Source organism: Streptomyces sp. NPDC005496, from assembly GCF_042872045.1.
In the GTDB taxonomy this organism is placed as follows: domain Bacteria; phylum Actinomycetota; class Actinomycetes; order Streptomycetales; family Streptomycetaceae; genus Streptomyces.
In genome coordinates this window covers 182,396-240,066 of sequence record NZ_JBIAJQ010000009.1, presented here as the reverse complement: position 1 = coordinate 240,066, position 57,671 = coordinate 182,396, and the positions used below count along the sequence as shown (strand labels likewise).

Annotated in this window: 48 protein-coding genes (1 of these 48 cut by a window edge); 27 read left to right on the top strand and 21 right to left on the bottom strand. The window is 70.9% G+C overall.

Going from position 1 to position 57,671, the window contains the following annotated elements:
* Nucleotides 1–120: the beginning of a magnesium and cobalt transport protein CorA gene (locus ACFYQQ_RS27435; protein WP_355779693.1), read on the bottom strand. The gene continues 1,008 nt to the left of window position 1, outside the view; only the first 120 of its 1,128 coding nucleotides appear in the window; its start codon is at nt 118–120; its stop codon lies off the left edge, out of view.
* 275 nt (nt 121–395) lie between these two features.
* Here ACFYQQ_RS27435 and ACFYQQ_RS27430 point away from each other — a divergent pair, with 275 nt between their 5' ends.
* Nucleotides 396–1,190 (top strand): methyltransferase, encoded by a 795-nt coding sequence (locus ACFYQQ_RS27430; RefSeq protein WP_355779691.1) that lies wholly within the window; start codon nt 396–398, stop codon nt 1,188–1,190.
* Nucleotides 1,191–1,675: 485 nt separating this feature from the next.
* On the opposite strand, the gene ACFYQQ_RS27425 is transcribed toward ACFYQQ_RS27430, so the two are convergent.
* Both ACFYQQ_RS27425 and ACFYQQ_RS27420 read right to left on the bottom strand, forming a co-directional pair.
* On the bottom strand, nt 1,676–2,566 hold the full coding sequence (locus ACFYQQ_RS27425) for a sugar kinase (RefSeq protein ID WP_355779713.1): 891 nt from the start codon (nt 2,564–2,566) through the stop codon (nt 1,676–1,678).
* 80 nt (nt 2,567–2,646) lie between these two features.
* Nucleotides 2,647–3,552, bottom strand: a complete 906-nt coding sequence (locus ACFYQQ_RS27420; protein ID WP_355779688.1) for a pseudouridine-5'-phosphate glycosidase — start codon at nt 3,550–3,552, stop codon at nt 2,647–2,649.
* Between the two features lie 98 nt (nt 3,553–3,650).
* On the opposite strand from ACFYQQ_RS27420, the gene ACFYQQ_RS27415 reads away from it, so the two are divergent.
* The gene (locus ACFYQQ_RS27415; RefSeq protein ID WP_355779685.1) at nt 3,651–4,079 is read left to right on the top strand and encodes a VOC family protein; all 429 of its coding nucleotides are present in this window, start codon (nt 3,651–3,653) and stop codon (nt 4,077–4,079) included.
* A gap of 154 nt (nt 4,080–4,233) precedes the next feature.
* Nucleotides 4,234–4,596, top strand: a complete 363-nt coding sequence (locus ACFYQQ_RS27410; RefSeq protein WP_355779682.1) for a cupin domain-containing protein — start codon at nt 4,234–4,236, stop codon at nt 4,594–4,596.
* A 65-nt stretch (nt 4,597–4,661) separates the two neighbouring features.
* On the opposite strand, the gene ACFYQQ_RS27405 is transcribed toward ACFYQQ_RS27410, so the two are convergent.
* From ACFYQQ_RS27405 to ACFYQQ_RS27395, 3 genes are all read right to left on the bottom strand, one after another.
* The gene (locus ACFYQQ_RS27405; RefSeq protein ID WP_355779679.1) at nt 4,662–5,951 is read right to left on the bottom strand and encodes an MFS transporter; all 1,290 of its coding nucleotides are present in this window, start codon (nt 5,949–5,951) and stop codon (nt 4,662–4,664) included.
* Nucleotides 5,952–6,189: 238 nt separating this feature from the next.
* Nucleotides 6,190–6,744: a methylated-DNA--[protein]-cysteine S-methyltransferase gene (locus tag ACFYQQ_RS27400; RefSeq protein ID WP_355779676.1), complete on the bottom strand. Its 555-nt coding sequence runs from the start codon at nt 6,742–6,744 to the stop codon at nt 6,190–6,192.
* A 90-nt stretch (nt 6,745–6,834) separates the two neighbouring features.
* Entirely contained in the window at nt 6,835–7,707 is an 873-nt protein-coding gene (locus ACFYQQ_RS27395) for a glycerophosphodiester phosphodiesterase family protein (protein ID WP_355779674.1), read from the bottom strand.
* A 280-nt stretch (nt 7,708–7,987) separates the two neighbouring features.
* Here ACFYQQ_RS27395 and ACFYQQ_RS27390 point away from each other — a divergent pair, with 280 nt between their 5' ends.
* From ACFYQQ_RS27390 to ACFYQQ_RS27365, 6 genes are all read left to right on the top strand, one after another.
* The gene (locus ACFYQQ_RS27390; RefSeq protein ID WP_355779672.1) at nt 7,988–8,854 is read left to right on the top strand and encodes an MHYT domain-containing protein; all 867 of its coding nucleotides are present in this window, start codon (nt 7,988–7,990) and stop codon (nt 8,852–8,854) included.
* Nucleotides 8,855–8,894: 40 nt separating this feature from the next.
* Nucleotides 8,895–11,018, top strand: a complete 2,124-nt coding sequence (gene uvrB / locus ACFYQQ_RS27385; RefSeq protein WP_355779668.1) for an excinuclease ABC subunit UvrB — start codon at nt 8,895–8,897, stop codon at nt 11,016–11,018.
* Between the two features lie 181 nt (nt 11,019–11,199).
* Nucleotides 11,200–11,778 (top strand): TerD family protein, encoded by a 579-nt coding sequence (locus ACFYQQ_RS27380; RefSeq protein ID WP_355779666.1) that lies wholly within the window; start codon nt 11,200–11,202, stop codon nt 11,776–11,778.
* Nucleotides 11,779–11,829: 51 nt separating this feature from the next.
* Nucleotides 11,830–13,863, top strand: coding sequence for a TerD family protein (locus tag ACFYQQ_RS27375; RefSeq protein ID WP_388905403.1), 2,034 nt, complete (start codon nt 11,830–11,832; stop codon nt 13,861–13,863).
* A 287-nt stretch (nt 13,864–14,150) separates the two neighbouring features.
* Nucleotides 14,151–15,146, top strand: a complete 996-nt coding sequence (locus tag ACFYQQ_RS27370) for a TerC family protein (protein WP_355780749.1) — start codon at nt 14,151–14,153, stop codon at nt 15,144–15,146.
* A 302-nt stretch (nt 15,147–15,448) separates the two neighbouring features.
* Nucleotides 15,449–16,549: an ionic transporter y4hA gene (locus tag ACFYQQ_RS27365; RefSeq protein ID WP_355780747.1), complete on the top strand. Its 1,101-nt coding sequence runs from the start codon at nt 15,449–15,451 to the stop codon at nt 16,547–16,549.
* A gap of 40 nt (nt 16,550–16,589) precedes the next feature.
* Here the strand turns inward: ACFYQQ_RS27365 and ACFYQQ_RS27360 are convergent, their stop codons facing one another.
* Together ACFYQQ_RS27360 and ACFYQQ_RS27355 are read right to left on the bottom strand one after the other, a co-directional pair.
* Nucleotides 16,590–17,891 (bottom strand): MFS transporter, encoded by a 1,302-nt coding sequence (locus ACFYQQ_RS27360; protein WP_355780744.1) that lies wholly within the window; start codon nt 17,889–17,891, stop codon nt 16,590–16,592.
* A gap of 60 nt (nt 17,892–17,951) precedes the next feature.
* On the bottom strand, nt 17,952–18,998 hold the full coding sequence (locus tag ACFYQQ_RS27355) for a S66 peptidase family protein (RefSeq protein ID WP_355780741.1): 1,047 nt from the start codon (nt 18,996–18,998) through the stop codon (nt 17,952–17,954).
* A gap of 102 nt (nt 18,999–19,100) precedes the next feature.
* On the opposite strand from ACFYQQ_RS27355, the gene aroQ reads away from it, so the two are divergent.
* Nucleotides 19,101–19,574 (top strand): type II 3-dehydroquinate dehydratase, encoded by a 474-nt coding sequence (gene aroQ / locus ACFYQQ_RS27350; RefSeq protein ID WP_355780737.1) that lies wholly within the window; start codon nt 19,101–19,103, stop codon nt 19,572–19,574.
* Nucleotides 19,575–19,632: 58 nt separating this feature from the next.
* Here aroQ and ACFYQQ_RS27345 read toward each other — a convergent pair whose 3' ends face one another.
* The 5 genes from ACFYQQ_RS27345 to ACFYQQ_RS27325 form a co-directional block, all read right to left on the bottom strand.
* Complete coding sequence (locus tag ACFYQQ_RS27345) at nt 19,633–20,361, bottom strand: amino acid ABC transporter ATP-binding protein (protein ID WP_355780752.1); 729 nt, start codon at nt 20,359–20,361, stop codon at nt 19,633–19,635.
* A 20-nt stretch (nt 20,362–20,381) separates the two neighbouring features.
* Entirely contained in the window at nt 20,382–21,296 is a 915-nt protein-coding gene (locus ACFYQQ_RS27340) for an amino acid ABC transporter permease (protein WP_355780735.1), read from the bottom strand.
* Nucleotides 21,293–22,177, bottom strand: coding sequence for an ABC transporter substrate-binding protein (locus ACFYQQ_RS27335; RefSeq protein WP_355780732.1), 885 nt, complete (start codon nt 22,175–22,177; stop codon nt 21,293–21,295). The genes ACFYQQ_RS27340 and ACFYQQ_RS27335 overlap by 4 nt, the downstream gene beginning before the upstream one ends.
* Before the next feature lie 502 nt (nt 22,178–22,679).
* Nucleotides 22,680–23,336: an MBL fold metallo-hydrolase gene (locus ACFYQQ_RS27330; RefSeq protein WP_355780730.1), complete on the bottom strand. Its 657-nt coding sequence runs from the start codon at nt 23,334–23,336 to the stop codon at nt 22,680–22,682.
* A gap of 9 nt (nt 23,337–23,345) precedes the next feature.
* The gene (locus ACFYQQ_RS27325; protein WP_355780727.1) at nt 23,346–24,035 is read right to left on the bottom strand and encodes a maleylpyruvate isomerase family mycothiol-dependent enzyme; all 690 of its coding nucleotides are present in this window, start codon (nt 24,033–24,035) and stop codon (nt 23,346–23,348) included.
* A 222-nt stretch (nt 24,036–24,257) separates the two neighbouring features.
* Here ACFYQQ_RS27325 and uvrA point away from each other — a divergent pair, with 222 nt between their 5' ends.
* Nucleotides 24,258–27,320, top strand: coding sequence for an excinuclease ABC subunit UvrA (uvrA, locus tag ACFYQQ_RS27320; protein WP_355780724.1), 3,063 nt, complete (start codon nt 24,258–24,260; stop codon nt 27,318–27,320).
* 149 nt (nt 27,321–27,469) lie between these two features.
* Here uvrA and ACFYQQ_RS27315 read toward each other — a convergent pair whose 3' ends face one another.
* Together ACFYQQ_RS27315 and ACFYQQ_RS27310 are read right to left on the bottom strand one after the other, a co-directional pair.
* On the bottom strand, nt 27,470–28,384 hold the full coding sequence (locus tag ACFYQQ_RS27315) for a carbohydrate kinase (protein WP_355784759.1): 915 nt from the start codon (nt 28,382–28,384) through the stop codon (nt 27,470–27,472).
* Nucleotides 28,381–29,703 (bottom strand): LacI family DNA-binding transcriptional regulator, encoded by a 1,323-nt coding sequence (locus ACFYQQ_RS27310; RefSeq protein WP_355784756.1) that lies wholly within the window; start codon nt 29,701–29,703, stop codon nt 28,381–28,383. The genes ACFYQQ_RS27315 and ACFYQQ_RS27310 overlap by 4 nt, the downstream gene beginning before the upstream one ends.
* 548 nt (nt 29,704–30,251) lie before the next feature.
* On the opposite strand from ACFYQQ_RS27310, the gene ACFYQQ_RS27305 reads away from it, so the two are divergent.
* The gene (locus tag ACFYQQ_RS27305; protein ID WP_355784753.1) at nt 30,252–30,680 is read left to right on the top strand and encodes a Rieske 2Fe-2S domain-containing protein; all 429 of its coding nucleotides are present in this window, start codon (nt 30,252–30,254) and stop codon (nt 30,678–30,680) included.
* 55 nt (nt 30,681–30,735) lie between these two features.
* On the opposite strand, the gene ACFYQQ_RS27300 is transcribed toward ACFYQQ_RS27305, so the two are convergent.
* Nucleotides 30,736–31,683, bottom strand: coding sequence for a hypothetical protein (locus ACFYQQ_RS27300; protein ID WP_355784750.1), 948 nt, complete (start codon nt 31,681–31,683; stop codon nt 30,736–30,738).
* Nucleotides 31,684–31,914: 231 nt separating this feature from the next.
* Between ACFYQQ_RS27300 and ACFYQQ_RS27295 the strand changes: the two genes are divergently transcribed.
* The 14 genes from ACFYQQ_RS27295 (at nt 31,915) to ACFYQQ_RS27230 (ending at nt 49,489) form a co-directional block, all read left to right on the top strand.
* On the top strand, nt 31,915–32,442 hold the full coding sequence (locus ACFYQQ_RS27295; RefSeq protein WP_355784747.1) for a hypothetical protein: 528 nt from the start codon (nt 31,915–31,917) through the stop codon (nt 32,440–32,442).
* A 197-nt stretch (nt 32,443–32,639) separates the two neighbouring features.
* On the top strand, nt 32,640–34,676 hold the full coding sequence (uvrC, locus tag ACFYQQ_RS27290) for an excinuclease ABC subunit UvrC (RefSeq protein WP_355784744.1): 2,037 nt from the start codon (nt 32,640–32,642) through the stop codon (nt 34,674–34,676).
* Nucleotides 34,673–35,713, top strand: coding sequence for an RNase adapter RapZ (gene rapZ / locus ACFYQQ_RS27285; protein ID WP_355784741.1), 1,041 nt, complete (start codon nt 34,673–34,675; stop codon nt 35,711–35,713). Before uvrC ends, rapZ begins: the two co-directional genes overlap by 4 nt.
* A complete protein-coding gene (yvcK, locus tag ACFYQQ_RS27280; protein ID WP_356239057.1) occupies nt 35,710–36,753 on the top strand; it encodes a uridine diphosphate-N-acetylglucosamine-binding protein YvcK in 1,044 nt (347 codons plus the stop codon). The genes rapZ and yvcK overlap by 4 nt, the downstream gene beginning before the upstream one ends.
* Nucleotides 36,744–37,733: a DNA-binding protein WhiA gene (gene whiA, locus ACFYQQ_RS27275; RefSeq protein WP_121403682.1), complete on the top strand. Its 990-nt coding sequence runs from the start codon at nt 36,744–36,746 to the stop codon at nt 37,731–37,733. The genes yvcK and whiA overlap by 10 nt, the downstream gene beginning before the upstream one ends.
* Before the next feature lie 171 nt (nt 37,734–37,904).
* Complete coding sequence (locus ACFYQQ_RS27270) at nt 37,905–40,859, top strand: M14 family zinc carboxypeptidase (RefSeq protein ID WP_355791696.1); 2,955 nt, start codon at nt 37,905–37,907, stop codon at nt 40,857–40,859.
* A gap of 226 nt (nt 40,860–41,085) precedes the next feature.
* On the top strand, nt 41,086–42,096 hold the full coding sequence (gene gap, locus ACFYQQ_RS27265) for a type I glyceraldehyde-3-phosphate dehydrogenase (protein ID WP_356169294.1): 1,011 nt from the start codon (nt 41,086–41,088) through the stop codon (nt 42,094–42,096).
* Nucleotides 42,097–42,223: 127 nt separating this feature from the next.
* Entirely contained in the window at nt 42,224–43,435 is a 1,212-nt protein-coding gene (locus ACFYQQ_RS27260) for a phosphoglycerate kinase (RefSeq protein ID WP_355789077.1), read from the top strand.
* 5 nt (nt 43,436–43,440) lie between these two features.
* Nucleotides 43,441–44,217 carry a triose-phosphate isomerase gene (gene tpiA, locus ACFYQQ_RS27255; protein ID WP_355789074.1) on the top strand — a complete coding sequence of 259 codons (777 nt, stop codon included), beginning with the start codon at nt 43,441–43,443 and terminating at the stop codon, nt 44,215–44,217.
* 103 nt (nt 44,218–44,320) lie between these two features.
* Complete coding sequence (gene secG / locus ACFYQQ_RS27250) at nt 44,321–44,551, top strand: preprotein translocase subunit SecG (protein ID WP_355789072.1); 231 nt, start codon at nt 44,321–44,323, stop codon at nt 44,549–44,551.
* Between the two features lie 236 nt (nt 44,552–44,787).
* Complete coding sequence (locus ACFYQQ_RS27245) at nt 44,788–45,123, top strand: RNA polymerase-binding protein RbpA (RefSeq protein WP_079083975.1); 336 nt, start codon at nt 44,788–44,790, stop codon at nt 45,121–45,123.
* Between the two features lie 133 nt (nt 45,124–45,256).
* Entirely contained in the window at nt 45,257–46,525 is a 1,269-nt protein-coding gene (locus ACFYQQ_RS27240) for an MFS transporter (protein ID WP_355789070.1), read from the top strand.
* A 71-nt stretch (nt 46,526–46,596) separates the two neighbouring features.
* Entirely contained in the window at nt 46,597–48,249 is a 1,653-nt protein-coding gene (gene pgi, locus ACFYQQ_RS27235) for a glucose-6-phosphate isomerase (RefSeq protein ID WP_388905394.1), read from the top strand.
* A 307-nt stretch (nt 48,250–48,556) separates the two neighbouring features.
* Nucleotides 48,557–49,489, top strand: coding sequence for a hypothetical protein (locus tag ACFYQQ_RS27230; RefSeq protein ID WP_356239068.1), 933 nt, complete (start codon nt 48,557–48,559; stop codon nt 49,487–49,489).
* Between the two features lie 116 nt (nt 49,490–49,605).
* Here ACFYQQ_RS27230 and pgl read toward each other — a convergent pair whose 3' ends face one another.
* The 5 genes from pgl to tkt are packed head-to-tail and all read right to left on the bottom strand — an operon-like array spanning nt 49,606 to nt 56,211.
* Nucleotides 49,606–50,388, bottom strand: coding sequence for a 6-phosphogluconolactonase (gene pgl, locus ACFYQQ_RS27225; protein WP_356169307.1), 783 nt, complete (start codon nt 50,386–50,388; stop codon nt 49,606–49,608).
* On the bottom strand, nt 50,385–51,446 hold the full coding sequence (opcA, locus tag ACFYQQ_RS27220) for a glucose-6-phosphate dehydrogenase assembly protein OpcA (protein WP_355786238.1): 1,062 nt from the start codon (nt 51,444–51,446) through the stop codon (nt 50,385–50,387). Before opcA ends, pgl begins: the two co-directional genes overlap by 4 nt.
* Nucleotides 51,443–52,969, bottom strand: coding sequence for a glucose-6-phosphate dehydrogenase (gene zwf, locus ACFYQQ_RS27215; RefSeq protein ID WP_355786246.1), 1,527 nt, complete (start codon nt 52,967–52,969; stop codon nt 51,443–51,445). Before zwf ends, opcA begins: the two co-directional genes overlap by 4 nt.
* Before the next feature lies 1 nt (nt 52,970).
* Complete coding sequence (tal, locus tag ACFYQQ_RS27210; RefSeq protein ID WP_355786241.1) at nt 52,971–54,089, bottom strand: transaldolase; 1,119 nt, start codon at nt 54,087–54,089, stop codon at nt 52,971–52,973.
* Between the two features lie 34 nt (nt 54,090–54,123).
* Nucleotides 54,124–56,211: a transketolase gene (tkt, locus tag ACFYQQ_RS27205; protein ID WP_356169312.1), complete on the bottom strand. Its 2,088-nt coding sequence runs from the start codon at nt 56,209–56,211 to the stop codon at nt 54,124–54,126.
* 355 nt (nt 56,212–56,566) lie between these two features.
* Here tkt and ACFYQQ_RS27200 point away from each other — a divergent pair, with 355 nt between their 5' ends.
* Nucleotides 56,567–57,553 (top strand): heme o synthase, encoded by a 987-nt coding sequence (locus ACFYQQ_RS27200; protein ID WP_388905468.1) that lies wholly within the window; start codon nt 56,567–56,569, stop codon nt 57,551–57,553.
* The last annotated feature ends 118 nt before the right edge of the window (nt 57,554–57,671 follow it).

Genomic DNA, 57,671 nt, shown 5'->3' with positions numbered 1-57,671 from the left:
CGACCGGGCCGGGTGGCTCAGGTCGACACGCGGTCGCCGCCGCGTCAGCCGCGCCACCCTGCGGAGGCCGCTCACTTTGCCGAGGCTCGTGACCTTCCGCAGATTCCCTGCCATGGACATCTGGATCTCCTCGCGTGGATCTCCTCGCGCCGCGATTGCGCCTTTCTGCGGCCAGTCTGCCAGGACGGCGCGCGGGCCGGTCAGGCCTGTGGGAACGGAGCATTCCGCTTCGTTTCGGTGGGCGAGGGGTGCGCAGGGTGCGCACTGGTCCGGCGAACTCGCTGCCAGCCGATGAGGGTGCCGCGGGAAGCGGGCGCCGCGTGATGCGAGCCGGGTGGCCCGGCCCGGGTGCGTCAACCACGCCGGACGAGTCGGGCAAATGGGATGATCTACCCGTGATTCGAACCGACAGGTATCTCCTGGACAACCGGCAGGCCGAGGCGGGGCAGCGTTTCGACGCCGTCGCCACTCTTTTCGACCCCACGACGTTCCGGCACCTCGAGCGCTTCGGCGTCGGCTCCGGCTGGCGCTGCTGGGAGGTCGGCGCGGGTGGCACCTCGGTGGTCTCGTGGCTGGCCAAGAAGGTCGGCCCGACCGGGCGGGTCCTCGCCACCGACATCGACACCTCGTGGGTCTCCCTCGCCGCCCGCCCGCCGGTCGAGGTCCGCGTCCACGACGTGGGCGTCGAGGAGCCGCCCGGGGAGGGCTTCGACCTGGTGCACGCACGGCTCGTCCTCGTCCATGTGGCGGACCGGGAGCGAGCCTTGAGGTCGATGATCAAGGCCCTGCGGCCCGGCGGCCGGCTCCTCGTGGAGGAGGCCGACCCCGCCCTGCAGCCCCTCCTCTGCCCCGACGAGCACGGGCCCGAGCAACAGTTGGCGAACCGTCTGAGGGGCGGCTTCCGCGACCTCCTCGCCGAACGCGGCGGGGACCTGTCCTACGGCCGCAAGCTCCCGCGTCTGCTGCGCGAGGCGGGGCTGAGTCCCGTGGAGGCCGACGCGTACTTCCCCGTCACCTCGCCCGCCTGCGCCGCCGTCGAGCTCGCGACGATCCGTCAGATCCGCGACCAGCTCGTCGGCGCGGGTCTCGCCACGGACCAGGACATCGACCGCCATCTGGCCAACGTCGCCTCGGGCACCTTGGACCTCACCACGGCCCCGATGATCTCGGCGTGGGGGCGCAAGGTGTGACGGAGAGGTCGACGCCCGCGGGTGAACCGGCCGTTCACCCGTCCCTGCCGGCCGCTCGTCCGCTCATCCGTCGGTCGTCCCTTCGTCTGCCGTCAGCCGCCCCATCTGTCCGCCTGGCGGTCAGCCGACCCCATCCGCCATCCCGTCCGTCCGCCGCCCGTCCCGTCCGCCCGTCCTCCTGTCGGTCCGTCGACCCGTCCGTCCATCCATCCGGCGGGGCGGACCGAGTCCTTGGCCACCCGGCGGCGGGTGGCCTGGATGTGATGCCCGGGGCGGAGCCGTGTCACGTGCGGTCATGCCATGCCAGGTCGGCCTAGCCGTGACATGCCGTGCCGTGCCCGTGCGCCAACCGTCCTCGCGCGCCGGGCCGCCGAGACCCCTGGCTCGTCAGGAGACCGGCGCAGGCGCCTTGCGCCCCGTCAGGCGCCTTCCGCTGTCACCCACATGCCGGTCCGGCGCCTCTAGGGCCCCGCCAAGGGCCCCGCTCAAGGCCCCGCCGGTGGTCTCCCGCCGACGCGTGCCACCGCGGTCGCCCCCGCCGCGCACCCCGCTGCCGCCGCCTCCTCGGGTTCGGCGCCCATGAGCAGTGCGGCCAGGAACGCGCCGGTGAAGGCGTCGCCGGCGCCGGTCGTGTCCACGGGGCGGGCCGGCACCGCGGGGACGCGGGCACGCACCGTGCCGTCACGGGCGACCAGGGCACCGTCGCCTCCCTGTTTCGCGACCACCAGAGGGACGTGCCGGCTCAGCTTGGCCGCCGCGTCCGCCGGATCGGGAAGCCCCGTCAGCAGACACGCCTCGTCCCGGTTCGGCAGCAGCACGTCGACGCCCTCGACGAGACCGAGGAACCGGTTCACCCCCAGCTCCACCAGGAACCCCGTCGACGCGGGATCCACACTCACCGGCACACCACGCGCGCGTGCCGCGTCCAGCGCCGTCGCCACCAGGGCGCGGCACGGCTCGGAGAAGAACAGGTACCCCGACATGTGCAGCCGGGCTACTCCGTCGAGCAGTGACGGCGACCAGTCGTCCGGTTCGAGCCGCAGCGCCGCCCCGCTGTCCGTGAGGAACGTTCGCTCGGCCGCGGCGCCCGTGTCCACCAGGCAGATCACCGTCCCGGTGGGCGCCTCGGAATCGACGACCAGGTGGGTGCGTACGCCCGAGGCCGCCAGTTCCCGGTCGTGCCAGGCGGCCGCGTCCCGGCCCACCCGCCCGAGGAGGCGTACGTCCGGGCAGCCCCGGTGGGACGCCCAGCACGCCACGTTGGCGCCCGCACCGCCCGGCACCGTCCGGATCGCCGCGACCGTGTCCGTGCCCGGTGCGAGCGGGCCGCGGTGCCGGGCGACGACGTCGGTGACGATGTCGCCCACGACGAGCAGGGCACCGCCCGGAGCACCGGGACCGGCGCCCTCCCCGGCCCCGGCTCCCTCGGCCCCGGGACCGCCTCGGTCCGCTGCCGTCACGCCCCGGCCCAGGCCGACGCGATCCTGGCGGCGAGCCGCACGTTGCCGCGTACCGCCGCCAGGTTGGCGCTCAGTGACGCGCCGTCGGTGTGGCGCACCAGGTAGTCGAGCAGGAACGGCGTCACGGCCTGCCCGGTCACCCCTCGCACCTCGCACGCGTGCAGCGCGTCGGCCAGCACACGCGCGTGGAGCTTGGGATCGAGCTGCTCCTCCTCGGGCACGGGGTTGGCGACGATGAGCGCCGACTCCGGTCCGCCGACGGCGTCCTGGGCGCTCATCACGTCGGCCACCTGCTCCGGAGACCGCAGTGTCCAGTCCACCGGGTGTCCCGAGTCGGCCAGATAGAAGCCGGGGAAGCGCTCGGTGCCGTATCCCGCCACGGCGACCCCGAGGGTCTCCAGGCGCTGGAGGGTCGCGGGCACGTCCAGGATGGACTTCACGCCCGCGCAGACGACCGTGATCCGGGTACGGGCCAGTAGGCCCAGGTCGGCGGACTCGTCCTGCGTCACCGTCCACTGCCGGTGCACCCCGCCGAGCCCGCCCGTGGCGAACACCCGCACACCCGCGCGTGCGGCGGACAGCGCCGTGGCCGAGACGGTGGTCGCCCCGCTCACGCCGGCCGCGACGGCGAGCGGCAGATCACGGTGGCCCAGTTTCCGGATCCCGTCCTCGTTCGCGATCCGTTCCAGCTGGCCCTTGTCGAGGCCGACGCACGGGCGCCCGTCGAGGACGGCGATTGTCGCGGGGACGGCGCCCTCCTGTCGTACGACGTCCTCCAGTTCCAGCGCCACCTGCAGATTGCGCGGGCGCGGCAGCCCGTGCGCGATGATCGTCGACTCCAGGGCCACCACCGGCCGGCGCGCGTCGAGCGCCTCCCGCACCTCTTCGGACACCACGAACACGCGCCTGCCTCCTGTCGGTCGGTCTTCCCTCATCCCTGGCGGGCGGCGCGCCCGGCCAAACCCTTGCGGCCCCCGGGATACGGCACCAGCCTGGGCGCATGACGGACAACACGACACGTCTCGACCACATCGTCCTCTGGGTCAGGGACCCGGTCGCCGCCGCCCGCTTCTACGAGGAGACGGTCGGGCTCGAACCCCTGCGAGTCGCCGAGTTCACCGAGGGCAAGGCGTCCTTCCCCTCGGTACGCCTCAGCGAGGAGACCATCTTCGATCTCGCGCCCCTGTCGCTGGCCGAGCGCATGACCATGGTCCCCGGTGCCGCGGACAGCGCGGGCCACCCCGTGAACCACGTCTGCCTCTCCCTGGAGGAGGGTGATTTCGACGCGCTGCGGACCCGCCTGGAGGAGCGGTCCGTGCCGGTCTCGGAGTACTCGTACGGCTCGTTCGGCGCCCGGGGAGAGGCCGTACGCAGCTTCTACTTCCGCGACCCCGACGGGAACGTCTTCGAGGCCCGGCACTACGCCTAGCGACTCCCGGTCCGGGAAAAGGGTGCTCCACGCGCGCGTGGAGCACCCTTTCGGGGTGTCGGCCGGGCCGAGACCGGCGGCGCACTCTCCGAGGCGCTCGTACGGGGGCACCGCCTACGGTTGCCGGTCCGGCGTCCGGCTAGGGTGACCGCTCATGACCACGAAGAACCAGGCCGTTCCGTCCTTCGCCGTGCACATCCCCGACGCCGAACTGGAGCCGGAGCCGCTCGACCCGGCCCAGATCGTCTCCGGCACCCCGGTAGTGACGGGCAAGGTGCTGTGGGAGTCTGCCGACGGCAAGCACGTGCGCGGCATCTGGCAGATGACTCCCGGCGTCGCGACCGACACCGAGGCCGACGAGATGTTCGTCGTGGTCAGCGGCAGTGCCACGGTTGAGTTCGAGAACGGCGACGTGCTGAAGGTGGGCCCCGGCGACGCGGCGATCCTGCGCGAGGGCGACCGCACGACCTGGACGGTCCACGAGACGCTCCGCAAGGCGTACCACATCAGCCTCTGACCACCCCGAGCGTCGGCCTGACTACGTCGTGAGGGCGCCGCCCTCGGGCGGGCGCCGGGCCGGCGTCAGCTTCCGGCCGCGACCGTACGGCGTCCGCGACCGGTGAGGACCATCAGTGCCGCGAGCGGCAGCAGGAGGCAGGCGGCGAGCAGGTTGAGCCATCCGTAGCTCGCCCGCGCGATCACGAGACCCGCGGCCGCGCCGCCGATGCCCGCCGCCGCGTTCATCAACAGGTCCGAGAGACCCTGCGCGGCGGCGCGGACGGGCTGGGGCACGGAGTCCGTGAGCAGCGCCGAGCCGGCCACCATCCCGGCCGACCAGCCCAGCCCCAGCAGGAACAGTCCGACGGTGGTCTGCACGTGATGGCCGTCGGCCGTCCCGGCGAGCAGAGCCGCGCAGACCAGCAGTCCCACCGCGAGACCGATCCCGGAGAGCCTGCCGAGCCGGTCGGACAGCCGTCCCATGAGCGGCGAGAACGCGTACATGCCGGCGATGTGACAGCTGATCACGAAGCCGATCAGGTCGATGCCGGCGCCGTGGTGATCGAGCTCGATCGGCGTCATCGACATGATCGACACCATCGCGGTGTGGCACACGGCCACCGTCCCCAGCGCCAGCCGCGCCCGCGGTGAGGCGGCGACGGCGCCGACACCGGCCCGCAGCGAACGTGCCTGCGGCGACCGCTCCTCGGCGGGAGACAGGGCGCGGGCCGTCAGGAGTGGGTCAGGCCGCAGCAGTACGGCCACCAGCACCGCCGAGACGACGAAGACCCCGGCTGCCCAGAGGAAGGGTCCCGCGGCCGCGGGTATCCCCAGGCCGGTGACGCTGCGTCCCGCGGGTGCGGCGATGTTGGGACCCAGGACCGCACCGATGGTGGTGGCCCAGACGACGTTCGAGATGGCCCTGGCCCGCCGGTCCGTTTCGGCCAGGTCGGCGGCCGCGAACCGCGCCTGCAGGTTGGCCGACGAGGCGGCGCCGAACATCGCCATCCCGGCCAGCAGCAGCGGGAAGCTGCCGACGGTCGCGGCGACGACCACCACGCCGGCTCCCAGCGCCCCGATCAGGTACGCCAGCACCAGCCCCGGTCGCCGGCCGCGTGCCGTCATCAGAGCGGCCAGCGGCATGGACAGGACCGCCGTCCCGACGACGGTGGCCGTGGGGGCGAGCCCCAACAGGGACTCGGCGCCGCTGACCTCCTCTGCCAACACCACCGCGAGGGCGATACCGGTGGCGACACCGAGACCGCCGAGGATCTGACTCGCGATCAGCACCGCGGAGGTACGGCGCCGGAGCGCGGGTATCGCGGCGACGTCCACCGGCGTGGCGGACCGCTCCACGGCGGTCACCGCGGGCATCCGGGAACGACGGTGGATATCGCGGGTATGTCGGTACGGCGCAGGAAGAAATTCACCGGCGCAGCCTCCCAGCTCACGGCTTTCCGCGCACCGCGATTGTCACCGCGCTTGTGGGCGCACGCTCAGGAACACCTCAGAACGACGGCTTCCGGCGCGCGTGCACCGGCGGGCGCTGTCCGCGTCGCGGACGCTCTCCGAGGCAACGGCGCCCGGTGCACGCACTGCTCCGACCCGCGGCTCAGAACAGCGGCTCCGGAAGCACTCCCTCCAGGGCCAGCAGCTTCCGCTTGGTCTCCAGTCCGCCGCCGAATCCTCCGATGCCGCCGTCGCTCTCGACGACCCGGTGGCACGGGACGACGACCGGCAGCGGGTTGGACCCCATGGCGACCCCCACCGCCTGGGCCGCGCCCGGCTGACCGACCCGGCCGGCCAGGTCGCCGTAGCCGACGACCGCTCCGAACGGGACGCCTGAGGCCAGCTCCCGCAGCACCTGCCGGTTGAACCCGGATATCAGCGACCAGTCGAGCGGCAGCTCGAAGTCACGGCGCTCACCCGCGAAGTAGGCCCGCACCTGCTCCGCCGCCTCCGCCAGCAGGGGGGATCCGGGCGCCTCGACGGGCTCGGTGCCGAGACGGGACGCGAGCCGCTCCAGTGCCTTCTCGCGCACCGCGTCCGTGGCGTGGAACACGACGTTCACCAGGCCGTCGGGGGTGGCGGCCAGCAGCAGTGGGCCGATGTCCGTGCCCACGACGGTCCACACGACCTGCTGCTCGTACTGCCCGTGGCTGTCCATGCGACCACCGTACGGCGCGGCACTGACAACGCCCGGGGCGCGAACGCCCTCGGGCGTCCCCACCCCGGGCGCCGCGCTCGGCGGCTCCGGTCAGTACCCGCTGAGGGCCCGGCGCACCACGTCGGGCCGGTTGGTGATGACGCCGTCCACGTCGTAGCCGGCCACCCGGCGGGCGGTACGCGCGTCGTCGACGGTCCAGGTGAGGATCTCCAGCGGTTTGCCGTGCGGCCCGTCGAAGGCGTGGACCGCGGCGACGTAGCCGGTGGAGATGGTGGAGTGCGAGGAGTTGATCTGGTCGGCGAAGCGCGAGTACGCGGGCAGGTTCGCGACCGACGGCGTCCCCAGGAGGGCGGTCTTGACGCCGGGACGCAGGTCGTGGACGGTGCGGACGCTGTCCGGGCTGAAGCTCTGGACGATGAGCCTGCTCCTGAGATGGCCGGGGTCGAGCCAGCCCTCGTTGCTCAGGACCTTGAGCGTCTGACGTTCGATGCCCGGGTACAGCTCGGGGTTCTTGATCTCCAGGACGAGCTTCTGGTGGTTGCGCGAGATGCGGTTCATGTACTGCTTGAGCGTCGGCACGCGTGTGCCCGCGTAGCGCCGGCCGAACCAGCTGCCCGCGTCCAGCCGCGAGATCTCCTTCGCCGTGAAGTCCGCCACCCTCCACGGTGCCCGGTCGGGATAGACCTTCTCGACGTCGGTCGTGCGCGTCAGAGTGGCGTCGTGGACGACGACGAGGACGCCGTCCTTGGTGCGCTGTACGTCGTTCTCCACCCAGCTGAAGCCCAGGTCGTCCGCCTTGTCGACGGCTGCCAGGGTGTTCTCGGGTGCGTACGCGGAGGCCCCGCGGTGCGCTACGACGACCGGTCCCTCGTCGTCGGCGGCGTGGGCGGAGGTGGTGGGGAGTATCAGAACGGTGCCACCGAGAAGCGCGGCGGTCGTGGCGGCGGCAACGCGCGCGTGCATACGTACTCCTCGCGTCGAGCGATCACTGTCAGCACCAGAGTGGCAGCAGAGTGTCAACACGAGGGGGGCGTGGAATGGCCGCAGATTGAATGGAGTTGCCCAAATCCGTGCACAGGGGCCTCACAACTGGGGCAGGCCCGTGATTCTTTGCCGGAAAATCGTTCGACCATTCCGGTGGGGGTCATACTCTTCGCCTCGACCCTGGCCGCTCCGGCGACGCCAGGGGCGGGGGCTTTTCATGGCAAACCGGGATAGATCAGGGCGGGAAGGGCAACCGCGCATGCAGGGCACGGTCGACGGCTTCAGTTACGGACTCGTCACCCCACTGGTGGCGTACCTCATGGCCTGCCTCGGAGGCGCCCTGGGGCTGCGCTGCACCACGAGGTCGATGCTCGTCGCCCGTTCCTGGCGGCCGGGCTGGCTCGCGCTCGGCTCGGCGGCGATCGGCTCCGGGATCTGGACCATGCACTTCATCGCGATGATGGGCTTCTCCGTGGAGGAGAGCCCGGTGCGCTACGACAAGGCGCTCACCTTCGCGAGCCTCGGTGTGGCGATCGTCATGGTCGGCATCGGGATCTTCATCGTCGGCTACCGGGGCGCGACCGGGACGGCCCTCTTCACCGGGGGCACCATCACCGGCCTCGGCGTCGCCACCATGCACTACCTCGGGATGGCGGGCATGCGCCTGAACGGGAAGCTCGAGTACAACACCCTCACCGTCTCCGCCTCGGTGGTCATCGCGGTCGTCGCCGCCACCGCCGCCCTGTGGGCCGCCGGGCAGGTCCGCGGCTTCCTGTGGAGCGTGGGCGCGAGCCTCGTCATGGGTCTCGCCGTGACCGGAATGCACTACACGGGCATGGCCGCCCTGAGCGTCCACCTGCACGGGACATCCAGCACCCCGGCGGGCGACTCGCCGGCCGCGCTGCTCGCGCCGATGATGATCGGCCCCCTGGTCTTCCTCGGGCTCGCGGGCGTCGTCGTGATGTTCGACCCGCTGATGGTGATGGGCAGGCCCGACTGGACTCCCACCGAGAACAGGCCCGGTGTCCCGGCCCGCGCCACCGTGCCGCACCCCGGTCACCGGCCGCCGTCCCACCTCGACCGGCGGCCCGGACACCGCGGCTCACGCACCCCGCAGAACTGGTGATCCGACCCCGTTGTCAGTGCGGGGTCGTACGGTTGATTGCATGCGGCCCGTTTCCAAGATCGAACGTTCGGTGGCGCCCTTCGAGGTCGTCAGCCCCTACCAGCCGAGCGGTGACCAGCCGGCGGCCATCGCTGAGCTCGAAAAGCGCATCCGCGCAGGTGAGAAGGATGTCGTCCTGCTCGGTGCCACCGGTACCGGCAAGTCCGCCACCACCGCGTGGATGATCGAGCGGCTCCAGCGCCCCACGCTCGTCATGGCCCCGAACAAGACCCTCGCCGCCCAGCTGGCCAACGAGTTCCGCGAGCTGCTGCCGAACAACGCCGTCGAGTACTTCGTCTCGTACTACGACTACTACCAGCCCGAGGCCTACGTCCCGCAGTCGGACACCTACATCGAGAAGGACTCCTCGATCAACGAGGAGGTCGAGCGCCTGCGGCACTCCGCGACCAACTCGCTGCTCACCCGCCGCGACGTCGTCGTGGTCGCCTCGGTCTCCTGCATCTACGGCCTGGGCACGCCGCAGGAGTACGTGGACCGGATGGTCACGCTCAAGGTCGGCGACGAGATCGACCGCGACGACCTGCTGCGCCGGTTCGTCGACATCCAGTACACGCGCAACGACATGGCCTTCGCCCGCGGCACCTTCCGGGTCCGCGGCGACACCATCGAGATCTTCCCGGTCTACGAGGAGCTCGCCGTCCGCATCGAGATGTTCGGCGACGAGATCGAGGCCCTGTCCACGCTGCACCCGCTCACCGGCGAGGTCATCAGCGACGACGACCAGCTCTACGTGTTCCCCGCCTCCCACTACGTGGCCGGTCCCGAGCGCCTGGAGCGGGCCGTCAACGACATCGAGAAGGAGCTCGGCGAGCGCCTGGCCACCCTGGAGACGCAGGGCAAGCTCCTGGAGGCGCAGCGTCTGCGCATGCGCACGACGTACGACATCGAGATGCTCCGCCAGATCGGCTCCTGCTCCGGCGTGGAGAACTACTCGATGCACTTCGACGGCCGCGAGCCCGGCTCCCCGCCGAACACACTGCTCGACTACTTCCCGGACGACTTCCTGCTGGTCATCGACGAGTCGCACGTGACGGTGCCCCAGATCGGCGCCATGTACGAGGGCGACGCCTCCCGCAAGCGCACCCTCGTGGACCACGGCTTCCGCCTGCCCTCCGCGCTGGACAACCGCCCGCTGAAGTGGGAGGAGTTCCAGGAGCGCATCGGCCAGGCCGTCTACCTGTCGGCGACGCCCGGCAAGTACGAGCTCTCGCGCGGGGACGGCTTCGTCGAGCAGATCATCCGCCCGACCGGCCTCGTCGACCCCGAGGTCGTGATCAAGCCCACCGAGGGCCAGATCGACGACTTGGTGCACGAGATCCGCAAGCGCACCGAGAAGGACGAGCGCGTCCTGGTCACCACGCTCACCAAGAAGATGGCCGAGGACCTCACCGACTACTTCCTGGAGATGGGCATCCAGGTCCGCTACCTGCACAGCGACGTCGACACCCTGCGCCGGGTCGAGCTGCTGCGCGAGCTGCGCGCCGGCGAGTACGACGTGCTGGTCGGCATCAACCTCCTCAGGGAGGGCCTCGACCTGCCCGAGGTCTCCCTGGTGGCGATCCTCGACGCCGACAAGGAGGGCTTCCTGCGCTCCGGCACCTCACTCATCCAGACCATCGGCCGCGCCGCGCGAAACGTCTCCGGCCAGGTCCACATGTACGCCGACAAGATCACCCCGGCGATGGAGAAGGCCATCGAGGAGACCAACCGCCGCAGGGAGAAGCAGGTCGCGTACAACAAGGAGCGGGGCATCGACCCGCAGCCCCTGCGCAAGAAGATCAACGACATCGTGGCGCAGATCGCCCGCGAGGACGTCGACACCGAGCAACTGCTCGGCTCGGGCTACCGCAAGACCAAGGACGGCAAGCCGGCCAAGGCCCCGGTGCCCGCGCTCGGCAAGGCCGCCAAGGCCAAGGGGAAGAGCAAGGAGACGGTGCCCACCGACCGTCCCGCGGCGCAACTCGCCGAACAGATCGAGGAGATGACGGAGCGGATGCGCGCCGCCGCCGCCGACCTCCAGTTCGAGATCGCGGCGCGACTGCGCGACGAGGTCTCCGAGATGAAGAAGGAGCTGCGCCAGATGAAGGAGGGAGGCCTGGCCTGACGGCCCGGGGTTGCGGCCGGCCGCCGGTGCACCGCGCGCCGGACCTGCGGACGTACGCGCTGTGTTGCAAGACCGACACAAAGTCCGCCCCAGGGTTCGGCACTGTCAGTGCCGCTGCGTAGGGTTCTGGTCATCCGCGGACTCCGCGGAAACAGGGGACGGTTCGAGAGGGGAACAGCGCGTGACGGTCAACATGACCAAGGGTCAGGCCATCAGTCTGCAGAAGAACGACGGGGGCACCCTGACCGCGGTCCGTATGGGGCTGGGCTGGCAGGCGGCACCCCGGCGCGGCCTCTTCGGCTCGCGCACCCGGGAGATCGACCTCGACGCCTCGGCCGTGCTGTTCGCGGACAAGCAGCCCGTCGACGTCGTCTTCTTCCGGCACCTCGTCAGCGACGACGGCTCCGTGCGCCACACGGGTGACAATCTCGTGGGCGGCGTGGGCCAGGGCGGCGACGACGAGGCCATCCTCGTCGACCTGCAGCGGGTCCCGGTCCACATCGACCAGATCGTCTTCACCGTGAACTCGTTCACGGGCCAGACGTTCCAGGAGGTCCAGGACGCGTTCTGCCGCCTGGTCGACGAGACCAACGGCCAGGAGCTCGCCCGCTACACGCTCGCCGGCGGCGGCCAGTACACGGCCCAGATCATGGCGAAGGTGCACCGGGCCGGCTCGGGCTGGCAGATGACGGCCCTCGGCACGCCCGCCAACGGCCGGACGTTCCAGGACCTGATGCCCGCGATCCTGCCGCACCTGTAGGCAGCGGCGGCGCGCAGCACCCGTAGCGAAGTGACATAGGGGGACAAGGCGATGACGGCCGAGCTGGTCCGGGGGCAGAACCATCCGCTCTCCGAGGTCCGTCTTGAGGTCCGCGTTTCGGCAGGCAAGCCGATCGTGGCGGGGGCCACGCTCAGCGACGAGAAGGGCAGGGTCCACGGCGTCGAGTGGGTGGCCCACCCGGGTGCGCCCACCCTGCCCGGACTCGAGGTCTCCAAGCAGGCGGCGGCCGACCATCGCCTCGCCTTCGACCTGGACGCCCTGCCGGACGCCGTGCACCGGGTCAGCGTGCTGCTCGCGCTGCCGACCGGTGTCGGCGGCCCGGTCCGGTTCGGCGTCGTGGCCGCCCCCTTCGTCGCGGTCACCGGCCTCGACGGTTCCGAGGTCGCCAGCTACACCATCACCGGCCTCGACGCCGAGTCGGCGGTCGTCGCGCTGGAGCTCTACCGCCGACAGGGCGCCTGGAAGGTAAGAGCGGTCGGCCAGGGGTACGCGGGCGGCCTCGCCGAGCTGCTCGCCGACCAGGGACTGTCCGAGGCGCGGCAGCTCGCGGCCAGGATCAACGAGGCCGTGGCCCAGGGCCTGGCGCGCTCGGTGGCGGCGCCCCCGCCGCGGCCGTCCGACGCCGACCGCTCGCGTCAGGCGGCCACCTCGGCCACCGGACCGGACCAGCCCTACCCCGGCACTCCGGGCGGCACCGGTGACATACCGCCCACGGTCCAGCCCTCGTCGCCATACGACGCGCCCGGTCTGCACGGGGCGTCGGCCGGGCAGGGCAGCCACCCCGGCGGGCTCGCCCAGCCGGACCCCGCGCCGGTCACCCAGCCGACGGTTCCGGCCGCCGGCGGGCCGGTCGACTACAGCCACCCGCGCCGCCAGCCCGCGGCGCCCCCTCCGCCCCCGCCGACCGCACCCCCGGCCCCGCCCGGCCAGCCGGCCCAGCCCGTGGCGGGCGACGCGACCGGCTGGTCCATGGAGGAGCGGCTCTACAACCAGGTCTGGGGCATGTTCGAGGACCTGGCACGCACCACGGCCGCGTACAGAAGCGCCGTGGATTTCGCCGACTCGCGCATGGAGCAGGAACTCGACAAGGTCCTCTCCGACCCGCGCAGCCGCATCGGAGGCCAGGGCGACGCGGCCCGTGAGGCGGCGCAGGCCAAGCACGCCCACCTGGTCGACCAGGCGAGGGCGGTGCTCGACCGGGACCTCGCGCAGCTCACCGCCGAGGCCGAGGTCGTCGAGCCGGCGCTGCCCCCGGCTTTCGCGCGCTGGGACAACCCCGTCTGGCACGGCTACCGGGTGCCGATGGAGGTCCCGATGGCCCTGCGCCTCGGTGACCTGCATCTGCCCGAGAGCGAGGGACTGAGCATCCCGATGCTGGTCCGGCTGCCGCTGGAGCGCGGCCTGTGGATCGACAGCGGCCGGTCCGGGCTCGACGAGTCCTTCGCCGACTCCGGTGATCTGCGGCGGCTGGCGATGGAGTCGGCGGTGGCGCACGCCGCCCGGCTGCTCGCGGTCTACCCCGCCGGTGACTTCACGGTGCACGCCATCGACCCGGCCGGTTCGGGTGCGGCCGCGCTCGCCCCGCTGGTGCGGTCCGGTGTCCTCGCCGGTCCGCCCGCCGCCGGTGCCGCGGGCGTCTCCGAGGTGCTGGCTCGGCTCACCCAGCGCGTCGACCTGGTGCAGATGGCGTTGCGGGGAGGCGCGACCGACTCCCTGCCGCCCGGCTTCGACACCGCCGAGCAGCTCGTGATCGTGAACGACTTCCCGCACGGCTTCGACGACCGTGCCGTGACCCAGCTGAGGTATCTCGCCGACGAGGGCCCGGCCGTCGGCGTCCACCTCATGATGGTCGCCGACCGGGAGGACGCGTCCGCGTACGGGCCGCTGCTCGATCCGCTCTGGCGCTCGCTCATGCGGCTCACGCCGGTGCCCGACGACCACCTGGCCGACCCGTGGGTCGGTCACGCATGGACGTACGAGCCCTCGCTCGTCCCACCGGGCAGCCAAGTGCTCCAGCAGGTGCTGACGCAGGTCGCGGAAGCACGCCGTTCGTGGAAGCGCTGAGGCCCGCCCCGGGCCTCACCAAGCGTTCGCAAAGCGCCCTGACCAGCGAACTTGGCTTTTCTTTTACCTAGCCCTTTACCTTTCCTTGGTGATTCGCGTACTCTTTTCCGTACGGAGGGGAGTACTCCCTACCAACTGCGACGTACCCGTCAATACGGATCAGGCCAGATCCCGGGGCGTCGGCCCGCAGGCACCGGTCGCATCACGCGCCCCGGCCACCACGGGTGGAAGAGACCTCCGGTAGCGACGACGCTGAAAATCTGCCGTTACGTACTGCCGGAGGCGCAGTGGATGTTTCCGTGACCCTTTGGGTCCTGACCATCGTGGGTCTAGCCGCTCTCATCGCGGTTGACTTCTTCATCGGGCGAAAGCCCCACGACGTATCGATCAAGGAAGCCGGGATCTGGACGGTGGTCTGGATCGCCCTGGCCGGACTGTTCGGCCTCGGGCTCCTGCTGTTCTCCGGAGGGCAGCCCGCCGGAGAGTTCTTCGCCGGCTTCATCACCGAGAAATCGCTGAGCGTCGACAACCTCTTCGTCTTCGTGCTGATCATGGCGAAGTTCGCGGTCCCGACGAAGTACCAGCAGCGTGTGCTGCTCATCGGTGTGCTCATCGCGCTCGTCCTACGCACGATATTCATCGCAGCGGGCGCCGCGATCATCTCGAACTTCGCCTGGGTGTTCTACATCTTCGGCGCGTTCCTCATCTACACCGCCTGGAAGCTGATCCAGGAGGCCCGAGCCGACGAGGACGACGAGGAGTTCGAGGAGAACCGGCTGCTGAAGGCCGCCGAGCGCCGCTTCGGAGTGGCCGACCGCTATCACGGCACCAAGCTCTGGATCCGGCAGAACGGCAAGCGCGTCATGACGCCGATGCTGGTCGTGATGCTCGCGATCGGTACCACCGACGTGCTGTTCGCACTCGACTCGATCCCCGCCATCTTCGGTCTGACCCAGGACCCGTACATCGTCTTCACGGCCAACGCGTTCGCGCTGATGGGCCTGCGGCAGCTGTACTTCCTCATCGGCGGTCTGCTGAAGAAGCTGGTCCACCTCAGCTACGGCCTGTCCGTGATCCTGGGCTTCATCGGCGTGAAGCTGGTGCTGCACGCACTGCACGAGTCCGGGGTGCACGTCCCCGAGATCTCCATACCGGTGTCCCTGGGCGTCATCTGCGCGGTCCTGATCGTCACCACGATCACCAGCCTGATCGCCTCCAGGAAGCAGGCGCAGGAGGAGACCAGGGCGGCCGAGAGCCCGGAGAAGGACAGCATCGACGTCTGACAGGGTCCACGACGATGATCGTCCTGATGCACGACGGCGGTCGTCCCCGTCCGCGCCGGACGGGGGCGACCGAGGACGTCGGGAGGCACGGCGCCCACGCCGTCCCGGCGTCGGTCCGCGGCCGTCGGCGCCCCCGCTGCCGGCTCGGTGCAACCGCTGCCTCATCCGCTCCCGCCGCCGGTCTCACCCCTGAGCGTGCACCCGACGGCCGACGATTCCGGGCCGGGCGCCGCCCCCAAGGAGGCCCGGCGCAGCGTGTCGTCGAAAGTGCAGGGCCCGGATGCGTCTGGGACGATCGCCACATGATCGTTCGGCTCCGGTCGCTCGCGACACAGTGGACGGCCGTCGTCCCGGCGGTCGCTGTCGTCCTGCTGGTCTTCACCTGGGGACGTGATCTCCCCGGCGCCGTAGTGGCGCTCGTGACGGTCGTCCTCGCCGGCGCGGTCCTGGCGGCCGTCCACCACGCCGAGGTGATCGCGCACCGCGTCGGCGAACCCTTCGGCTCACTGGTGCTCGCGGTCGCCGTCACCATCATCGAGGTCGCGCTGATCGTCACCCTGATGGTGGACGGCGGTGACAAGAGCTCCACTCTGGCCAGGGACACGGTGTTCGCGGCCGTCATGATCACCTGCAACGGCATCGTCGGCATCTGCCTGCTCGTCGCCTCGCTGCGGCACGGGCTCGCCGTCTTCAACGCCGAGGGGACCGGGGCCGCCCTGGCGACGGTGGCGACGCTGGCGACACTCAGTCTGGTGCTGCCGACGTTCACCACGAGCAAGCCGGGACCGGAGTTCTCCTCGGCTCAGCTGACCTTCGCCGCCCTCGCCTCGCTGGTCCTGTACGGGCTGTTCGTCTCGACCCAGACCGTCCGCCACCGTGACTACTTCCTCCCGATCACCCGGCAGGGCGTGGTCATCGACGGGGACGATCACGCCGACAAGCCGTCCGCGCGGACCGCCGCCGTAAGCCTGGTGCTACTGGGCCTCGCCCTCGTCGGCGTGGTCGGCCTCGCCAAGGGAGTCTCGCCCACCATCGAGTCCGGGGTGGACGCCGCCGGGATGCCGCAGGCCGTGGTCGGCGTGATCATCGCGCTCCTCGTGCTGCTCCCCGAGACCATCGCCGCACTGCGGTCGGCCCGCCGCGACCGGGTGCAGACCAGCCTGAACCTGGCACTCGGCTCGGCGATGGCCAGCATCGGCCTGACCATCCCCGCCGTCGCCCTGGCGTCCATCTGGCTGTCCGGCCCCCTGGTGCTCGGCCTGGACCCCCTGCACATGGTGCTGCTCGCGCTGACCGTCGTCGTGAGTTCCCTGACGGTCGTGCCCGGCCGCGCGACCCCGCTGCAGGGAGGCGTCCACCTGGTGCTCTTCGCGGCCTACCTGGAACTCGCGATCAACCCGTAGGTCCTCTCGCCCGCCGGGACCACGTCGACCCGCGCCACGATCAGTCCGCGACCTCCACGACGCTCAGGCGGGCCACCGGCCGCGTCTCGGGCAGCAGGGCGAAGCACCCGAGACTCAGCAGCGCGATCGCCGTCAGATACGCCGCGACGCCCCAGGGAACCCCGTCCCCTCGCGCCACCGCGGTCGCGACGACGGGCGTCAGGGCACCTCCGAGGACGCCTCCCAGGTTGTAGCCCACGGCGGCGCCGGTGCAGCGGACCCGGGGCTCGTACAGCTCCGGAAGGTACGCGGCGATCACCGCGAACATGGTGATGAACGCGAGCAGCGCCACCAGGAACCCGAGGAACATCAGCAGCGGTTCGCCGGTGGACAGCAGCGCCACCATCGGGAACATCCACAGCGCGGCGGCGCCGCTGCCCGCGAGGCACAGCGGCCGTCGCCCGTAGCGGTCACCCAGCATCGCCGCCAGGGGCGTCAGCGCGCCCTTCACCACGACGGCGGCCATGATGCAGGCCAGCATGACGGTACGGCTCACCCCGAGCCGTTCGACGCCGTAGGCGAGCGCCCACGTCGTCACCGCGTAGAAGACGGCGTAGCCCACCGCGAGGCCGCCCGCCGTCAGCAGGACGAGCCGCCAGTGCCCGCGCACCACCTCGGCGAGCGGCATGCGCGCGTGCTCCCGCAGTTCGAGGAACTGCGGGCTCTCCCGGAGCGAGCTGCGCAGCCACAGGCCGGCGAGCGCGAGGACACCGGCCGCCCAGAACGGCACCCGCCACCCCCAGGCCGCGAACTGCGCGTCGGACAAGGTCGCCGACAGCACCAGCATCACGCCGTTGGCCAGGACGAAGCCCAGGGAGGGGCCGATCTGCGGAAAGCTCGACCACAGCCCCCGCCGGTCGGCGGGCGCGTGCTCGGCGGTCAGCAGCACCGCCCCGCCCCACTCACCGCCGAGCCCGAGCCCCTGAAGGAAGCGCAGCACGAGAAGGAGTACCGGGGCGGCGACCCCGATCGAGTCGTACGCCGGGACGCAGCCCACGGCGACCGTCGCCGCGCCGGTGAGCAGCAGCGAGGCGACCAGGACGGGCCGCCGGCCCCGCCGGTCCCCGATGTGGCCGAACAGCACGGAACCCAGGGGGCGGGCGACGAAGCCGACCGCGAACGTCCCGAAGGCCGCCAGCGTCCCCGCGAGCGGAGAGAACGTCGGGAAGAACAGCGGGCCGAGGACCAGCGCGGCGGCGGTGCCGTAGACGAAGAAGTCGTAGAACTCGATGGCCGTCCCGGCGAGCGAGGCGGCCGCGAGCCTGAGCATGGAGGGCGCCCTCACGGAGCGTACGTCGTGCATGCCGCGTCAACTACCCAGAGTGACCGACGGTTACGGGGGCGTGCGGAGGTGCGGAAGAACTCAGTAGGTGACCGTGATGCGCCGGGCCGGGCCGTCGACGCGGATCGTGCCGCCGTAAGGAAGGACGTGTTGCGGATCGGTGTGACCGAAGTCCACATCGAGGACGACCATCATGTCCGGGGCGTACATGTCGACCGCCTTCAGCACCGCCTCGTGCTGCTCCCGGACGTAACGGGCCCTCGCCGCAGCGTCGTTGGGCTGCTCGAAGGACCACGTCTTGGGGCGGCCCATGAGCAGGGCGGGGAAGCGCCGCAGGAGACCCCGCTCACCCATGCTGCGCAGGATCGCGAACACGTCACGGGCCCTCGGCATGTCCTCCGAGGTCTCCAGCAGCAGCACATGGCCGTCGTACACGGCGGGATCGGCGGCGATCTCGCGGTCGGCCATCAGCAGCCAGGACAGGATCTCGAGGTTGCCTCCCCAGGAACGCGCCTCGACGACCCGGTCCGGGCTGTGCCAGTGCCACCCGCCGCCCGGCCGTGTCTCGGGCTCGCGGTCGAAGGTGGTCGGGTCCTCCCAGGGGCGGTCGATGTCGGTGAAGCGGTCGGCGGGCCGCAACTCGTAGGGCCCGCTGGTGAAGAGCGCCGCCCGCAGCGACTCGGCGGTCAGCTCTGCCATGGCGCCGGGACGGCCCAGCTCGCACATGACGCTCGTGCCGTGGAAGGAGACGATCCCCGTGTTCCACAGGTACACGAGCAGGTTCGTGTTGTCGCTCATCCCGAAGAACGGCTTGGGGTTCGCCCGGATCAACTCGCGGTCCAGATACGGCAGCACGGTGATCTGGTCGTCGCCGCCGATCGAGGCGATCACCGCCTTGACGGACGGGTCGGCGAACGCGGCGTGGATGTCGGCGGCGCGCTCCGCGGGCGTCGCGCCCATCTTGCGGGTGGTCGGGTACTCGACCGGCTCCAGGCCGAACTCCTCGCGCAGGCGTGCCAGGCCGAGTTCGTAGGGGAGCGGCAGGAGTTCCGGCAGTCCGCTGGACGGGGAGAGGACCGCCACCCGGTCCCCGGGCACGGGCTTCGGAGCGTGGACCGGCGTCGTCATGGCGAGAGGGTACGGGCGGCGGGCCTCGCGGCGCATCGTGATAAACCGGGTCCGAGCAGCGGTCCTGAACGGGCCGGCAGACCTGGAAGGACCGGAGGAACCGTGCCCCGCACTCTCGCCCACGCCCCGATCATGATCCTCAACGGGCCCAACCTGAACCTCCTCGGGCAGCGCCAGCCGGAGATCTACGGTTCCGACACCCTCGCCGACGTCGAGGCCCTGTGCGCCAAGGCGGCGGCCGCGCACGGCGGCACGGTGGACTTCCGCCAGTCCAACCACGAGGGCGAGCTGGTGGACTGGATCCACGAGGCCCGCCTGAGTCACTGCGGCATCGTGATCAACCCGGCCGCCTACTCGCACACCTCCGTCGCGCTCCTGGACGCGCTCAACACCTGTGACGGACTGCCGGTGGTGGAGGTCCACATCTCCAACATCCACCAGCGCGAGGAGTTCCGGCACCACTCGTACGTCTCGCTGCGCGCCGACGGCGTGATCGCGGGATGCGGCGTGCAGGGGTACGCGTTCGCGGTGGAGCGGATCGCGGCGCTGGCGGGAACGGGCCGCGCGGAGGCCTGACCGCGGGCGGTCCGGCACGCGGCGGCCGACCACGTGACCAGAGGCGGAACAGCGGAGCTCAGAGCCGGCCGGCCTCCACGATGCGCCGCAGGAACTGCCGGGTCCGTTCCTGCCGCGGGCCGCCGAACACCTCGTCGGCCGTGCCGCGTTCGAGGATCACACCGCCGTCGAGGAAGCACACCTGGTCGGCGACCTCGCGGGCGAAGCCCATCTCGTGCGTGGCCAGCACCATGGTCATGCCCTCGTCCTTCAAGTCCCGCACGACGGCGAGGACTTCCCCGACCAGTTCCGGGTCGAGGGCGGCGGTGATCTCGTCGAGGAGCAGCAGCCGGGGGCGCACGGCCAGCGCGCGGACGATCGCGGCCCGCTGCTGCTGGCCGCCGCTCAGCCGGTCCGGGTACTCGTCCGCCTTCGCGCCGAGCCCCAGCCGGTCGAGCAGCTCACGGGCGTGCTCCTCGGCCCGCGACCGGCTCACGCCGTGCACGCGCCGCGGGGCGAGGGTGATGTTCTCCAGGACGGTCATGTGCGGGAACAGGTTGTACGCCTGGAAGACCACGCCGATCCGGCGGCGCACCGCGTCCTGGTCGGCACGCGGGTCGGTGATCTCCTCGTCGTCCAGCCAGATCGCGCCGTCGTCGATCTCCTCCAGCAGGTTCGCGCAGCGCAGCAGGGTCGACTTGCCGGAACCCGAGGCGCCGATCAGCGCGGTCACCGTGTGCGGGGCGACCTCCAGGTCGACGTCGCGCAGGACGACGGACTCGCCGAAGGTCTTGCGGACGGACTCCATGCGCAGGACGGGGGAGTTGCTCACAGGGTTCCTCCCTGCGCCCGCCGGCGGTCCATCCGTGCCGTCACCCAGTCCGTGAGGCGGGTCATGGGGATGGTCAGCGCGACGAACACCAGGCCGGCGACGATGTACGGCGTGTAGTTGAGGCTGCGGCCCACGATGATGTCGGCGGCCCGCACCGCGTCCACCGCACCCCCGATCGACACGAGGCCGGTGTCCTTCTGGAGGGACACCAGGTCGTTCAGCAGGGGCGGCACCTGGCGGCGTACCGCCTGGGGCAGCACCACGTACCGCAGCGCCTGCCGGTTGGTGAGACCGAGCGAGCGGGCCGCCGCGCGCTGCGAGGGATGGACGGACTCGATGCCGGCGCGGAACACCTCGGCCACGTACGCCGAGTACGTCAGCGTGAGCGCCGTGCCGCCCAGCAGCACCGGGTCCACCGTCACGCCCTGGAGGCGCAGCGCGGGGACGCCAAGGACCACGATCATCAGGTTGATGATCAGCGGCAGACCGCGGAAGAAGTCCGTGTAGGCGGCGGCCAGCGCGCGCAGCGGGAAGAACACCGGGCCGCGCAGGGTGCGGGCGATCGCGATCAGCATGCCGAGCACGAGGACCGCCGCGCCGCAGACCAGCAGCAGCCGGACGTTGAGCCACAGCCCTTCGAGGACCTTGGGGAGCGCCTCGCGCGCGTACCGAGCGTCGAAGAAGGTCTCCTTGGTGCGCGGCCACCCGGGGGCGCTGACGACCACGAAGTACAGGACGGCGGCGGTGACGAGGGTGGAGAGAGCGGCGATCGCCGTCGCGCGGCGGGCACGGGCGCGCTTGTGGCGCTCCCGCTCGACGCGCCGCCGGGAGGGTACGTAGCGGTCCCGTGTGCCCTCCTCGCCGGGGTCCTTGCCGGAGCCCTCGCCGGACTCCTCCTTCGTGAGCGTCACTTGAGGACCGGGGCGTCGACGGCGTCGGACAGCCACTGCTTCTCGATCCGCGCCAGCGTGCCGTCCTCGCGGAGGGCGTCGACGGCGCCCGTCACGCACGAGGTCAGCGCGCTGCCCTTGTCGAGGACCAGCCCGAACTGCTCCGGTGTACCGCCCTGGTTCTCGAACTGACCGACGATCTTCGCGTCCGTCACCTCGGCCGCCGTGATGTAGAACGCGGTCGGCAGGTCGGTGACGATGGCGTCGACCTGGCCGTTCTTGAGCGCCGACTTGGCCTGGTCGTTCTTCGCGTACGCGGCGGGCTGACGGGCCGGCTTCACCACGTCGTCGATGTAGTCCAGGCTGGTGGTGCCGACCTGCGCGCCCAGCTTCACGCCCTTGAGGTCCGCGAGGCTCTTCGCCTTCGCGGCCTTGGACCCCTTGAGCGCGATGACGGCCTGGCGGACGTCGTAGTAGCCGGACGAGAAGTCCACGGCCTTCCTGCGCTCGGCACTGATCGACACCTGGTTGATGTCGAAGTCGAAGGTCTTCTCGCCGGGCGCGAAGGCCTTGTTGAAGGGAACCGTCTGCCAGACGACGTCGCCCTCGGCGAAGCCGAGCTGCCGCGCGACGGCGTACGCGACCGCCGACTCGAAGCCCTCGCCGTTCGCCGGCTTGCCGTCCTTGAACCAGGGCTCGTAGGCCGGTTCGTCGGTCGCGACCGTCAGCTTCCCGGCGGTCTCGGTGCTCAACTCGGCCTTCGCGCACGTCTTCGAGGCGCCTCCGGTGGCCTTGTCGCCGGCCTTCTCCTCCGGCTGCGGCGCGCAGGCCACGGCGACGGAGAGCAGGGCGACGGTGGCGGCGGACGCGGCGCGGCGCAGGGCGCGTTGGGCGAGATGCATGGCGGGAGAGTGACAGCGCGACGACCTGTCTGTCCAGGTCACGACAGGAATTGTCCGCATCGTGGGAACGGGTGTTGCAGTCCTGTGAACGCGCTCCCGGCACAGGGTGTTCACGGTCGGCGGCCGGGCTTTCGGGGACGGGGCCGGGGCCGCCGGCCCAGGGCGGGAATCGAAAGGCCGGCGGCCCGTCCGCGCAGAAGCCGTCATCCTGTGCGGGCAGTCTCCAGTGGACTGCACCACTGCGCGCGCCGGGAGCGCGTGAGTACCACCGGTGCGTGCGTTTGCTTCACACGGGGCGCGCAGGAACTTATGAGGTCGACTGGCGCCCGGATCACCCGACACCCGATGTCACCCGACGCCTGATGTCACCCGATGCCCGAGGTCATCGGACGCGCGAGGACACCTGACGCCTGAGGCCACCAGCCGGCGCGCGCGAGGGACCGGACGAGCTCTCTTTCCCGGCTGCCGAGGTCGCGGAGGCGACTGGCCGCCCCGAGACGGCTCACCAGCCCCGGGCGCGCCACTCCGGCAGATGGGGACGCTCGGCACCCAGCGTCGTGTCGTTGCCGTGTCCCGGGTAGACCCAGGTCTCGTCCGACAGAGGGGCGAAGATCTTCGTCTCCACGTCGTGGATCAGGCTGGCGAAGGCCTTCGGGTCCTTACGTGTGTTGCCCACACCCCCGGGGAAGAGACAGTCCCCGGTGAACACATGTGCGTGCCCGTGCGGATCGTCGTAGACGAGGGCGATCGAACCGGGCGTGTGACCCACCAGGTGGCGTGCGGTGAGTTCCACGCGCCCCACCCGGATGGTGTCGCCGTCGTCCACGAGGACGCCGGTCGGCACGGGGATGCCCTCGGCGTCGTCCCGGCCCGCGTAGGTGCGCGCGCCGGTGGCCGCCACGACCTCCGCGAGCGCCTGCCAGTGGTCGCCGTGCTGGTGGGTGGTGACGACGGACGCGATGCCGTCGTCACCGATCAGCGTGAGCAGCGTCGAAGCGTCGTTCGCCGCGTCGATCAGCAGCTGCTCGCCGGTGGCCCGGCAGCGCAGCAGATAGGCGTTGTTGTCCATGGGGCCGACCGCGACCTTGGAGATCATCAGGTCCGACAGCTCGTGCACCTCGGCGGGCCCGCCGACCTTCACCGCTCCGCTGTACGTCATGAAGGCAGCCTATAGCGGGGGGAGGGCCGGGAGCGGGCCACCGTCGACCGTCAGCCCGGAGCCGTCGCGGCGCCCCGAAAGCCAGCCGAGGAGAGCGGGCGCGGGACCCGTCACCGTGACCTCCGGGGTGCCCTCCCGGCCGCGTCCCGTGCTCCACGCGCGCGTGGAGTCCGTGAGACGCGTGGCGGGCACGTCGGGACGCCCGGCGAAGCGGTCGGCGAGGAACTCGATCTCCCGCTCCGTGAACTCCTCCGGAAGATCTTCGAGCTCGTACCCGACGCCGAGGTCAACGTGGTGCAGCTCGACCTCGGCCCACCGGCGGAACGGCACCCGGGACGCCGAGTCCGTGACGCCGTTGCGCAGCTCCACCGTGCGGGACCAGTCCGCGGGCGCCGCGCCGGCCTCCTGGAAGCGGGCCGCGCTGTCCCGCACGTCCGTGAGCTGCTCGGCGAGGGGACGCGGCGCGTCACGCTCGATGTCCGCGTCCCGCGCTTCCGCGGAGACGTACATGGGGCGTCCGATGAGGACGTTCACGAGCGCGTCGGCGTTGCGGGCGAGATGGGCGAGGACATGGCCGCGGCTCCAGCCGGGCAGCCGTGACGACTCGGTCACTGCGGCGTTGTCCAGTCGGGCGGCTGCGCTGAGCAGCCGTTCGGTCGCGTCACGTACAGACGCCAGGTCGCGCACATGATCGTTCATGGCCCCGACGATAGCTGCGCCACACGTTCGGGTGAAGGTGCCGGACCATCGCCGCTAATCGAATGCACGTGCTATATGGTCGTCGGTGGCGTCGGGCATGCTGGAGAGCCCGGGATTGTTACCAACCATGGGAACCGACCCGGCGTTGTCAGTGGCTCCCCCTAGTCTGAAAAAGACGGGGCCTCGCCCCTGTCACTTCTCTCAAGAAAGGTGCGGACCGGCGTGGCCGACCGTCTCATCGTCCGTGGAGCGCGCGAGCACAATCTGAAGAATGTCTCGCTCGACCTCCCGCGCGACTCGCTCATCGTCTTCACGGGCCTGTCGGGATCGGGCAAGTCCTCCCTCGCCTTCGACACGATCTTCGCCGAGGGCCAGCGGCGGTACGTCGAGTCGCTCTCGTCGTACGCCCGGCAGTTCCTCGGCCAGATGGACAAGCCGGACGTCGACTTCATCGAGGGTCTCTCCCCGGCTGTCTCCATCGACCAGAAGTCGACCTCGCGCAACCCGCGCTCGACGGTCGGCACCATCACCGAGGTCTACGACTACCTGCGTCTGCTCTTCGCGCGCATCGGCAAGCCGCACTGTCCCGAGTGCGGCCGCCCGATCTCCCGCCAGTCGCCGCAGGCCATCGTCGACAAGGTCCTGGAGCTGCCGGAGGGCAGCCGCTTCCAGGTGCTCTCGCCGCTGGTGCGCGAGCGCAAGGGCGAGTTCGTCGACCTCTTCGCCGATCTCCAGACCAAGGGGTACAGCCGTGCCCGGGTGGACGGCGAGACGATCCAGCTCACCGAGCCGCCCACGCTCAAGAAGCAGGAGAAGCACACCATCGAGGTGGTCGTCGACCGCCTCACGGTGAAGGACGGCGCCAAGCGCCGCCTCACGGACTCCGTGGAGACCGCCCTCGGGCTTTCCGGCGGCATGGTCGTCCTCGACTTCGTCGACCTCCCCGCCGACGACCCCGAGCGCGAGCGCATGTACTCGGAGCACCTGTACTGCCCGTACGACGACCTGTCCTTCGAGGAGCTGGAGCCCCGCTCCTTCTCCTTCAACTCGCCCTTCGGCGCCTGCCCCGAGTGCACCGGTATCGGTACGCGCATGGAGGTCGACCCCGAGCTGATCGTCCCGGACGAGGACAAGTCCCTCGACGAGGGCGCCATCCACCCCTGGTCGCACGGGCACACCAAGGACTACTTCGGCCGTCTCGTCGGAGCCCTCGCGGACGCCCTCGGATTCCGGACCGACATCCCCTTCGCCGGTCTCCCGCAGCGCGCCAGGAAGGCCCTGCTGTACGGGCACAAGACCCAGATCGAGGTCCGCTACCGCAACAGGTACGGGCGCGAGCGGGTCTACACCACGCCCTTCGAGGGCGCCGTGCCGTTCGTCAAGCGGCGGCACAGCGAGGCCGAGAGCGACGCGAGCCGCGAGCGCTTCGAGGGCTACATGCGCGAGGTGCCCTGCCCCACCTGTCAGGGCACGCGCCTCAAGCCGATCGTCCTTGCCGTCACGGTCATGGAGAAGTCCATCGCGGAGGTCTCCGCGATGTCCATCAGCGACTGCGCGGACTTCCTCGGCAAGCTCAAGCTGAACGCCCGCGACAAGAAGATCGCCGAGCGCGTCCTGAAGGAGGTCAGCGAACGGCTGCGCTTCCTGGTCGACGTCGGCCTGGACTACCTCTCGCTGAACCGCGCGGCCGGCACCCTCTCCGGCGGCGAGGCCCAGCGCATCCGCCTGGCGACGCAGATCGGCTCCGGTCTCGTGGGCGTCCTGTACGTCCTGGACGAGCCGTCCATCGGCCTGCACCAGCGGGACAACCACCGCCTGATCGAGACCCTGGTCCGCCTGCGCGACATGGGCAACACGCTGATCGTCGTCGAGCACGACGAGGACACCATCAAGGTCGCGGACTGGGTCGTGGACATCGGCCCCGGCGCGGGCGAGCACGGCGGCAAGGTCGTGCACAGCGGTTCCCTCAAGGAACTCCTCGCCAACGACGACTCGGTCACCGGGCAGTACCTGTCGGGCAAGCGGGAGATCCAGCTCCCGGACATCCGGCGCCCCACCGACCCGAGCCGCAGCCTCACGGTGCACGGCGCCCGGGAGAACAACCTCCAGGACATCGACGTGTCCTTCCCGCTCGGCGTGCTCACCGCCGTCACGGGCGTCTCGGGCTCCGGAAAGTCGACCCTGGTCAACGACATCCTCTACACGCACCTCGCCCGCGAGCTGAACGGCGCACGGAACGTGCCCGGCCGGCACACGCGCGTGGAGGGCGACGACCTCGTCGACAAGGTCGTGCACGTCGACCAGTCGCCCATCGGCCGGACGCCCCGGTCCAACCCGGCGACGTACACCGGAGTCTTCGACCACGTCCGCAGGCTGTTCGCCGAGACGACCGAGGCGAAGGTCCGGGGCTACCTCCCCGGCCGCTTCTCCTTCAACGTCAAGGGCGGCCGCTGCGAGAACTGCTCCGGTGACGGCACGATCAAGATCGAGATGAACTTCCTGCCGGACGTGTACGTCCCCTGCGAGGTCTGCCACGGGGCGCGCTACAACCGGGAGACCCTGGACGTCCACTACAAGGGCAAGTCCATCGCCGAGGTCCTCGACATGCCGATCGAGGAGGCCCTGGACTTCTTCGAGGCCGTCCCCGCGATCTCCCGCCACCTCAGGACGCTCCACGACGTCGGTCTCGGCTACGTGCGCCTCGGCCAGTCCGCGCCGACGCTGTCCGGCGGCGAGGCCCAGCGCGTCAAGCTCGCGAGCGAGCTGCAGAAGCGGTCCACGGGACGCACGGTGTACGTGCTCGACGAGCCGACCACCGGTCTGCACTTCGAGGACATCAGCAAGCTGATCAAGGTCCTCTCGGGTCTGGTCGACAAGGGCAACACGGTCATCGTCATCGAGCACAACCTCGACGTCGTCAAGACCGCCGACTGGGTCATCGACATGGGCCCCGAGGGCGGCAGCGGCGGTGGCCTGGTCATCGCCGAGGGCACGCCCGAGCAGGTCGCCGGGGTCTCGACCAGCCACACCGGCAAGTTCCTGCGCGAGATCCTCGGCGCCGAGCGGATCAGCGACGGCAGCTCGGTCAAGGCACCGCGCAAGGCCGCCAGGAAGACGGTGGCGGCGGGGGCGACGGCACGGAAGACGGCCACCAAGGCCGTCGGCACGGCCGCGAAGAAGACGGCTGCCGCGGCGAAGAAGACCGCGGCGGAGAAGGCGCCCGCCAAGAAGACGGCCACGAAGGCGGCCCCCGCGAAGAAGACCACGCGGGCCCGCAAGGCCTGACGGGCCGGGCGCGCGACGCCCTCGCCCGACACCGGCAGAAACGCGGCGCCCCACGGGAACCTCCCGTGGGGCGCCGCGCGTTTCCGCGGTCGGGCGCGGTGATCATCCGGGCACGTCGGCGGGCCTGCTCGCCTTCGTCAGCGCGCGGCCTACAGGTCGCCGCCCAGTTCGGAGGCGTACGGCGGTTCCGCGCCCTCGCGTGAGCAGGTGATCGCCGCCGCGCGGGCGGCGAAGGTCAGCAGCTCCGTCCAGCCGTCGGGGCCGAGGTCGGCCAGAGCCGCCGGTGACAGGGCGTCGCGGACGGCGAGGCCGTGCAGCAACGCCGCGTTCACCGTGTCACCGGCGCCGATCGTGTCCACGACGGTGACCGGCTCACCGGGCACGGAGTGCACCGAGCCGTCGCGGGTGAACACGGTCAGACCGTCCCCGCCTCGCGTCACCACGACGGCGGTGGGGCCCGAGGCCAGCCACTCGGCCGGGGTGCCGCCGAGCCACTCGGCGTCCTCAGCGGACAGCTTGAGCAGCGAGACCGACGGCAGCCAGCTCTTGAACCGGGCGCGGTAGGCGTCCGCGTCGGGGATCAGCACCGCCCGGATGTTCGGATCGAGGGCGGTGAACACACCGTTCGCTGCGGCGGTCCGCATCAGCGTCTCGTACGCGCTCGCCCCCGGTTCGAGGACGAGCGAGCAGGTGCCGAAGGACACCGCGGTCGTGCCGTCTGGAAGGCGCTCGGGCTCCGCGAACAGGCGGTCGGCCGTGCCCTCGACGTAGAAGGAGTACGCGGCCGAACCGTCCGCGCCGACCGAGGCGAGGGCCAGCGTGGTCGGCTCGGCACCCCGCTGCACCGACGACACGTCGACGTCCGCCTCGCGCAGACCGTCCAGCAGCGCGTCACCGTAGACGTCGGTCGAGACGCGGGAGCAGAAGGCGGTGGGGGAGCCGAGGCGGCCCAGGGCTACCGCGGTGTTGTAGGGACCGCCACCGCGTCGGGGCACCAGGCTCACGAGCGCGCCCGCGCCCTGCGGGACCAGGTCGATCAGAGCCTCACCGGCGACGACGATCACGACAGGGGTCCTTTCACACGGCCGCCTATGCGGTCCGACTGGGTTGAGGGGTCGGACTGGTCCGTCTGGTCCGTCTGACCTGAGCGCTTCGACCTACCCGAGCGCTTCGCCTGATCTGAGCGGTCCGACCGGCCTGAGCGCTCCGGCCGGTCCGAGGGGTCCGACCGGTCTGAACCTTCGGAGCCGGCGGACGGCGATCGAGGCGTACGTCTCCCCGTGTCCTCCGGGCATCCGCACGAGCCGCGGTGGACGAACGTGCACGGCAGCCGCACGGTCCGTCCCGGACGCTCCGGCGAGGCCAGCCGCTCCAGCAGCAGCCGGACGGCCTGGGCCCCGATCTCCTTGCTGGGCTGGGAGACCGCGGTCAGCCTGGGCGCGAAGAGGTCGGCCCAGGCGAAGTCGTCGAAGCAGCACAGCGCCAGGTCGTCCGGTACCGACAGTCCGAGGTCCTGAAGGGCACGCAACGCCCCGATGGTCATCGCGTTGTTGGCGGTGACCAGCGCCGTGGGAGGCGCCGCGAGAGAGAGCAGGGCTCCGGTGGCCTGTTCGGCGGCCCGGGTCTGCGATTCGCCGTGCACCACGAGCCGTTCGTCGTACGGCAGGCCGGCGCCGGCGAGCCCTTGGCGGTAGCCGAAGATCCGCTCGGTCGTGGTGCTGAGTCCTGGCAGGCCCGCGATCAGTCCGATCCGCTTGTGGCCGAGTCCGGTGAGATGCCCGACCAACTGCGTCATGGGCTCGGCATTCGCGGCACTGATTTGGTCGAAGCGGTACCGGGGAGCCGCGAGCCCGTCGTCTTCGGCAACGTTGGCGTTGGTGCTCCCGGCGCGTGGTCCCTTCGCGGAGGTTCCGCTGTCGACCGCCGAGGCCCCGCTGTCGACCAGCCGGTCGAGGAACACCGTCGGCACGTTGTGACGTCCCAGGTAGCCCAACAGCCCGGACGGGTCCGCGGAAGGGGCGACGATCAGGCCGTCGACCCGTCGCTCGTGCAGGAGCCGCACGACCTTCTGCTCGTGCTCGGGATCGTCGTGCGGGTCGGCGATGAGCAGGCTGTAACCGTGCTCCAGCGCGCCGGCCTCCACCCCCTGCAGGATCTCCGTGAAGTACGGGTTGCTGATCGCCGACACCGCCAGCCCGATCGAACGGGTGCGCGCTGTGACCAGCGAACGGGCCAGCGTGTTAGGCGTGTACCCGAGCGCCTCGATGGCGTCCAGCACCGCCTGACGAGTCTCGGGGCGTACCGGCCGCGAGTCGTTCAGGACGTGCGAGACGGTCGCGATCGACACCCCCGCGTGTCGTGCGACGTCCAGCATCGTCGCCATGGCGTTCCCCTTCCGGGAGGGGCTCTCAGGCCCGTCCTGGCGGGAACCTACCGCAAGGCGAGGCGGACGTAAACGCTTACGTAAGCGTTTACGTCCGCGGTTCAGGTGCGGCGCGCGATGCGACGGCGATGCGCGCTCGGTGAGAGACGTAAGCGCTTACGTCTCTGCCTACGCCTGCGTCCTGAGTCCCTGGTGGGGCGCCGCAGATGTGGCCGGACGCTGAGGTAAACGCTCGCGTAAGCGTTTACGTCCCCGGGCGCGCGGCTCGCCGTCCCAGGGCGTTCCCCGGCCCGACCGAACCCGGGGCTCAGCATCGCAGTGCGCCTCCGGCCAACGAGGTAAACGCTTACGCAAGCGTTTACGTAAGCGTTTACGCACCCCATCCACCCCGCCGCATCCACCCCACCCCCTCCGTCCCATCCACCCCACGCGTCCCGCCACATCCACCGGCCCCCACCGCACCCCCCACCCCGCCCGTCCCGGACTGATCCACGCCGGTATCGTCGGTTCGTCAGACCCCTCACACGCCTCCGACCAGGGGAGACCTCATGCCCGGCCTTCCGTCCGCGAGCCGCCGTACCGTTCTGCGAGGGGCCGCCGTGGTGCCGGTCGCCGGACTCGGAGTGGCCGCCTGTTCGTCGGGGGCCGGTGGCGGTGCGGTCCCGCCGACGCCCACCGCGCCCGTGGAGCTGGGTGCGGAGAGTGAGGTCCCCAAGGGGGGCGCCAAGCTGTACCGGGATCACAACGTGGTTGTCAGTCATGCCGAGGACGGCTCGCTGAAGGCGTACAGCACGATCTGTACGCACGCCGGGTGCCCCATCAACAAGCTGGCGGGGACGACCCTCACCTGTCCCTGTCACGGGAGTGAGTTCGACGCGCGGACCGGCAAGGTGCTGCACGCGCCCGCCACCGAGCCGCTCCACGAACTGTCCGTCGAGCCGAGGGACGGCAAGATCGTCGCGGGCCCGCCGGCCTGACGCCGCTACTCCCAGGCCGCCACTCCCCGGCTGGCCGTCTCTCCCCGGCTGGCCGTTACTCCCAGTCCCAGGCGATCCCCACGATGCCGGACCGCACGCGCTGTTCCACGAGGTGCACCGAGCGGTGCTGTCCGCTGAGCGTCAGCTCCTGGCGGCCACCGCGAGGTGCCGCCGCCGAGTGCTGGGTGAACCGGTGGCAGCGCACCGGCAGCGCCCGTTCGTCGAAGCGCACCTGGAGCGCGTACTGCCCGCCGGCGAAGCTGAACCCCCGGAGGTACTCGCTGGAGGCGCCCGCCGTGCCGTCGTCGAAGCCGTAGCGGAACAGGAACGTGTCGCCGGCGCGGAGCCGGGTGTCGAAGAGGAACTCGGCCACGAGCACGCCGGTGTCGTGGTGCCAGCGCACGCGGCCCGTCCGGCAGTTCTCCAGGGCGCGCACGGCCATCCGGTTGGGCGCGCACCCCGGGTCGCCGTGGTGGATGGCGACATAGCGGTCGACGCCGTCCTTGTGGGCGCGGACGATGTGCTGCGACTCGCGGCCCCGCAGTTCGCGGTGGGCGCCGATGTGCACCCGCTCGTGGTGGCCGATGGTGTGCAGGCCGCCGTCGAGTGGGGACTCCAGTTCGTCGAGCAGGCGTTCAAGTATTCCGGACGCTTCCACCAGGGCGCGGTAGGAACGACTCGCCGGGCGGTCCGAGCCCGGGAGTTCCTCGCTCTTGGCGAGCAGCCGGATCAGCGACTCGTCCGGCAGTTGGAGGATCTCCTCCAGGGCGCGCACGGCACGCAGTGACTCCGGGCGCTGTGGACGCCGGGCCCCCTGCTGCCAGTAACTGAGGCTGGTCACGCCCACCTTGACGCCGTAACGCGACAGGTGGTGCTGCACGCGTTGCAGCGGCAGTCCGCGGGCGGCTATCGCGGCGCGCAGTGCGATGTGGAAGGGGCCGCCCCGCAGGGCCGTCTCCAGTTCCGCCGGGACGAGGTCCACGTGCTCTGTGCCGTGCCGCATACGCGGGCCTTTCTGTGAATGTTCACAAACGGCTGGTCAGACCGTCAGCGCGGGTTCCGGGGACCGCCTGGTGGGCGTGCGGGGATTGTTCACATCCGTACGGCGTCGTTCACGGCCCCAAGTTCCACCGCATTGAAGCGTGTTGACCAAGTCCCGACAACACCTGATGCTCAACCGCAGTGTCCGGACGCGTTCCGCTCCGCCCCTCGAACCCCACTCGGGAGGAACGCGATGCGCCGCAGCAGGCTCATCGTCGCCCCGGTCGCCCGCGCGGTCACCCCGGTGATCGTCCTGGCGGCCCTCTGCGCCGTGCCGACCGCCCCCACGCGCGCTTCGGCGGCCGCCGAGCCGACGGCCCCTGTGCGTGCCTCCACGGTGGTCGCCGTGCCGACCACCCCTGTACGTGCCTCCGCAACAGCCGCCGCGCCGGCCACCCCTTCCCGTACTCCCGCAGCCCGTACTCCCGCCGCAACCCCCGCGCCGACCGCTCCCGCCCGCCTTCCGACGGTCCACGTGGCCCCGACCGCCATCGCCATCTCCTCGGTCTCCGCCCGCCGGGCCGACCGCGTCACGGCCCCGCACGGCGTGGGTGTGACGCGTACGGCGAGAGGAGCCGGCAAACCGAATAGAACTCACAAACGGAACGAGACGGATGACGTCGGTCCGGCCGTCGCGGTCGTCTCGGCGCTGGCCGGAGCGGGTGCCCTCGTGGCACTCGCCCTGAGCGTGACGTGGGCCCTGCGGCGGCGCCGCCGCTGATCGTGTCCCGTGTGGTGCCAGGCCTCGGGGGGAGTCTCGTCGGGCCGGTCGGGGCATGCAGTGCCGCCGTCCCGGGGTGGGCGAGTCGTCCCAGGCGGGCCGGTGCGGCCACGGCGTGGCCGACCCGGCCAGGTGGTTGTCCACAGGCGGGGCGGGACCCCGTCACGCTGTCACCCCTCGCCAGTAGGGTGTGAGACATGGCCGACCCCTCCAGCTACCGCCCCAAGCCGGGAGAGATCCCGGACACCCCCGGGGTCTACAAATTCCGCGACGAGCACCGCCGGGTGATCTACGTCGGAAAGGCGAAGAGCCTGCGCCAGCGCCTGAACAGTTACTTCCAGGACCTGGCGAACCTCCACCCGCGCACCCGCACGATGGTCACGACGGCCGCGTCCGTGGAGTGGACCGTGGTGTCCACGGAGGTCGAGGCGCTGCAGCTGGAGTACTCCTGGATCAAGGAGTTCGACCCCCGGTTCAACGTCAAGTACCGCGACGACAAGAGCTACCCGTACCTCGCGGTGACCATGAACGAGGAGTTCCCCCGCGTCCAGGTGATGCGCGGCCAGAAGCGCAAGGGCGTGCGCTACTTCGGGCCGTACGGGCACGCGTGGGCCATCCGCGACACGGTCGACCTACTGCTGCGCGTCTTCCCCGTGCGCACGTGCTCCGCCGGTGTCTTCAAGAACGCGGCCCGCACCGGCCGCCCCTGCCTCCTCGGCTACATCGGCAAGTGCTCCGCCCCGTGCGTCGGCCGGGTCAGCCCCGAGGAGCACCGTGAACTCGCCGAGGAGTTCTGCGACTTCATGGCCGGCCGTACGGGGACGTACATCCGCCGGCTGGAGCAGCAGATGGTGGACGCGGCCGAGGAGATGGAGTACGAGCGGGCGGCGCGCCTGCGCGACGACATCGGGGCCCTGAAGAAGGCCATGGAGAAGAACGCGGTCGTGCTCGCCGACGCGACCGACGCCGACCTGATGGCCGTCGCCGAGGACGAGCTGGAGGCGGCCGTGCAGATCTTCCACGTCCGCGGCGGCCGGGTGCGCGGCCAGCGCGGCTGGGTCACCGACAAGGTGGAGGCGGTCACCACGGGTGACCTCGTCGAGCACGCGCTCCAGCAGCTGTACGGCGAGGAGAGCGGCGACTCGGTGCCCAAGGAGGTCCTCGTCCCGGCGCTGCCCGACCTCGTGGAGTCGGTCCAGGAGTGGCTCACCGCGCGCCGCGGGTCGAACGTGTCGCTGCGCATCCCCCAGCGCGGGGACAAGAAGGCCCTCATGGAGACCGTGCAGCGCAACGCGCAGCAGTCCCTCGTGCTGCACAAGACCAAGCGGGCCTCCGACCTGACCACGCGCTCGCGTGCCCTGGAGGAGATCGCCGAGGCCCTGGACCTGGCCAGCGCGCCCCTGCGGATCGAGTGCTACGACATCTCGCACCTCCAGGGCGACGACGTGGTGGCCTCCATGGTCGTCTTCGAGGACGGGCTCGCGCGCAAGAGCGAATACCGGCGCTTCCAGATCAAGGGCTTCGAGGGGCAGGACGACGTCCGGTCCATGCACGAGGTGATCAGCCGCCGCTTCAGGCGCTACCTCGCGGAGAAGGAGAAGACGGGGGAGTGGGCCGACGGCACGGCCGAGCTCACCGAGGAGGACGGCCGCCCCAAGCGGTTCGCCTACCCGCCCCAGCTCATCGTCGTCGACGGCGGCCGGCCCCAGGTCGCGGCCGCCGCGCGGGCCCTGGACGAGCTCGGCATCGACGACATCGCCGTGTGCGGCCTCGCCAAGCGCCTGGAGGAGGTCTGGGTGCCCGGCGAGGACGACCCCGTGGTCCTGCCGCGCACCAGCGAGGGGCTGTATCTCCTCCAGCGCGTCCGTGACGAGGCCCACCGCTTCGCGATCACCTACCAGCGCGCGAAGCGGGCCAAGCGCTTCCGGGCGAGCCCCCTGGACGACGTGCCGGGCCTGGGTGAGACCCGCAAGCAGGCGTTGATCAAGCATTTCGGTTCGGTGAAAAAGCTGCGATCCGCGACAATCGACCAGATCTGTGAAGTCCCCGGCATAGGCCGCAAGACGGCCGAGGCGATCGCCGTGGCCTTCGCCCAGGCGGCTCCGGCCGCGCCCGCCGTCAACACGGCGACTGGAGAGATCATGGAAGAAGAGGAACCCGGGACGACGGCGGGTCCCTCGGGGGAGCCCGTGTCCGCGGGCGCCTCGGACGAGCGACGGGGGCAGGAGACATGACCGAACGGCACGCTGAGGAAGAACGCCCGGCCCAGGGCCGGGAGACGCACAAGGAGACGAGCGAGGAGAACCCGGAGCGCACGCCGGGCCAGGACGCGGCGGGCGGGGAACAGGGCACCGGGGGAGACGGAGCACAGGTGGGTACGGGCATCGAGAAGGCCGGGGTCCCGGAGGCGGCCATCCCCGAGCTGGTGATCATCTCCGGCATGTCCGGAGCGGGGAGGTCGACGGCCGCCAAGTGCCTGGAGGACCTCGGCTGGTTCGTCGTCGACAACCTGCCGCCCGCGCTGATCCCCACCATGGTGGAGCTCGGCGCCCGCTCCCAGGGCAACGTCGCGAGGATCGCGGTCGTCGTCGACGTACGCGGCCGGCGCTTCTTCGACAATCTGCGCGAGTCCCTCGCCGACCTGGAGGCACGGCACGTCACCCGGCGCATCGTCTTCCTGGAGTCCTCGGACGAGGCGCTGGTGCGCCGCTTCGAGTCCGTGCGCCGCCCGCACCCCCTCCAGGGGGACGGACGCATCGTCGACGGCATCGCCGCTGAGCGGGAACTGCTGCGGGAGCTGCGCGGCGACGCCGACCTGGTGATCGACACCTCCAGCCTGAACGTGCACGAGCTGCGCGCCAAGATGGACGCCCAGTTCGCGGGCGAGGAGGAGCCCGAGCTGCGGGCGACCGTCATGTCCTTCGGCTTCAAGTACGGCCTGCCGGTAGACGCCGACCTGGTCGTGGACATGCGCTTCCTGCCCAACCCGCACTGGGTCCCGGAGCTGCGCCCCTTCACCGGCCTGAACGAGGAGGTCGCGGCCTACGTCCTCAACCAGCCCGGTGCCAAGGAGTTCCTCGACCGCTACACCGAGCTGCTCCAGCTCATCGCCGCCGGCTACCGGCGTGAGGGCAAGCGCTACGTGACCATCGCGGTCGGCTGCACCGGCGGCAAGCACCGCTCGGTCGCCACGTCCGAGAAGCTCGCCGCCCGACTGGCGTCCGAGGGAGTGGAGACGGTCGTCGTCCACCGGGACATGGGCCGCGAATGACCGGAAGTTCACTGCGGCTGGGCAGGCTGCGCCGGTCCGTCCCGGAGCGCCGCGGCGGCAAGACGCGCCGCCGCGGCGCCCAGCCCAAGGTCGTCGCCCTCGGCGGCGGCATGGGCCTGTCCGCCTCCCTGGCCGCCCTGCGCCGGATCACCGGCGACCTCACCGCCGTCGTCACCGTGGCCGACGACGGCGGCTCCAGCGGGCGCCTGCGCGACGAGCTGGGCGTCCTGCCGCCCGGCGACCTGCGCAAGGCGCTGGCCGCGCTGTGCGGCGACGACGACTGGGGCCAGACCTGGGCCCGCGTCATCCAGCACCGCTTCCAGTCCAAGGGCGACCTGCACGAGCACGCGGTCGGCAACCTGCTGATCGTCGCCCTGTGGGAGCAGCTCGGCGACCACGTCCAGGCCCTGGACCTGGTGGGCAGGCTGCTCGGCGCCCAGGGCCGCGTGCTGCCCATGTCGGCGGTGCCCCTGGAGCTCCAGGCCCTGGTCAGGGGCCACGACCCGGACCGGCCCGACGACGTCGACACCGTCCGCGGCCAGGCCACCGTCGCCCTCACACCCGGCGAGGTGCAGTCCGTGCACGTCGTGCCGCACGGCCCGCCCGCCGTTCCCGAGGCCGTGGAAGCGGTCCTGGACGCGGACTGGGTCGTGCTCGGCCCGGGGTCCTGGTTCTCCTCCGTGATCCCGCACCTGCTGGTGCCCGACCTGCTCGACGCGCTGATCCAGACGAAGGCGCGCCGGGTGCTCTCCCTGAACCTCGTGCCGCAGCCCGGAGAAACCGATGGCTTCTCCCCGCAGCGTCATTTGGAGGTTTTGGGACGACACGCCCCTAAACTCGCCCTGGACGTGGTGCTGGCCGACGAGGCCGCCGTGCCCGACCGCGACTCACTGACCGACGCCGCCAAGCGGTTCGGCGCCGCGGTCGAGCTGGCGCCGGTGGCCCGGACCGACGGCACTCCGCGGCACGACCCGGAGCTGTTGGCCGCCGCGTACGACCGTATTTTTCGGATGCATGGAAGGATCGGCCCATGGCGATGACGGCAGCGGTGAAGGATGAGATCTCCCGGCTTCCCGTCACCCGGACGTGCTGCAGAAAGGCGGAGGTCTCCGCCATCCTGCGGTTCGCGGGCGGCCTTCACCTGGTGAGCGGCCGGATTGTGATCGAGGCGGAGCTGGACACCGCGATGGCGGCGCGCCGGCTGAAGCGGGACATCCTGGAGATCTTCGGCCACAGTTCCGAACTGATCGTGATGGCGCCCGGCGGGCTGCGCCGCGGCTCGCGCTACGTCGTGCGCGTCGTCGCGGGCGGCGACCAGCTGGCCCGCCAGACGGGACTCGTCGACGGCCGCGGCAGGCCGATCCGCGGACTGCCCCCGCAGGTGGTCTCGGGGGCCACCTGCGATGCCGAGGCCGCCTGGCGCGGGGCCTTCCTCGCGCACGGCTCCCTCACCGAGCCGGGGCGCTCCTCCTCCCTGGAGGTGACCTGCCCGGGCCCGGAGGCGGCGCTGGCACTGGTCGGCGCGGCCCGGCGGCTGTCCATCGCGGCGAAGGCCCGCGAGGTCCGCGGCGTGGACCGCGTGGTCGTCCGCGACGGCGACGCCATCGGCGCGCTCCTCACCCGTCTGGGCGCCCACGAGTCGGTGCTCGCCTGGGAGGAGCGGCGGATGCGCCGCGAGGTCCGCGCCACCGCCAACCGGCTCGCCAACTTCGACGACGCCAACCTGCGCCGCTCGGCCCGCGCCGCCGTAGCCGCCGGGGCCCGCGTGCAGCGCGCCCTGGAGATCCTCGGCGAGGAGGTCCCCGAGCATCTCGCCGCCGCCGGCCGGCTGCGCATGGAGCACAAGCAGGCCTCCCTTGAAGAGCTGGGCGCGCTCGCCGACCCGCCGCTGACCAAGGACGCCGTCGCGGGCCGTATCCGCCGGCTGCTCGCCATGGCCGACAAGCGCGCCCAGGACCTGGGCATCCCGAGCACGGAGTCCAACCTCACCGAGGAGATGGCCGACAACCTCGTCGGCTGACACCCGGGCCCCGGTCCGGGAAGCGAACAGAGCTCAACACGCCGGTGCCGACGCCCACTTGGGACGTCGGCACCGGCGTCTGACCGTTGCCGAGGCACCCTTGACTTGATGATGAAGTGTCATGAGCCTGGCTCTGTTCGCCGCCGTGGCGGACCAGTGCAAGGGGGACTCATGAGACGAAGAGCGAGAGCGATCCTCGCTGCGAGCGCGTTCCTGCTGGGCGGTGCGGGCCTGGCCCCGGCCGCCCAGGCACAGGACGGCAGTTCACCCGAGCCGGACGCGAACGCCGTCAAGGTGTTCCGCGCCGAGGTCACGAAGAAGCAGGTACCCCTGCTGCTCGCGGCCGGACAGGACGCCCACGAACTCGGCGAACAGGCGCCGGACAAGGGCACCGCGTCGGTCGAGGTCTACCTCACCGACAAGCAGGCCGAGAAGCTGGAGAAGCAGGGCGTCGAGCTCACGGAGCACAAGCTGTCGGCGCGGGCCGAGGCGCGGGTGGCGGCTGCGGGCGACGGCGTGTTCCGCCCGTACAGCGGCAAGGGGAACCTGCGGGAGGAGATCCTCAGGACCAACCAGGACCACCCGGGTCTCACCAAGGTCGTCTCCATCGGCAAGACCGTCAAGGGCCAGGACATCCTCGCCCTCAAGCTGACCAAGGGCGCCCGGAAGAGCAAGGACGGCGCCAAGCCGTCCGTGCTGTACATGTCCAACCAGCACGCGCGCGAGTGGATCACGCCGGAGATGACCCGGCGCCTGATGCACTACTACCTGGACAACTACTCCACGGACAAGCGGGTCAAGAAGCTCGTCGACTCCACGGAACTGTGGTTCGTGCTGTCCGCCAACCCCGACGGCTACGACTTCACGTTCTCCCCCGAGGGCGACCGGCAGTGGCGCAAGAACCTCCGGGACGTGAACGGCGACGGCGCCATCACGACCGGGGACGGCGTCGACCTCAACCGCAACTTCGCCTACAAGTGGGGTTACGACGACGAGGGTTCGTCCCCCAGCCCGACCAGCCAGACCTACCGCGGCGCGAGCCCCGGCTCCGAGCCCGAGACCAAGGCCCTGGACGCCTTCGAGAAGCGCATCGGCTTCACGTACGGCATCAACTACCACTCCGCCGCCGAGCTGCTCCTGTACGGGGTCGGCTGGCAGGTGGCGACGCCCAGCCCGGACGACGTGCTCTACCGCTCGCTCGCCGGAACCCCCGAGAACTCGGCCGTCGAGGGCTACCACCCGCAGGTCTCCTCGGAGCTCTACACCACCAACGGTGAAGCGGACGGGCACGCGAGCAACGTCAACGGCACGGGGATGTTCACCCCCGAGATGTCGACCTGCCAGACCGCGTCGAACCTCTACCCGGACGACGCCTGGAACGCGGCCGACTGCGCCTCGGTCTTCACGTTCCCGGACGACGAGAAGCTGATCGAGCAGGAGTTCCGCAAGAACGTCCCGTTCGCGCTCTCCGTCGCCGAGACCGCCTCGCACCCCGACCGGCCCTCCTCCTCGGTCGGCATCGACGCCCCCGACTTCAGCCCCGCGGCCTTCTCGACGTCGTACGCGCGCGGCGCCGACCAGGAGGTCTCCGTCGTCGCCCGCAGGTCGGTCCGCGACAAGGAGCTCAAGTACCGCGTCAACGGCGGCCGCACGCACGACATGGCGCTCAGGCCGTGGAAGGGTGGCGAGACCTACGGCGGCGAGGACAACCTCTACTTCGACGAGTACCGCGCCAAGGTCCGGGACGGCGACACCGGCGACAAGGTCGAGGTCTGGTTCACCGGCCGGACCCGCAGCGGGAAGCGCACCTCCAGCAGTCACTTCACCTACACCGTGGCCGAGCGGCCGCGTGCCGACACCCTCGTCGTGGCCGAGGAGGGCGCGACGGCGACCCAGGCGCAGAAGTACACCGACGCGCTGAAGGCCAACGGCCGCAAGCCCCTCGTCTGGGACGTCGCCACCCAGGGCGCCCCCGACGCGCTCGCGGTCCTCGGGCACTTCGGCACGGTCGTCCACTACACGGGCGCCGACCGGCCCGGCAACGCCACCCAGCTCCAGCTGCGCGCCTTCCTCAACGAGGGCGGCAAGCTGATCGAGGCGGGCGAGCAGGCCGGCGGCAACGTCGACCTCGGCGGCGGCACCCTCTCGAACGACTTCAGCCAGTACTACCTGGGCGCCTACTCCCGCACGACGACCCCGGGCGCCACCGGCTTCAACGGCTCCGGCAAGCTCGCGGGCTTCACCGGCGCCCTCGGCGACGCGCCCGGCAACCCGCTGAACGCGGCCGGCGCGTACGGCGTCACCTCCGACACGCTGCCCGTCGCGCGGTACCCGCAGTTCGCCAGCGCGGGCGCCGGCCAGTTCGCCGGGACGGTCAACCCGTACGGGCCGTACGCGGGCTCGTACATGGCCGCCGCCGTCCACACCGACGACGCCTACAAGCGCCTCACCCGCACGATCGACCTCACCGGGGTGAGCGCGGCCGACAAGCCGACGCTGCGCACCCGTCTCCTGTGGGACACCGAGCCCGGCTACGACCACGCGGTGCTGGAGGCCCACACCACCGGGGCCGAGGACTGGACCACGCTCCCCGACGCGGGCGGCGCGACCGGTTCCGCCGTCCCGGCCGAGTGCGAGGCCGGGTTCCTGCTCAACGAGCACCCCTTCCTCAAGCACTACCTGACGCAGGGCGCCACGGCCTGCACGGGCACGGGCACCAGCGGCGCGTGGAACAGCTTCACGGGCGAGTCGGACGGCTGGCAGCAGGTCGAGTTCGACCTCAGCGCGTACGCCGGCAAGTCCGTGGAGGTCTCGCTGAGCTACATCACCGACCCGAGCAGCGGCGGCCACGGGCTCCTCGCGGACGACGCCTCGCTCGTCGTCGGAGGCACGGCCACCGCGACCGAGGGCTTCGAGACGTCGCTCGGCGTCTGGCGCGTCCCCGGTCCGCCGGCGGGCAGCCCGGCCGTCCTCAAGGACTGGACGCGCACCGGGGCGCTGTTCCAGACGTACGGAGGCGTCACCACGGACGACACCGTGCTGATGGGCTTCGGCCTGGAGCACGTCACCGCGGCGGCCGACCGTACGGCGCTGCTCGGGAAGGCGCTCGCGGCCCTGAGGAGCTGATTCCCCCTCGTCAACACGGCGTGACGTCGCGTAGCCGTCACGAGTGACCGGATCTCCCGGGCCGGGCGGTCCGTACCCCTACTGGCGGGTACGGACCGCCCTGCCGTGTATGGGCCCTCTCGATGTCACTCAGGAGGCGTCAGGGAGGTAGGGTCGTAGGCGGTCGGGGACATCCCATACAACTCGCCGGCATCTGAGCCGGCGTACCAACGAGGAGATCGGTTTCGTGACGATCCGCGTAGGCATCAACGGCTTTGGCCGCATCGGTCGTAACTACTTCCGCGCGCTGCTGGAGCAGGGTGCTGACATCGAGATCGTGGCTGTCAACGACCTGGGTGACACCGCGACCACCGCTCACCTGCTCAAGTACGACACCATCCTGGGCCGCCTCAAGGCCGAGGTGTCGCACACCGCCGACACGATCACCGTCGACGGCCACACCATCAAGGTGCTCTCCGAGCGCAACCCCGCGGACATCCCGTGGGGTGACCTCGGCGTCGACATCGTCATCGAGTCGACCGGCATCTTCACCAAGAAGGCCGACGCCGAGAAGCACATCGCGGGCGGCGCCAAGAAGGTCCTCATCTCGGCTCCGGCCAAGGAAGAGGACATCACGATCGTGATGGGCGTCAACCAGGACAAGTACGACCCGGCGAACCACCACGTCATCTCCAACGCCTCCTGCACCACCAACTGTGTGGCGCCGATGGCCAAGGTCCTCGACGAGAACTTCGGCATCGTCAAGGGTCTGATGACGACGGTCCACGCGTACACGAACGACCAGCGCATCCTGGACTTCCCGCACTCGGACCTGCGCCGCGCCCGCGCCGCCGCCGAGAACATCATCCCGACCACGACGGGTGCCGCCAAGGCCACCGCCCTGGTCCTGCCCCAGCTCAAGGGCAAGCTCGACGGCATCGCGATGCGCGTCCCGGTCCCGACCGGTTCCGCCACCGACCTCGTCGTGACGCTGCAGCGCGAGGTCACCAAGGACGAGGTCAACGCCGCGTTCAAGAAGGCCTCCGAGGACGGCGACCTCAAGGGCTTCCTGACCTACACCGAGGACCCGATCGTGTCCTCGGACATCGTCGGCGACCCGTCGTCCTGCACCTTCGACTCCTCCCTGACCATGGTCCAGGAGGGCAACTCGGTGAAGATCCTCGGCTGGTACGACAACGAGTGGGGCTACTCCAACCGCCTCGTCGACCTCACGGTCTTCGTCGGCGGCCAGCTCTAGTACCCGGAGCAGGCACCTCGATGTGAGAGCAGGGCCCGGGCAGCGCTAGGCCGCGCTGCCCGGGCCCTCTCGCACGTGCTGATCGATCAGCCCTCACGGATCTCACGAGCCTCCCAGGAGTCCCTTCATGAAGACGATCGACGAACTTCTCGCCGAAGGCGTGGACGGCAAGCGGGTCTTCGTCCGCGCCGACCTCAACGTGCCGCTGGCCGACGGCCGTATCACCGACGACGGCCGCATCCGCGCCGTCCTGCCCACCGTCAAGGCCCTCGCGGAAGCGGGCGCCAAGGTGGTCGTCGCCTCCCACCTGGGCCGCCCCAAGGGCGCCCCGGACCCGGCCTTCTCCCTGCTCCAGCCCGCCGAGCGGCTCGGTGAACTCCTCGGCGCCTCCGTGGCGTTCGCCCAGGACACCGTCGGCCCCGCCGCCCACGACGCGGTGAACGGACTGCAGCCCGGCCAGGTTGCCGTCATCGAGAACCTGCGCTTCAACGCCGGCGAGACCTCCAAGGACGACACCGAGCGCGGCGAGTTCGCCGATCAGCTCGCCGCCCTCGCCGACGTCTACGTCGGTGACGGCTTCGGCGCCGTGCACCGCAAGCACGCCTCCGTGTACGACCTCCCGGCCCGCCTGCCGCACTACGCCGGCTACCTCATCGCCACCGAGGTCGGCGTCCTCAAGAAGCTCACCGAGGACGTCAAGCGCCCCTACGTGGTCGCGCTCGGCGGCTCCAAGGTCTCCGACAAGCTCGCCGTCATCGACCAGCTGCTCGGCAAGGCCGACAGGCTGCTCATCGGCGGCGGCATGGCGTTCACCTTCCTCAAGGCCAAGGGGTACGAGATCGGCGCCTCCCTCGTCCAGGAGGACCAGATCCCGGCCGTCGTCGAGTACGTCGAGCGCGCGGAGAAGAACGGCGTCGAGCTGGTCGTCCCCGTCGACGTCGTGGCCGCGACCGGGTTCCCGGACCTGAAGACGAAGGCCCCCTCCGACCCCACCACCGTCGCCGCGGACGCCATCCCGGCCGACCGGATGGGTCTCGACATCGGTCCTGAGACCCGCAAGCTGTACGCCTCGAAGCTCGCCGACGCGGCCACCGTCTTCTGGAACGGCCCGATGGGCGTCTTCGAGCACCCCGATTACGCCGAGGGCACCAAGACGGTCGCCCAGGCCCTTCTCGACTCCCCGGCCTTCACGGTCGTCGGCGGTGGCGACTCCGCCGCGGCCGTCCGCATCCTGGGCTTCGACGAGCAGGCATTCGGCCACATCTCGACCGGCGGCGGCGCCTCCCTCGAATACCTCGAGGGCAAGACGCTCCCCGGCCTCGCCGCACTGGAGGACTGACCTCAATGAGCACGCGCACGCCGCTGATGGCGGGCAACTGGAAGATGAACCTCAACCACCTCGAGGCCATCGCGCACGTCCAGAAGCTCGCCTTCGCCCTGGCCGACAAGGACTACGAGGCCGTCGAGGTCGCCGTCCTGCCGCCCTTCACCGACCTGCGCTCCGTGCAGACCCTGGTCGACGGCGACAAGCTGAGGATCAAGTACGGCGCCCAGGACCTCTCGGCGCATGACTCCGGCGCCTACACCGGCGAGATCTCCGGTGCGATGCTCTCGAAGCTCAAGTGCACGTACGTGGCCATCGGCCACTCCGAGCGCCGGCAGTACCACAACGAGACCGACGAGCTGTGCAACGCCAAGGTCAAGGCCGCGTACAAGCACGGCCTCACCCCGATCCTGTGCGTCGGTGAGGGACTGGACGTCCGCAAGGCCGGCAACCAGGTCTCGCACACGCTCGCGCAGGTCGACGGCGCCCTCAAGGACGTCCCGGCCGAGCAGGCCGAGTCCATCGTGATCGCGTACGAGCCGGTCTGGGCGATCGGCACCGGCGAGGTCGCCACCCCCGAGGACGCCCAGGAGGTCTGCGGCGCGATCCGCGGCCGTCTCGCCGAGCTGTACTCCCAGGAGCTGGCCGACAAGGTCCGCATCCAGTACGGCGGCTCGGTCAAGTCCGGCAACGTCGCGGCGATCATGGCCCAGCCCGATGTGGACGGCGCGCTGATCGGTGGGGCGGCGCTCGACGCCGACGAGTTCGTCAAGATCGTCCGCTTCCGCGACCAGTGAGTATGCGGTAGCGGCGTTCCGTCGTACTCTTGCGGGGGTCCGGTGGCAACCCACCGGACCCCCGTTGTCATCCAGATCCGAGGAAGTTGGTCCAGCCGTGGTTATGGGGTTCTCGATCGCCCTGATCGTCTTCAGCCTGCTGATGATGCTGCTGGTGCTGATGCACAAGGGGAAGGGCGGCGGCCTCTCCGACATGTTCGGTGGCGGTATGCAGTCGTCCGTCGGCGGCTCCTCGGTCGCCGAGCGCAACCTCGACCGGATCACCGTGGTGATCGGTCTGCTCTGGTTCGCGTGCATCGTCGTGCTCGGCATCCTGATGAAGACCGGCAACTGATCTCCGGCTGACATCGGTACGGCGTCTCGACAGCGCAATACGCACGCACATTTTGCACGTAAGGCCCCATGTCCGGTACGCGCCTCCCGGCGCGGCCTATCATGGGGCTTGCGTCTAGGGGCGGGGATGTAACTCCAATCACTGGACGCGCGTTGGGCCTTACGTAGACTGAGGCGCTCGCAGCGAAGCGTCACGCCGACTCGCTTCGCGGCACCATTACGCAGGGAGTTACGACCGTGGCAAGTGGCAACGCGATCCGAGGAAGCCGGGTCGGGGCGGGGCCGATGGGCGAGGCCGAGCGTGGCGAGTCCGCGCCGCGGCTGCGCGTCTCCTTCTGGTGCTCCAACGGGCACGAGACGCAGCCGAGCTTCGCCAGCGACGCGCAGGTCCCCGACACCTGGGACTGCCCGCGCTGCGGCTTTCCGGCCGGACAGGACCAGGACAACCCGCCGGACCCGCCGCGCACCGAGCCGTACAAGACGCACCTCGCGTACGTACGGGAGCGGCGCAGCGACGCGGACGGCGAGGCGATCCTCGCCGAGGCGCTCGCCAAACTGCGGGGCGAGATCTAGGAGTTGACAGCCGGCCGGACACCGAGGGGTGCCTGGCCGGACGCGTCTGGTACGGCCGTCCCGCCCGCTCCACGGCCGGTTGTCAGTGGTGCCCTCTACGGTTCTTGCATCAGTGGAAGCCGCGGGGGGCCCGATGACGACGACCGATGTGCCAGAGGCGCGTGCGCCCGCGTGGCGTGGCGGGTTCGGCCGGCTGTGGAGTGCCGCCGTCCTCTCCAGCTTCGGTGACGCCCTGCGGACGGCGGCCCTGCCGCTGCTGGCCGCGACGCTGACCCGCGAGCCCCTCCTCGTCGCGTCCGTCACCGCCTGCGGCTACGTCCCCTGGATCGTCTTCGGACTGCTCGGCGGAGCCGTCGCCGACCGGGTGGACCAGCGGCGCGCGATGTGGACCGTCGACGTGGTGCGGGGTCTGCTGGTGGCGGCCTTCGGCGTGGCCGTCGCCCTGGGACACGCCTCGATCGGCCTGCTGATCGCCCTGGCCCTGGCGCTCACCACCCTCCAGACCCTCTTCGACAACGCGTCCACGGCGCTGCTCCCCGCCCTCGTCGAGCGTGAGGCGCTCGGCAGTGCGAACGCGCGGCTGATGACCGGCCAGCGCGTCGCCGGCGGTCTCCTCGCCGGCCCCCTCGTCCCCGCGCTGATCGTCGCCGGAGCCGCCGTCCCCTTCCTCGCGGACGCCGTGACCTACCTCGTGGCCGCCGCGCTCGTCGCCTCCCTGCGCGGCGCGCCCGCCGAGCGCCCCCCGAGACCCGCGGGCAGCACCCTGCGCGGCGAGATCGCGGCCGGGCTGCGCGTCCTCGCGCGGGACCGGGCGCTGCGCGGACTGTGCGCGGCCACCGCCCTGTGCAACATCGGCATGGGCGCCCTCATCGCCACCCTGGTGCTCCTCGTGACCGGCTGGCTCGACGCGGGGAACGCCGGATACGCGGCGGCGATGACCGCCTACACGCTCGGCAGCCTGGCCGGGGGAGCCGCCAACCGGCGCGTCGTGGCCCGGCTCGGCCGGATGCGTGCCGTGCTGCTCGCCGGGGCCGTGCAGACCGGTGCGCTCCTCGCCATGGGCTCGATACGCAGCCTCGCCGCGCTGACCGTGAGCATGGGCGTCTTCGGGCTCATGGGCATGGTGTGGAACGTCAACACCACGACCCTGATGCAGCAGCGCAGCCCCGCCGGCGCACTCGGCCGCGTCAGCTCGGCGTTCCGGACGCTCGCGGTCGCCGGAGCGCCTGTCGGGGCCCTGCTGGGAGGCGCCGTCGCGACGGCCCTGGGGCTCAACGCCCCGGCGCTGCTGGCCGCCGTGTTCTTCGCCCTCGCCGTCACCGCCCTGACACCCGCGCGCAAGCGGGACGTATCTGTTGTCAACCCGCACGCCCGCTCCACGACAGCTCACGTCGAGCCCTGATCAATTAGGTTGGGACCGGCAGCGGGGCAAGGTACGCAGCAGCACACGCAGGAAAGAGGCGGAAGTCCGAGATGAACGCAGAAAGCCGTACCAGGCTCACCCAGACACCCGAGTGGACCGCTCTGGCCAAGCACCGTGAGGAGGTCGGCGAGACCCGTCTGCGGGACCTGTTCGCCGCCGACCCCGGGCGCGGCTCCCGGTACACCCTCGAAGTCGGTGACCTGCACGTCGACTACTCCAAGCACCGGGTCACCGACGAGACCCTGCGCCTGCTGCGCGAGCTGGCCTCGGCCACCGGCGTCTTCGGCCTGCGGGACGCCATGTTCCGCGGCGACAAGATCAACGTCACCGAGGACCGGGCCGTGCTGCACACCGCGCTGCGCGCCCCGCGCGACGCCGTGATCGAGGTCGACGGGGAGAACGTCGTGCCCGCCGTGCACGCCGTGCTCGACCGGATGAGCGCCTTCGCCGACAAGGTCCGCTCGGGTGAGTGGACCGGGCACACCGGCAAGCGCATCAAGAACGTCGTCAACGTCGGCATCGGCGGCTCCGACCTCGGTCCGGCGATGGCCTACGAGGCGCTGCGCTCCTTCACCGACCGGGGCCTCACGGTCCGCTTCGTGTCGAACGTGGACGGCGCCGACCTGCACGAGGCCGTCCACGACCTGGACCCGGCGGAGACGTTGTTCGTCATCGCCTCGAAGACCTTCACCACGATCGAGACGATCACCAACGCGACCTCGGCCCGCGACTGGCTGCTCACCGGGCTGGGTGCCGGTCAGGACGCCGTGGCGAAGCACTTCGTGGCGCTGTCGACGAACGCCGGCAAGGTGGCGGACTTCGGCATCGACACGGCCAACATGTTCGAGTTCTGGGACTGGGTCGGCGGCCGCTACTCCTTCGACTCCGCGATCGGCCTGTCCCTGATGATCGCGATCGGCCCCGACCGCTTCCGGGAGATGCTCGACGGCTTCCACCTCGTCGACGAGCACTTCCGCACGGCGCCCGCCGAGTCCAACGCCCCTCTGCTGCTGGGCCTGCTGGGCATCTGGTACGGGAACTTCTTCGACGCCCAGTCGCACGCGGTGCTGCCGTACTCGCACTACCTGTCCAGGTTCACCGCGTACCTCCAGCAGCTCGACATGGAGTCCAACGGCAAGTCGGTGGACCGCGAGGGACGCCCCGTGGAGTGGCAGACCGGCCCGGTCGTCTGGGGCACCCCCGGCACCAACGGCCAGCACGCCTACTACCAACTCATCCACCAGGGCACCAAGTTGATCCCGGCCGACTTCATCGGTTTCGCCGAGCCGGTCGCCGGTCTGCAGCCGGCCCTGGTCGCCCAGCACGACCTGCTGATGGCGAATTTCTTCGCCCAGACGCAGGCGCTGGCCTTCGGCAAGACGCCGGACGAGGTGCGCGGCGAAGGGGTGCCCGAGGAGCTGGTCCCGCACAAGACCTTCCGGGGCAACCACCCGACGACGACGATTCTGGCCCGCGAGCTGACCCCGTCCGTGCTGGGCCAGCTGATCGCGCTGTACGAGCACAAGGTGTTCGTCCAGGGCGCGATCTGGAACATCGACTCCTTCGACCAGTGGGGCGTCGAGCTCGGCAAGGTCCTCGCCAAGCGCGTCGAACCCGCGCTGACCGAGGGCGCCGACGTGCCAGGGCTGGACGAGTCGACGAAGGCCCTGGTCGCCAAGTACCGCCAGCTGCGCGGCCGTTAGCGCCTGTCCGGCGGATCATGCCGGAGACGCGGGGTCTGGCACGCCCGTCTGCGGCGTTGTCGTCGGTTGCCGACTCCCCCACTCTCGGCTCCACTCGAGCGGGGGGACCCCCATCGCGTCGACGTCCTCCTCCGCCTTGCAGCCGAACGCACCAGACCCCGCTCACCTGGGCTGCAAGGCACTGCCGATTTCCTCCGGCTTGATCCGCCGGACAGGCCCCAGGCCTCCGGCGCGGGGGAGGCGGGTGTGATCGCCCGCCTCCCGTAGACTCGCCGCCGGTCGGATCGACGAGGGCTCGGGGGAGCAAGTGACCGGTTCACGAAGAGGATGGCTGAGCGGCCCGCTGTCGGCGAGGTCGGTCCTGCAGCCGAAGGCCGTGGCGCGGGCCCTGTTCCACCCGGCGTGGATCCCGGCGCCGGCCGATCCGTCCGTGGAGCGGCTCAAGCGCGTGCGGGTGGTCGCCGGGGCGGTCGCCGCGTTCGGGGTCTACACGTTCGTGCAGGGCAGGTTCGAGTTCAGGGAGATCCTGGAGAACATGCTGACGGCGGCCCTCGTGCTGCTGGTCATCACGCCCCTAACGGTCGGCGTGATGCTGTTCGTCTGGCGCCGCACCGGACGCCTCCGCGAGCTGCGCGGGTCGCTCTTCGACTCGCTCAAGCTGCTGCTGCTCTTCATCGGCACGATCGTGGTCACGGTACTGCTGTGGCAGCTGTCGATGTCGCTCGGCGGCAGCCTGCTGATGATGGTCCCCGGGCTGACCGCGATGTGGCTCACCGGCCTCGTCGCGTACGGAGCCGTGCAGGTGTCCGGGAACTTCTTCGGTTCCGCCGGTGTGCACCGCTGCCTGCCGGCGTTGCTCGCCACTGTGACCTCATGGCTCATGGCCATCCCGGACCTGGTCACCGGCGACCTGCACGGGCTCAGCCTCACCATGGGGATCGTCTTCATCCTGGGGGCACCCCTGACGGTGACCGCCATCTCGGCGCTGGAACTGCACCGGCTGCGGCGGCGGCACGGCATCCGGCTGCGGGCGCACCCGGCCACGCTGCCCCGGCCGGTTCCGCCCGCCCCGCCGTACGGGCATCTGCCGCCGCAGCCCGGCCCGTTCGCGCCGAACCCGGCGTTCACGTTCCACCAGGGCGGCCCCTACGCGCCGGGGCCGGGCAACCCGTACCCCCAGCCTCCGCAGCACCCCTACCCCCAGGGACCCGCCAACCCGTACGGCCGGCCCCGGAGCTGAGGCGGGCCCAGCGCCCGGGACGGCGGCCACGACGCCGAACGCCGGGCGAGCCTTTCGGCCCGTCCGGCGTTCGAGTGGATTTACGGTGGCGACCCGGAGGCCGGGCCGCCCGTGCCCTACGGCGAGGCGGGCGGGTACAGCGAGCGCGGCAGCTGCGAGGCCGCCGCGGAGTCCAGCAGCCACAGGGTGCGGGCCCGTCCGTAGGCCCCCGCAGCGGGTGCCTGCACCTCGCCCGCGCCCGAGAGGGCGATGGCCGCGGCCTCCGCCTTGTCCTCGCCGGCCGCCAGCAGCCACACCTCCCGCGCGGAGCGGATCGCGGGCAGCGTGAGCGAGACGCGCGTCGGCGGGGGCTTCGGCGCCCCGTGCACGCCGACGACCATGCGTTCCGTCTCCCGGACCGCCGGCAGCTCCGGGAACAGCGAGGCCACGTGGGTGTCCGGGCCGACGCCCAGCATGAGGACGTCGAACGTCGGTACGGAGCCGTGGTTCTCGGGCCCCGCCGCCTTCGCCAGCTCGGCCGCGTAGCCCTCGGCCGCCGCGTCCGCGTCGGCGCCGTACGGGCCGTCGGACGCCGGCATCGCGTGCACCCGGGCGGGGTCCAGCGGAACCGCGTCCAGCAGCGCCTCGCGCGCCTGGGTGACGTTGCGCTCCGGGTCGCCCTCGGGCAGGAACCGCTCGTCACCCCACCACAGGTCGAGACGGGACCAGTCGACGGCGTCCCGGGCGGGCTCGGCGGCCAGCGCGGCGAGGAGGCCGTTGCCGTTGCGTCCCCCGGTGAGCACGACCGAGGCGTAGCCGCGCGAGGCCTGCGCGTCCACGATCTTCGTGACCAGCCGGGCCGCGGCGGCCTTGGCCATCAGCTCCTTGTCGTGGTGGACGACGAGCTGCGGTGTGTTCACTTGGCGGCCGCCTTCTTGGCCGGTGCCTTCGCGGCCTGCTTGGCGGGCGCCTTGGCCGTGCGCCGCGCCGGAGCCTTGGCGGCGGTCTTGACCGCACCCTCCTCCGCGTCGTCGGCCGGGGCCCCGGCGGCACCGGCGTTCAGCCGGTCCACGCCGTACCGCAGCGCCGACGCGTAGGTGTCGTCCGGGTCGAGCCGGCGCAGCTCCTCCGCGATCAGCTCGGCCGTCTCGCGGCGCTTGAGCGCCACCGCGCGGTCGGGCTGGCCCTGGATGGACAGCGTCGCCAGCGAGCCGTCGGCGCGGTCCAGGACGATCGGGCCGCAGTCGGTGGCCATCCGGACGGCGGTGAGGCCGGGGCCGGCGGACACCGAGCGCTTCACCGGGACGGCGAGCCGGTCCGCGAGCCACATGGCGAGCAGCTCGCAGCTCGGGTTGAACTCCTCGCCCTCCACCTCGACCGCGTCGACCTCGCACGCGACCTGGTCGAGCGCGGCGGCCAGCATGGAACGCCAGGGCGTGATCCGGGTCCACGACAGGTCCGTGTCGCCGGGGGAGTAGGCGTCGGCGCGGGCCGAGAGCTCGCGTACCGGCTGCTCGCAGGCGTAGGTGTCGGTGACCCGGCGCTGGGCGAGGGCGCCCAGCGGGTCGTTGGCGGGGTCGCTCGGCGCGTTCACCGGCCACCACGCCACGACCGGGGCGTCCGGAAGCAGCAGCGGCAGCACGACCGACTGGGCGTGGTCCACGACCTCGCCGTACAGCCGCAGGACGACCGTCTCGCCGGTGCCCGCCTCCACACCGAGGCGCACCTCGGCGTCCAGGCGGGACTTCGTGCGGTCGCGGGGTGAGCGGGAGACGCGCTTGATGACCACGAGGGTGCGCGAGGGGTGCTCGCGCGAGGCGTCGTTCGCGGCCCTCAGGGCGTCGTAGGCGTTCTCCTCGTCGGTGACGATGACGAGGGTGAGCACCATGCCGACGGCCGGCGTGCCGATGGCGCGGCGGCCCTGCACGAGCGCCTTGTTGATCTTGCTGGACGTGGTGTCCGTGAGATCTGTCTTCATGGCCGCCGCCAGCTCCGTCCGTCTCGTTCCAGCATCTGGTCCGCCTCGACGGGGCCCCAGGTGCCGGCCGGGTACTGCGCGGGCTTGCCGTGCCTGTCCCAGTACTCCTCGATCGGGTCGAGGATCTTCCAGGACAGCTCGACCTCCTCCGTGCGGGGGAAGAGGTTGGAGTCGCCGAGCAGGACGTCGAGGATCAGCCGTTCGTACGCCTCCGGGCTGGACTCCGTGAACGACTCGCCGTACGCGAAGTCCATCGACACGTCCCGGATCTCCATGGAGGTGCCGGGGACCTTGGACCCGAAGCGGACCGTGATGCCCTCGTCGGGCTGGACGCGGATGACGATCGCGTTCGAGCCGAGCTCCTCCGTCGCCGTGTGGTCGAAGGGGGAGTGCGGGGCGCGCTGGAAGACGACCGCGATCTCGGTGACACGGCGGCCGAGCCGCTTGCCCGTACGCAGGTAGAAGGGGACGCCCGCCCAGCGGCGGTTGTCGATCTCCAGCTTGACGGCCGCGTAGGTGTCGGTCTTCGACTTCGCGTCGATACCGTCCTCCTGGAGGTAGCCGACGACCTTCTCGCCGCCCTGCCACCCCGCCGCGTACTGCCCGCGGACCGTGTTCCTGCCCAGGTCCTTCGGCAGCCTGGCCGCGCCGAGCACCTTGGTCTTCTCGGCGGCGAGCGCGTCCGCGTCGAAGGAGGCGGGCTCCTCCATCGCGGTCAGGGCCATCAGCTGGAGCAGGTGGTTCTGGATGACGTCACGGGCGGCGCCGATGCCGTCGTAGTAGCCGGCCCGGCCGCCGATGCCGATGTCCTCGGCCATCGTGATCTGGATGTGGTCGACGTACGACCGGTTCCAGATCGGCTCGAACATCTGGTTGGCGAAGCGCAGCGCCAGGATGTTCTGGACGGTCTCCTTGCCCAGGTAGTGGTCGATGCGGAAGACCTGGTCCGGGGCGAAGACCTCGTGGACGATTCGGTTGAGCTCCTCGGCCGACTTCAGGTCGTGTCCGAAGGGCTTCTCGATGACCGCGCGGCGCCAGGAGCCGCCCTGCTGGTCGGCCAGCCCGTGCTTCTTGAGCTGCTGCACGACCTTGGGGAAGAACTTCGGCGGTACGGAGAGGTAGAAGGCGAAGTTGCCGCCCGTGCCCTGCGCCTTGTCGAGGTCCTCGATCGTCGCCTTGAGCTGCTCGAAGGCGTCGTCGTCGTCGAAGTCGCCCTGGACGAAGCGCATCCCCTGGATGAGCTGCTGCCAGACCTCCTCGCGGAACTCGGTGCGCGCGTGCTCCTTGACGGCGTCGTGGACCTCCTGGGCGAAGTCCTCGTCCTGCCACTCCCGCCGGGCGAAGCCGACGAGCGAGAAGCCCGGTGGCAGCAGTCCGCGGTTGGCGAGGTCGTACACGGCGGGCATCAGCTTTTTACGTGACAAATCGCCCGTGACGCCGAAGATGACCAGGCCCGACGGCCCCGCGATACGCGGGAGCCGTCGGTCTGCGGGGTCACGCAGCGGATTGCTGCTCGACAAGATTTCAGCCCTCCGAAGGGGCGAGGCGCTGGAGCTCCGCCTCGGTCGACTTGAGCAGGTCGTTCCAGGACGCCTCGAACTTCTGGACGCCCTCGACCTCCAGCAGCTCCACGACCTCGTCGTACGAGATCCCGAGCTTCTCGACCGCGTCGAGGTCGGCACGAGCTTGCTCGTACGTACCCGTGACGGTGTCGCCGGAGATCTCGCCCTCGCTCTCGGTGGCCTCGAGGGTGGCTTCCGGCATGGTGTTCACCGTGTTCGGCGCGACCAGTTCCTCGACGTACATGGTGCTCTTGTACGCCGGGTCCTTGACGCCGGTGGACGCCCACAGCGGACGCTGCTTGTTGGCCTGCGCCTTGTCGAGGGCGGCCCAGCGCTCACCGCTGAACACCTCCTCGTACGCCTGGTAGGCGAGGCGCGCGTTGGCGACGCCGGCCTTGCCGCGGGCGGCCTTGGCCTCGTCGGTGCCCAGCGCGTCGATCCGCTTGTCGATCTCCGTGTCCACGCGGGACACGAAGAAGGACGCCACCGAGTGGATCTTGGAGAGGTCCAGGCCGCGCTCCTTGGCCTTCTCCAGACCGGCAAGGTAGGCGTCCATGACCTTGCGGTAGCGCTCCAGCGAGAAGATCAGCGTCACGTTCACGCTGATGCCGAGGCCGATGACCTCGGTGATCGCCGGGATGCCCGCCTCGGTGGCGGGGATCTTGATGAGCGTGTTCGGGCGGTCCACCAGCCAGGCCAGCTGCTTGGCCTCGGCGACCGTCGCCTTGGTGTCGTGGGCCAGACGCGGGTCGACCTCGATCGAGACCCGGCCGTCCTGACCGCCCGTGGAGTCGAACACCGGGCGCAGGATGTCGGCGGCGTCGCGGACGTCCGCCGTCGTGATCATGCGGATGGCTTCCTCGACCGTGACCCGGCGGGCCGCGAGGTCGGAGACCTGCTGGTCGTAGCCGTCGCCCTGCGAGATGGCCTTCTGGAAGATCGAGGGGTTGGTGGTGACGCCCACGACGTGCTGCTGGTCGATCAGCTCGGCGAGGTTGCCGGACGTGATCCGCTTGCGCGACAGGTCGTCCAGCCAGATCGCGACGCCTGCTTCGGAGAGGCGCTTGAGTGCGTCTGTCATGGAAAATGCATCTCCTACGTGTCGTATGTCAGCGTCAGCGCTGGGCTGCGGCGATCGATTCCCGGGCGACGGAGGCGACGTTCTCGGCAGTGAAGCCGAACTCCTGGAAGAGCACCTTGCCGTCGGCGGAAGCACCGAAGTGCTCCAGCGAAACAATGCGTCCGGCGTCGCCGACGAACCGGTGCCAGGTGAGACCGATGCCGGCTTCCACCGCCACCCGCGCCCTGACGGACGGCGGCAGGACGCTGTCCCGGTACCCCTGGTCCTGCTCCTCGAACCACTCCACGGACGGCATGGACACGACCCGCGTCGGAATGCCCTCGGCCTGAAGCTGCTCACGTGCCTCGACAGCCACATGCACCTCGGAGCCCGTGCCGATCAGGATGACCTCGGGGGTGCCGCCCTCGGCCTCGAACAGCACGTAACCGCCCTTGGCGGCGTCGTCGTTGGCCTCGTACGTCGGCACGCCCTGGCGGGTCAGCGCGAGACCGTGCGGAGCACCCTTGCCGAACACCTTGGTGTAGCGGCGGAGGATCTCGCGCCAGGCGATCGCGGTCTCGTTGGCGTCGGCGGGGCGGACGACGTTCAGGCCCGGGATGGCGCGCAGCGAGGCGAGGTGCTCGACGGGCTGGTGGGTGGGGCCGTCCTCGCCGAGGCCGATGGAGTCGTGCGTCCACACGTACGTCACCGGCAGGTGCATGAGGGCGGAGAGGCGGACGGCGTTGCGCATGTAGTCGGAGAACACCAGGAAGGTGCCGCCGTAGATGCGGGTGTTGCCGTGCAGCGCGATGCCGTTCATCTCCGCGGCCATGGAGTGCTCGCGGATGCCGAAGTGGATCGTGCGGCCGTACGGGTCGGCGCCGGGCAGCGGGTTGTCGGCCGGCAGGAACGAGGAGTTCTTGTCGATCGTCGTGTTGTTCGAGCCGGCGAGGTCGGCGGAGCCGCCCCACAGCTCGGGGATGACCGCGCCGAGGGCCTGGAGGACCTTGCCGGACGCGGCGCGCGTGGCGACGCCCTTGCCCGCCTCGAAGACCGGGAGCTTCTCCTCCCAGCCGGCCGGCAGCTCGGTCGCGTCGATGCGGTCGAACTCGGCGGCGCGCTCCGGGTTGGCGGTGCGCCACGCGGCGAACGTCTTGTCCCACTCGGCCTTGGCCTCACGGCCGCGGTCGAGTGCGCCGCGGGTGTGGGCGAGGACCTCGTCGGAGACCTCGAAGGACTTCTCCGGGTCGAAGCCGAGGACGCGCTTGGTGGCCGCGACCTCGTCGTCGCCGAGCGCCGAGCCGTGCGCGGCCTCGGTGTTCTGGGCGTTCGGGGCCGGCCAGGCGATGATCGAGCGCATCGCGATGAACGACGGCTTGTCCGTCACGGCCTTGGCGGCCTGGATCGCCGCGAAGAGGGCCTCGGGGTCGAGGTCGCCGTTCTCCTTGGGCTGCACCCGCTGCACGTGCCAGCCGTACGCCTCGTACCGCTTGACGGTGTCCTCGGAGACGGCCGTCTCGGTGTCGCCCTCGATCGAGATGTGGTTGTCGTCCCACAGCAGGACCAGGTTGCCGAGCTTCTGGTGACCCGCCAGGGAGGACGCCTCGGCGGAGATGCCCTCCTGGAGGCAGCCGTCACCGGCGATCGCGTAGATGAAGTGGTCGAACGGGGAGGTGCCGGGGGCCGCCTCCGGGTCGAACAGACCGCGCTCGTAGCGGGCGGCCATCGCCATGCCCACCGCGTTGGCGACACCCTGGCCGAGCGGGCCGGTCGTGGTCTCGACACCGGTGGTGTGGCCGTACTCGGGGTGGCCGGGCGTCTTGGAGCCCCACGTCCGGAAGGACTGGAGGTCCTCCAGCTCCAGGCCGAAGCCGGCCAGGTACAGCTGGATGTAGAGGGTCAGGGACGAGTGACCCGCGGACAGCACGAAACGGTCGCGTCCGGTCCAGTCGGCGTCCGCCGGGTCGTGCCGCATCACCTTCTGGAAGAGGGTGTAAGCGGCGGGCGCCAGGCTCATCGCCGTACCCGGATGGCCGTTGCCGACCTTCTGTACGGCATCGGCGGCCAGGACGCGGGCGGTGTCGACGGCCCGCTGGTCCAACTCGGTCCACTCGAGGTCTGTGGTGGTCGGCTTGGTGCTCACCCTGAGTCAGGGCTCCTCTCCACATGGTCCACATGTCGAATGCCGGTGGGCTCGGCGCCCACCGGACTTTGTCGAGCCTACCCCCGTAAGTACGTGCGTTTTTTCGACTCATTCCAGACTGCCGGGACTGGACGCGATCCGCCTCCCGACCGGTGTGTTCCCCGTGTGGCAAGTGAATACGGAGCCGCTCATCTGACTGCTCAATCGAGAGGTGCCCGGCTCTTTGTGCGCGGGCCCCCAACACGACCCCACCCCCGCGAAGAGCGGGGTCTGGGCAACGTCTACAGTGGCGTGGTACGCGCGAGCCTTTACCGGGAGTTCACACCCGGGGCTTGCTGGGATGTCTCTGTCAGGGGTGTGCGTGACGGCCGTCGAATCCCGTCCAGCGGGTGGGGGCACCACCCATGCCGTGAAGGCCGTGGGGGAGCTCGGGACGAGCAGCCCGCGGGGCCAGCGGCCGTTCGGGGCCCGTGTCATGGCGTTCGTGGCGCTGACCAAGCCGCGGATCATCGAGCTGCTGCTGATCACCACCGTTCCGGTGATGTTCCTGGCCGAGCAGGGCGTGCCCGACCTGAAGCTGGTGCTCCTCACCTGCCTCGGCGGCTACCTGTCGGCCGGCGGAGCCAACGCGCTCAACATGTACATCGACCGTGACATCGACGCCCTGATGGACCGGACGGCGCAGCGGCCCCTGGTCACCGGCATGGTCAGCCCCCGCGAGTGCCTGGCCTTCGGCCTCTCGCTCGCGGTGGTCTCCACCCTGCTCTTCGGCCTCACGGTCAACTGGCTGTCGGCCTGGCTGTCGCTGGGCGCACTGCTCTTCTACGTGGTCGTCTACACGATGATCCTCAAGCGCCGCACCTCGCAGAACATCGTCTGGGGCGGCATCGCCGGCTGCATGCCGGTCCTCATCGGCTGGTCCTCGGTGACCGACTCGATGTCGTGGGCCCCGGTCGTTCTCTTCCTCGTCATGTTCTTCTGGACGCCGCCGCACTACTGGCCGCTGTCGATGAAGGTGCGCGAGGACTACGCGCGCGTGGGCGTGCCGATGCTGCCGGTCATCGCCTCCAACAAGGTGGTCGCCCGCCAGATCGTCCTCTACAGCTGGGTGATGGTCGCCGTCTCGCTGCTGCTGACCCCGCTCGGCTACACCGGGTGGTTCTACACCTCGGTCGCGCTGGTGGCCGGCGGCTGGTGGCTGTGGGAGGCGCACGGGCTGCAGAACCGCGCCCGGTCCGAGGCGACGGGCGGCAAGCTCAAGGAGATGCGGCTGTTCCACTGGTCGATCACCTACGTCTCGCTGCTCTTCGTGGCGGTCGCGGTGGACCCCTTCCTGCGCTAGACGCGCTCGGACACTCCCGACGGGCGGGGGGGGGGGGGGGGGGGCCCCCCCCCCCCCCCCCCCCCCGGGTACAACCCCCCCGCCCCCAGCACGCCCCGGCGGCCCCCCCCCCCCCGGG

Excerpts from the sequence above, each read along its gene's own strand:
- ACFYQQ_RS27415 (WP_355779685.1), top strand. The coding sequence starts at position 3,651 with ATGACGGACAACACGACACGTCTCGACCACATCGTCCTCTGGGTCAGG.
- ACFYQQ_RS27410 (WP_355779682.1), top strand. The coding sequence starts at position 4,234 with ATGACCACGAAGAACCAGGCCGTTCCGTCCTTCGCCGTGCACATCCCC.
- ACFYQQ_RS27405 (WP_355779679.1), bottom strand. The coding sequence starts at position 5,951 with ATGCCCGCGGTGACCGCCGTGGAGCGGTCCGCCACGCCGGTGGACGTC.
- ACFYQQ_RS27400 (WP_355779676.1), bottom strand. The coding sequence starts at position 6,744 with ATGGACAGCCACGGGCAGTACGAGCAGCAGGTCGTGTGGACCGTCGTG.
- ACFYQQ_RS27395 (WP_355779674.1), bottom strand. The coding sequence starts at position 7,707 with ATGCACGCGCGCGTTGCCGCCGCCACGACCGCCGCGCTTCTCGGTGGC.
- ACFYQQ_RS27390 (WP_355779672.1), top strand. The coding sequence starts at position 7,988 with ATGCAGGGCACGGTCGACGGCTTCAGTTACGGACTCGTCACCCCACTG.
- uvrB (WP_355779668.1), top strand. The coding sequence starts at position 8,895 with ATGCGGCCCGTTTCCAAGATCGAACGTTCGGTGGCGCCCTTCGAGGTC.
- ACFYQQ_RS27375 (WP_388905403.1), top strand. The coding sequence starts at position 11,830 with ATGACGGCCGAGCTGGTCCGGGGGCAGAACCATCCGCTCTCCGAGGTC.
- ACFYQQ_RS27365 (WP_355780747.1), top strand. The coding sequence starts at position 15,449 with ATGATCGTTCGGCTCCGGTCGCTCGCGACACAGTGGACGGCCGTCGTC.
- ACFYQQ_RS27360 (WP_355780744.1), bottom strand. The coding sequence starts at position 17,891 with ATGCACGACGTACGCTCCGTGAGGGCGCCCTCCATGCTCAGGCTCGCG.
- ACFYQQ_RS27355 (WP_355780741.1), bottom strand. The coding sequence starts at position 18,998 with ATGACGACGCCGGTCCACGCTCCGAAGCCCGTGCCCGGGGACCGGGTG.
- ACFYQQ_RS27345 (WP_355780752.1), bottom strand. The coding sequence starts at position 20,361 with ATGGAGTCCGTCCGCAAGACCTTCGGCGAGTCCGTCGTCCTGCGCGAC.
- ACFYQQ_RS27335 (WP_355780732.1), bottom strand. The coding sequence starts at position 22,177 with ATGCATCTCGCCCAACGCGCCCTGCGCCGCGCCGCGTCCGCCGCCACC.
- ACFYQQ_RS27330 (WP_355780730.1), bottom strand. The coding sequence starts at position 23,336 with ATGACGTACAGCGGAGCGGTGAAGGTCGGCGGGCCCGCCGAGGTGCAC.
- ACFYQQ_RS27325 (WP_355780727.1), bottom strand. The coding sequence starts at position 24,035 with ATGAACGATCATGTGCGCGACCTGGCGTCTGTACGTGACGCGACCGAA.
- ACFYQQ_RS27310 (WP_355784756.1), bottom strand. The coding sequence starts at position 29,703 with ATGGCGACGATGCTGGACGTCGCACGACACGCGGGGGTGTCGATCGCG.
- ACFYQQ_RS27305 (WP_355784753.1), top strand. The coding sequence starts at position 30,252 with ATGCCCGGCCTTCCGTCCGCGAGCCGCCGTACCGTTCTGCGAGGGGCC.
- ACFYQQ_RS27300 (WP_355784750.1), bottom strand. The coding sequence starts at position 31,683 with ATGCGGCACGGCACAGAGCACGTGGACCTCGTCCCGGCGGAACTGGAG.
- ACFYQQ_RS27295 (WP_355784747.1), top strand. The coding sequence starts at position 31,915 with ATGCGCCGCAGCAGGCTCATCGTCGCCCCGGTCGCCCGCGCGGTCACC.
- uvrC (WP_355784744.1), top strand. The coding sequence starts at position 32,640 with ATGGCCGACCCCTCCAGCTACCGCCCCAAGCCGGGAGAGATCCCGGAC.
- rapZ (WP_355784741.1), top strand. The coding sequence starts at position 34,673 with ATGACCGAACGGCACGCTGAGGAAGAACGCCCGGCCCAGGGCCGGGAG.
- yvcK (WP_356239057.1), top strand. The coding sequence starts at position 35,710 with ATGACCGGAAGTTCACTGCGGCTGGGCAGGCTGCGCCGGTCCGTCCCG.
- whiA (WP_121403682.1), top strand. The coding sequence starts at position 36,744 with ATGGCGATGACGGCAGCGGTGAAGGATGAGATCTCCCGGCTTCCCGTC.
- ACFYQQ_RS27270 (WP_355791696.1), top strand. The coding sequence starts at position 37,905 with ATGAGACGAAGAGCGAGAGCGATCCTCGCTGCGAGCGCGTTCCTGCTG.
- ACFYQQ_RS27260 (WP_355789077.1), top strand. The coding sequence starts at position 42,224 with ATGAAGACGATCGACGAACTTCTCGCCGAAGGCGTGGACGGCAAGCGG.
- tpiA (WP_355789074.1), top strand. The coding sequence starts at position 43,441 with ATGAGCACGCGCACGCCGCTGATGGCGGGCAACTGGAAGATGAACCTC.
- secG (WP_355789072.1), top strand. The coding sequence starts at position 44,321 with ATGGGGTTCTCGATCGCCCTGATCGTCTTCAGCCTGCTGATGATGCTG.
- ACFYQQ_RS27240 (WP_355789070.1), top strand. The coding sequence starts at position 45,257 with ATGACGACGACCGATGTGCCAGAGGCGCGTGCGCCCGCGTGGCGTGGC.
- pgi (WP_388905394.1), top strand. The coding sequence starts at position 46,597 with ATGAACGCAGAAAGCCGTACCAGGCTCACCCAGACACCCGAGTGGACC.
- opcA (WP_355786238.1), bottom strand. The coding sequence starts at position 51,446 with ATGAAGACAGATCTCACGGACACCACGTCCAGCAAGATCAACAAGGCG.
- tal (WP_355786241.1), bottom strand. The coding sequence starts at position 54,089 with ATGACAGACGCACTCAAGCGCCTCTCCGAAGCAGGCGTCGCGATCTGG.